48 protein-coding genes and 1 pseudogene (1 of these 49 only partly in view) are annotated in these 57,118 nt (G+C 71.8%); 29 read left to right on the forward strand and 20 right to left on the reverse strand.

Annotated elements, in window-relative coordinates; genetic code table 11:
• The 4 genes from ACFZDJ_RS23255 to ACFZDJ_RS23270 all read right to left on the reverse strand — a co-directional run.
• Nucleotides 1–1,244, reverse strand: partial view of a methylmalonyl-CoA mutase family protein gene (locus tag ACFZDJ_RS23255; protein ID WP_391061106.1) — the 5' portion only. 784 nt of this gene lie to the left of the window's left edge; only the first 1,244 of its 2,028 coding nucleotides appear in the window; the start codon lies at nucleotides 1,242–1,244; its stop codon lies beyond the left edge, outside the window.
• A gap of 9 nt (nucleotides 1,245–1,253) precedes the next feature.
• On the reverse strand, nucleotides 1,254–2,591 hold the full coding sequence (gene ccrA / locus ACFZDJ_RS23260; RefSeq protein ID WP_390929811.1) for a crotonyl-CoA carboxylase/reductase: 1,338 nt from the start codon (nucleotides 2,589–2,591) through the stop codon (nucleotides 1,254–1,256).
• Nucleotides 2,592–3,423: 832 nt separating this feature from the next.
• A complete protein-coding gene (locus ACFZDJ_RS23265) occupies nucleotides 3,424–4,236 on the reverse strand; it encodes a TetR family transcriptional regulator (protein ID WP_060901027.1) in 813 nt (270 codons plus the stop codon).
• A 136-nt stretch (nucleotides 4,237–4,372) separates the two neighbouring features.
• Nucleotides 4,373–6,178, reverse strand: coding sequence for a 3-hydroxyacyl-CoA dehydrogenase NAD-binding domain-containing protein (locus tag ACFZDJ_RS23270; protein ID WP_391061108.1), 1,806 nt, complete (start codon nucleotides 6,176–6,178; stop codon nucleotides 4,373–4,375).
• 376 nt (nucleotides 6,179–6,554) lie between these two features.
• Between ACFZDJ_RS23270 and ACFZDJ_RS23275 the strand changes: the two genes are divergently transcribed.
• Nucleotides 6,555–7,124: an adenylosuccinate lyase gene (locus ACFZDJ_RS23275; protein WP_391061110.1), complete on the forward strand. Its 570-nt coding sequence runs from the start codon at nucleotides 6,555–6,557 to the stop codon at nucleotides 7,122–7,124.
• A 140-nt stretch (nucleotides 7,125–7,264) separates the two neighbouring features.
• Here the strand turns inward: ACFZDJ_RS23275 and ACFZDJ_RS23280 are convergent, their stop codons facing one another.
• The 4 genes from ACFZDJ_RS23280 to ACFZDJ_RS23295 form a co-directional block, all read right to left on the reverse strand.
• Nucleotides 7,265–7,801, reverse strand: a complete 537-nt coding sequence (locus tag ACFZDJ_RS23280) for a GNAT family N-acetyltransferase (protein WP_384910723.1) — start codon at nucleotides 7,799–7,801, stop codon at nucleotides 7,265–7,267.
• A 26-nt stretch (nucleotides 7,802–7,827) separates the two neighbouring features.
• Nucleotides 7,828–8,226, reverse strand: coding sequence for a RidA family protein (locus ACFZDJ_RS23285; protein ID WP_054230293.1), 399 nt, complete (start codon nucleotides 8,224–8,226; stop codon nucleotides 7,828–7,830).
• Between the two features lie 56 nt (nucleotides 8,227–8,282).
• Nucleotides 8,283–9,887: an alpha/beta fold hydrolase gene (locus ACFZDJ_RS23290; RefSeq protein WP_390929806.1), complete on the reverse strand. Its 1,605-nt coding sequence runs from the start codon at nucleotides 9,885–9,887 to the stop codon at nucleotides 8,283–8,285.
• Between the two features lie 170 nt (nucleotides 9,888–10,057).
• Nucleotides 10,058–11,110, reverse strand: coding sequence for an Rv2578c family radical SAM protein (locus ACFZDJ_RS23295; protein ID WP_391061112.1), 1,053 nt, complete (start codon nucleotides 11,108–11,110; stop codon nucleotides 10,058–10,060).
• A 149-nt stretch (nucleotides 11,111–11,259) separates the two neighbouring features.
• Between ACFZDJ_RS23295 and ACFZDJ_RS23300 the strand changes: the two genes are divergently transcribed.
• From ACFZDJ_RS23300 to ACFZDJ_RS23315, 4 genes are all read left to right on the forward strand, one after another.
• Entirely contained in the window at nucleotides 11,260–11,703 is a 444-nt protein-coding gene (locus tag ACFZDJ_RS23300) for an SRPBCC family protein (protein WP_168513061.1), read from the forward strand.
• A 184-nt stretch (nucleotides 11,704–11,887) separates the two neighbouring features.
• A complete protein-coding gene (locus ACFZDJ_RS23305) occupies nucleotides 11,888–14,272 on the forward strand; it encodes a DHA2 family efflux MFS transporter permease subunit (RefSeq protein WP_391061114.1) in 2,385 nt (794 codons plus the stop codon).
• A gap of 159 nt (nucleotides 14,273–14,431) precedes the next feature.
• Complete coding sequence (locus tag ACFZDJ_RS23310; protein ID WP_391061116.1) at nucleotides 14,432–16,924, forward strand: SpoIIE family protein phosphatase; 2,493 nt, start codon at nucleotides 14,432–14,434, stop codon at nucleotides 16,922–16,924.
• 154 nt (nucleotides 16,925–17,078) lie between these two features.
• The gene (locus ACFZDJ_RS23315; protein ID WP_391061118.1) at nucleotides 17,079–17,807 is read left to right on the forward strand and encodes a methyltransferase domain-containing protein; all 729 of its coding nucleotides are present in this window, start codon (nucleotides 17,079–17,081) and stop codon (nucleotides 17,805–17,807) included.
• Between the two features lie 68 nt (nucleotides 17,808–17,875).
• Here the strand turns inward: ACFZDJ_RS23315 and ACFZDJ_RS23320 are convergent, their stop codons facing one another.
• From ACFZDJ_RS23320 to ACFZDJ_RS23335, 4 genes are all read right to left on the reverse strand, one after another.
• Entirely contained in the window at nucleotides 17,876–18,508 is a 633-nt protein-coding gene (locus ACFZDJ_RS23320; RefSeq protein ID WP_391061120.1) for a hypothetical protein, read from the reverse strand.
• 130 nt (nucleotides 18,509–18,638) lie between these two features.
• Nucleotides 18,639–20,552 (reverse strand): hypothetical protein, encoded by a 1,914-nt coding sequence (locus ACFZDJ_RS23325; RefSeq protein ID WP_391061122.1) that lies wholly within the window; start codon nucleotides 20,550–20,552, stop codon nucleotides 18,639–18,641.
• Nucleotides 20,553–20,630: 78 nt separating this feature from the next.
• Nucleotides 20,631–20,849 (reverse strand): hypothetical protein, encoded by a 219-nt coding sequence (locus ACFZDJ_RS23330; RefSeq protein WP_054230284.1) that lies wholly within the window; start codon nucleotides 20,847–20,849, stop codon nucleotides 20,631–20,633.
• A gap of 108 nt (nucleotides 20,850–20,957) precedes the next feature.
• Nucleotides 20,958–21,173, reverse strand: coding sequence for a hypothetical protein (locus ACFZDJ_RS23335; protein WP_254649600.1), 216 nt, complete (start codon nucleotides 21,171–21,173; stop codon nucleotides 20,958–20,960).
• Between the two features lie 230 nt (nucleotides 21,174–21,403).
• On the opposite strand from ACFZDJ_RS23335, the gene ACFZDJ_RS23340 reads away from it, so the two are divergent.
• From ACFZDJ_RS23340 to ACFZDJ_RS23380, 9 genes are all read left to right on the forward strand, one after another.
• Complete coding sequence (locus ACFZDJ_RS23340; RefSeq protein ID WP_168513071.1) at nucleotides 21,404–21,790, forward strand: helix-turn-helix transcriptional regulator; 387 nt, start codon at nucleotides 21,404–21,406, stop codon at nucleotides 21,788–21,790.
• A 675-nt stretch (nucleotides 21,791–22,465) separates the two neighbouring features.
• The gene (locus tag ACFZDJ_RS23345; protein WP_225900559.1) at nucleotides 22,466–22,717 is read left to right on the forward strand and encodes a hypothetical protein; all 252 of its coding nucleotides are present in this window, start codon (nucleotides 22,466–22,468) and stop codon (nucleotides 22,715–22,717) included.
• A gap of 53 nt (nucleotides 22,718–22,770) precedes the next feature.
• Nucleotides 22,771–23,583 (forward strand): SAM-dependent methyltransferase, encoded by an 813-nt coding sequence (locus tag ACFZDJ_RS23350; RefSeq protein WP_391061124.1) that lies wholly within the window; start codon nucleotides 22,771–22,773, stop codon nucleotides 23,581–23,583.
• A 134-nt stretch (nucleotides 23,584–23,717) separates the two neighbouring features.
• Nucleotides 23,718–24,551, forward strand: a complete 834-nt coding sequence (locus ACFZDJ_RS23355; protein ID WP_384910423.1) for a M55 family metallopeptidase — start codon at nucleotides 23,718–23,720, stop codon at nucleotides 24,549–24,551.
• Between the two features lie 40 nt (nucleotides 24,552–24,591).
• Entirely contained in the window at nucleotides 24,592–25,908 is a 1,317-nt protein-coding gene (locus ACFZDJ_RS23360) for a M20/M25/M40 family metallo-hydrolase (protein ID WP_384910720.1), read from the forward strand.
• Nucleotides 25,909–25,918: 10 nt separating this feature from the next.
• Nucleotides 25,919–27,955: a prolyl oligopeptidase family serine peptidase gene (locus ACFZDJ_RS23365; protein ID WP_390929789.1), complete on the forward strand. Its 2,037-nt coding sequence runs from the start codon at nucleotides 25,919–25,921 to the stop codon at nucleotides 27,953–27,955.
• The gene (locus ACFZDJ_RS23370) at nucleotides 27,952–28,893 is read left to right on the forward strand and encodes an LD-carboxypeptidase (RefSeq protein WP_391061127.1); all 942 of its coding nucleotides are present in this window, start codon (nucleotides 27,952–27,954) and stop codon (nucleotides 28,891–28,893) included. Before ACFZDJ_RS23365 ends, ACFZDJ_RS23370 begins: the two co-directional genes overlap by 4 nt.
• A 26-nt stretch (nucleotides 28,894–28,919) precedes the next feature.
• Nucleotides 28,920–29,471 carry a GNAT family N-acetyltransferase gene (locus ACFZDJ_RS23375; protein ID WP_390929785.1) on the forward strand — a complete coding sequence of 184 codons (552 nt, stop codon included), beginning with the start codon at nucleotides 28,920–28,922 and terminating at the stop codon, nucleotides 29,469–29,471.
• Between the two features lie 115 nt (nucleotides 29,472–29,586).
• Nucleotides 29,587–31,560, forward strand: a complete 1,974-nt coding sequence (locus ACFZDJ_RS23380; protein WP_384910412.1) for a DUF5107 domain-containing protein — start codon at nucleotides 29,587–29,589, stop codon at nucleotides 31,558–31,560.
• A gap of 123 nt (nucleotides 31,561–31,683) precedes the next feature.
• Here ACFZDJ_RS23380 and ACFZDJ_RS23385 read toward each other — a convergent pair whose 3' ends face one another.
• Nucleotides 31,684–32,040 carry a VOC family protein gene (locus ACFZDJ_RS23385; protein WP_390929783.1) on the reverse strand — a complete coding sequence of 119 codons (357 nt, stop codon included), beginning with the start codon at nucleotides 32,038–32,040 and terminating at the stop codon, nucleotides 31,684–31,686.
• Between the two features lie 181 nt (nucleotides 32,041–32,221).
• Between ACFZDJ_RS23385 and ACFZDJ_RS23390 the strand changes: the two genes are divergently transcribed.
• The gene (locus ACFZDJ_RS23390) at nucleotides 32,222–33,565 is read left to right on the forward strand and encodes an FAD-dependent oxidoreductase (protein ID WP_391061129.1); all 1,344 of its coding nucleotides are present in this window, start codon (nucleotides 32,222–32,224) and stop codon (nucleotides 33,563–33,565) included.
• Nucleotides 33,566–33,582: 17 nt separating this feature from the next.
• On the forward strand, nucleotides 33,583–35,430 hold the full coding sequence (locus ACFZDJ_RS23395) for a transketolase (RefSeq protein ID WP_391061682.1): 1,848 nt from the start codon (nucleotides 33,583–33,585) through the stop codon (nucleotides 35,428–35,430).
• Between the two features lie 166 nt (nucleotides 35,431–35,596).
• Here ACFZDJ_RS23395 and ACFZDJ_RS23400 read toward each other — a convergent pair whose 3' ends face one another.
• From ACFZDJ_RS23400 to ACFZDJ_RS23410, 3 genes and pseudogenes are all read right to left on the reverse strand, one after another.
• Nucleotides 35,597–35,767 carry a hydrophobic protein gene (locus ACFZDJ_RS23400; protein WP_101401845.1) on the reverse strand — a complete coding sequence of 57 codons (171 nt, stop codon included), beginning with the start codon at nucleotides 35,765–35,767 and terminating at the stop codon, nucleotides 35,597–35,599.
• A 42-nt stretch (nucleotides 35,768–35,809) separates the two neighbouring features.
• Entirely contained in the window at nucleotides 35,810–36,631 is an 822-nt protein-coding gene (locus tag ACFZDJ_RS23405; RefSeq protein WP_391061131.1) for a methyltransferase domain-containing protein, read from the reverse strand.
• A 112-nt stretch (nucleotides 36,632–36,743) separates the two neighbouring features.
• Nucleotides 36,744–37,316, reverse strand: a pseudogene (locus ACFZDJ_RS23410) (phosphatase PAP2 family protein); the annotation flags it as partial.
• Between the two features lie 284 nt (nucleotides 37,317–37,600).
• Here ACFZDJ_RS23410 and ACFZDJ_RS23415 point away from each other — a divergent pair.
• Nucleotides 37,601–39,220 (forward strand): ABC-F family ATP-binding cassette domain-containing protein, encoded by a 1,620-nt coding sequence (locus ACFZDJ_RS23415; protein ID WP_384910400.1) that lies wholly within the window; start codon nucleotides 37,601–37,603, stop codon nucleotides 39,218–39,220.
• Between the two features lie 218 nt (nucleotides 39,221–39,438).
• Nucleotides 39,439–39,675: a DUF6158 family protein gene (locus ACFZDJ_RS23420; protein WP_168513094.1), complete on the forward strand. Its 237-nt coding sequence runs from the start codon at nucleotides 39,439–39,441 to the stop codon at nucleotides 39,673–39,675.
• A gap of 309 nt (nucleotides 39,676–39,984) precedes the next feature.
• On the opposite strand, the gene ACFZDJ_RS23425 is transcribed toward ACFZDJ_RS23420, so the two are convergent.
• Nucleotides 39,985–40,371, reverse strand: a complete 387-nt coding sequence (locus ACFZDJ_RS23425) for a DUF2795 domain-containing protein (protein ID WP_384910395.1) — start codon at nucleotides 40,369–40,371, stop codon at nucleotides 39,985–39,987.
• Nucleotides 40,372–40,508: 137 nt separating this feature from the next.
• On the opposite strand from ACFZDJ_RS23425, the gene ACFZDJ_RS23430 reads away from it, so the two are divergent.
• Both ACFZDJ_RS23430 and ACFZDJ_RS23435 read left to right on the forward strand, forming a co-directional pair.
• Nucleotides 40,509–42,518, forward strand: a complete 2,010-nt coding sequence (locus tag ACFZDJ_RS23430) for a hypothetical protein (RefSeq protein ID WP_391061133.1) — start codon at nucleotides 40,509–40,511, stop codon at nucleotides 42,516–42,518.
• 201 nt (nucleotides 42,519–42,719) lie between these two features.
• Nucleotides 42,720–43,514: a SigB/SigF/SigG family RNA polymerase sigma factor gene (locus tag ACFZDJ_RS23435; RefSeq protein WP_390929776.1), complete on the forward strand. Its 795-nt coding sequence runs from the start codon at nucleotides 42,720–42,722 to the stop codon at nucleotides 43,512–43,514.
• 3 nt (nucleotides 43,515–43,517) lie between these two features.
• Here the strand turns inward: ACFZDJ_RS23435 and ACFZDJ_RS23440 are convergent, their stop codons facing one another.
• Nucleotides 43,518–44,645 (reverse strand): PAS domain-containing protein, encoded by a 1,128-nt coding sequence (locus ACFZDJ_RS23440; RefSeq protein ID WP_391061135.1) that lies wholly within the window; start codon nucleotides 44,643–44,645, stop codon nucleotides 43,518–43,520.
• 336 nt (nucleotides 44,646–44,981) lie between these two features.
• On the opposite strand from ACFZDJ_RS23440, the gene ACFZDJ_RS23445 reads away from it, so the two are divergent.
• The 4 genes from ACFZDJ_RS23445 (at nucleotide 44,982) to ACFZDJ_RS23460 (ending at nucleotide 49,209) form a co-directional block, all read left to right on the forward strand.
• Nucleotides 44,982–45,569, forward strand: a complete 588-nt coding sequence (locus tag ACFZDJ_RS23445; protein WP_391061137.1) for an ANTAR domain-containing protein — start codon at nucleotides 44,982–44,984, stop codon at nucleotides 45,567–45,569.
• A 184-nt stretch (nucleotides 45,570–45,753) separates the two neighbouring features.
• The gene (locus ACFZDJ_RS23450) at nucleotides 45,754–46,710 is read left to right on the forward strand and encodes a hypothetical protein (protein ID WP_391061139.1); all 957 of its coding nucleotides are present in this window, start codon (nucleotides 45,754–45,756) and stop codon (nucleotides 46,708–46,710) included.
• Nucleotides 46,711–46,804: 94 nt separating this feature from the next.
• Complete coding sequence (locus ACFZDJ_RS23455; RefSeq protein WP_384910379.1) at nucleotides 46,805–48,052, forward strand: aminotransferase class I/II-fold pyridoxal phosphate-dependent enzyme; 1,248 nt, start codon at nucleotides 46,805–46,807, stop codon at nucleotides 48,050–48,052.
• Between the two features lie 128 nt (nucleotides 48,053–48,180).
• A complete protein-coding gene (locus ACFZDJ_RS23460) occupies nucleotides 48,181–49,209 on the forward strand; it encodes an MBL fold metallo-hydrolase (protein ID WP_391061685.1) in 1,029 nt (342 codons plus the stop codon).
• A 24-nt stretch (nucleotides 49,210–49,233) separates the two neighbouring features.
• Here ACFZDJ_RS23460 and ACFZDJ_RS23465 read toward each other — a convergent pair whose 3' ends face one another.
• Both ACFZDJ_RS23465 and ACFZDJ_RS23470 read right to left on the reverse strand, forming a co-directional pair.
• Entirely contained in the window at nucleotides 49,234–49,884 is a 651-nt protein-coding gene (locus ACFZDJ_RS23465) for a VTT domain-containing protein (RefSeq protein ID WP_390930000.1), read from the reverse strand.
• A gap of 38 nt (nucleotides 49,885–49,922) precedes the next feature.
• Nucleotides 49,923–50,696 carry an MBL fold metallo-hydrolase gene (locus ACFZDJ_RS23470; protein ID WP_095851660.1) on the reverse strand — a complete coding sequence of 258 codons (774 nt, stop codon included), beginning with the start codon at nucleotides 50,694–50,696 and terminating at the stop codon, nucleotides 49,923–49,925.
• 85 nt (nucleotides 50,697–50,781) lie between these two features.
• Here ACFZDJ_RS23470 and ACFZDJ_RS23475 point away from each other — a divergent pair, with 85 nt between their 5' ends.
• The 5 genes from ACFZDJ_RS23475 (at nucleotide 50,782) to ACFZDJ_RS23495 (ending at nucleotide 56,895) form a co-directional block, all read left to right on the forward strand.
• Complete coding sequence (locus ACFZDJ_RS23475) at nucleotides 50,782–51,216, forward strand: hypothetical protein (RefSeq protein WP_168513110.1); 435 nt, start codon at nucleotides 50,782–50,784, stop codon at nucleotides 51,214–51,216.
• A gap of 87 nt (nucleotides 51,217–51,303) precedes the next feature.
• A complete protein-coding gene (locus tag ACFZDJ_RS23480; protein ID WP_391061142.1) occupies nucleotides 51,304–53,388 on the forward strand; it encodes a phage holin family protein in 2,085 nt (694 codons plus the stop codon).
• 125 nt (nucleotides 53,389–53,513) lie between these two features.
• Nucleotides 53,514–54,575, forward strand: coding sequence for an AAA family ATPase (locus ACFZDJ_RS23485; RefSeq protein WP_390929765.1), 1,062 nt, complete (start codon nucleotides 53,514–53,516; stop codon nucleotides 54,573–54,575).
• Nucleotides 54,576–54,646: 71 nt separating this feature from the next.
• The gene (locus ACFZDJ_RS23490; RefSeq protein ID WP_391061688.1) at nucleotides 54,647–56,383 is read left to right on the forward strand and encodes a hypothetical protein; all 1,737 of its coding nucleotides are present in this window, start codon (nucleotides 54,647–54,649) and stop codon (nucleotides 56,381–56,383) included.
• 86 nt (nucleotides 56,384–56,469) lie between these two features.
• Complete coding sequence (locus ACFZDJ_RS23495) at nucleotides 56,470–56,895, forward strand: OsmC family protein (protein ID WP_168513116.1); 426 nt, start codon at nucleotides 56,470–56,472, stop codon at nucleotides 56,893–56,895.
• Nucleotides 56,896–57,118: the final 223 nt, after the last annotated feature.

The following is a 57,118-nucleotide window of genomic DNA, read 5'->3' on the forward strand; positions in this document are numbered from 1 at the left end:
TCGGCGGTGAGCGGGTTCGGCTCGGTCGACTCGAAGATGTTGACGCCGACGATCTTGTCGGTGCCGCCCTCGATCCGGGCCCGGCGCTCGGCGTGCGAGGAGACGAGCTGCGACTTCAGATAGCCCGACTCGACGGCGGCCATCGCCCCGCCCATCTCGTCGATCCGGCCGATCTCGGCGAGAGACTCCTCCACGAGGGCCGCGACCTTCGCCTCGATGACGTGCGAGCCCTCGAAGATGTCCTCGTACTCCAACAGGTCGCTCTCGTGTGCCAGCACCTGCTGGATGCGCAGCGACCACTGCTGGTCCCAGGGCCGGGGCAGCCCCAGCGCCTCGTTCCAGGCGGGCAGCTGCACGGCACGCGCGCGTGCGTCCTTCGACAGTGTCACGGCCAGCATTTCGAGGACGATCCGCTGGACGTTGTTCTCCGGCTGGGCTTCGGTCAGACCGAGCGAGTTGACCTGGACGCCGTACCGGAAACGCCGCTGCTTGGGGTCCTGGATGCCGTACCGCTCGCGCGTGACCTGGTCCCAGATCCGCCCGAACGCCCGCATCTTGCACATCTCCTCGATGAACCGGACACCCGCGTTCACGAAGAAGGAGATACGGGCGACGACGTCACCGAACTTCTCGGCGGGCACCTGCCCCGAGTCGCGGACGGCGTCCAGCACGGCGATGGCCGTCGACATCGCGTACGCGATCTCCTGGACGGGGGTCGCCCCCGCCTCCTGGAGGTGGTACGAGCAGATGTTGATCGGGTTCCACTTGGGGATGTGGGAGACCGTGTACGCGATCATGTCCGTCGTCAGCCGGAGCGAGGGCCCCGGCGGGAAGACATGGGTGCCCCGCGACAGGTACTCCTTGACGATGTCGTTCTGCGTCGTCCCCTGGAGCTTGGTGATGTCGGCGCCCTGCTCCTCGGCGACGACCTGGTAGAGCGCCAGCATCCACATGGCGGTGGCGTTGATGGTCATCGAGGTGTTCATCTGCTCCAGGGGGATGTCCTGGAACAGCCGGCGCATGTCACCGAGGTGCGAGACCGGCACCCCGACTCGGCCGACCTCGCCGCGGGCGAGGATGTGGTCGGGGTCGTATCCGGTCTGCGTGGGCAGGTCGAAGGCCACGGACAGACCCGTCTGCCCCTTGGCGAGGTTGCGCCGGTACAACTCGTTGGACGCCTCGGCGGTGGAGTGACCGGCGTAGGTCCGCATGAGCCACGGCCGGTCCTTCTGGCGCTCTGTCATGGCTGAACCTCAGACGTTCCGGAAGCGGTTGATGGCGTCGATGTGCTGCGCACGCTTCTGCTCGTCGCGCACGCCCAGGCCCTCGCGGGGCGCCAGCGCGAGCACGCCGACCTTGCCCTGGTGGAGGTTGCGGTGGACGTCGTACGCGGCCTGCCCGGTCTCCTCCAGGGAGTACACCTTGGAGAGCGTCGGGTGGATCTTGCCCTTGGCGACCAGCCGGTTGGCCTCCCAGGCCTCGCGGTAGTTGGCGAAGTGCGAGCCGATGATGCGCTTCAGGGACATCCACAGGTAGCGGTTGTCGTACTCGTGGTTGTAGCCCGAGGTCGAGGCACAGGTGACGATGGTGCCGCCCTTGCGGGTGACGTAGACGGAGGCGCCGAAGGTCTCGCGGCCCGGGTGCTCGAAGACGATGTCGACGTCCTCGCCGCCGGTCAGCTCACGGATGCGCTTGCCGAACCGCTTCCACTCCTTCGGGTCCTGGTTGTGCTCGTCCTTCCAGAACTTGTAGCCCTCGGCGTTGCGGTCGATGATCGCCTCGGCGCCCATCGCCCGGCAGATGTCCGCCTTCTGCTCGCTGCTGACGACACAGATGGGGTTGGCGCCACCGGCGAGCGCGAACTGCGTGGCGTACGAGCCGAGCCCGCCGCTCGCGCCCCAGATGAGGACGTTGTCGCCCTGCTTCATGCCGGCGCCGTTCCTCGACACCAGCTGCCGGTACGCGGTGGAGTTCACGAGCCCGGGAGCGGCGGCCTCCTCCCACGACAGGTGGTCGGGCTTGGGCATCAGCTGGTTGGACTTGACGAGGGCTATCTCGGCGAGGCCGCCGAAGTTGGTCTCGAAGCCCCAGATGCGCTGCTCGGGGTCGAGCATCGTGTCGTTGTGCCCGTCGCTGGACTCCAGCTCGACGGACAGGCAGTGCGCGACGACCTCGTCACCGGGCTTCCAGGCGTTGACGCCGGGGCCGGTGCGCAGGACGACGCCCGCGAGGTCGGAACCGATGATGTGGTACGGCAGGTCGTGGCGCTTGGTGAGCTCGCTGAGCCTGCCGTAGCGCTCCAGGAAACCGAAGGTCGACATCGGCTCGAAGATCGAGGTCCAGACCGAGTTGTAGTTGACGGAAGAGGCCATCACGGCCACCAGGGCCTCGCCCGGGCCGAGCTCCGGCACCGGCACGTCGTCCAGGTGGATCGACTTGCGGGGGTCCTTGTCGCGGGTGCTGAGACCCGCGAACATCTCCGTCTCGTCCTTGTGCACGGTGATCGCGCGGTACGACTCGGGGAGCGGAAGAGCGGCGAAGTCGGCAGACGTGGCCGTCTGCGACTGAATCGCGTCCAGGATTTCCTTCACGGTGTTGCCTCCGGCGATGAGCGTCCTGAGGGAAGACGCTGAGGGTTACGTCGGTACTGCTGCTGGGAGTGAGGGGTGTGCCGTCGGTTCGGCGGAGGGGGTGATGCGGTGGCAGCGCGGGGTTGGCGCAAAAGGTTGCCTGTGACGCAGGCGTCCGGGCGCGCTCGCCTGGGGGAGGTTTGCGGGGACAGCCGGCGTACGAAAGGTCTCTGCACGCCGGCCGCCCGGACAACATCAACGTATGGCACGCCGTGTCACCGTGCAAGGCACGGAGTGCCATGAGTTTCGCTCAGGTGAAATCTTTACGTAACACGTGAGCGATGATCGATCAGATCGACCGATGATCGATCAAAACGCACTGGTCAGGGGCGGTATGGAGGGGCTGTTTCACGGGCCCGAAGGGCGGGGCGGCGGGCCGCTTCGGAGAACACCTGGTGTCGGTGGCGCGGCGTGAGGGTGCGTACAGGGGTGAGGTCGGGGCGCGTCGGCGTTGCGGGGGGCCTGCGGGGCATCCCCGCGAGCGCCGGGCATCGGGAGCGCCGGGCGGTCGATGACGAGGGGCGCTCGGCGGCGGAGCCGGGGGTGCGGGCGACGGGACCAGAAGGGCGTACCGGCCTGAGGACGGCACTTTTCGGCCCACGACTCGCAGCGCCCGTCCGGCGCCTCGGCGCCCGGCTTCACCCCCACACCGGCACCCTCGCGCTCGCGCAACCCGCACAGCGGCGCTTCCGCGTGTCGCGGGCCTGCGGGTGCGCAGCACCTCGTACGACGCCTCGTGGACCGTGCCCGGCCGGCTCGCGTCCCCGCAGCCGATGACCGGCCTCCCTGCGCTCTACGACCTTTCCCGCAGCGCCTGCTCGATGGTCCGCATGACCTGGTCCAACGGCGCGTCGACCCGGGCCACGGTCACCAGAACGTCGCCCTCGGTGAACGCGGACGCCGGCGCCGTACGGGGCGTGGTCTCCCGGCCGGCCCCGATCCCCGTCCCGAAGGTTTTGCGGACGATGGAGAAGGCGTGGTCCAGCTGCGCCTCGACGTCACCTTGACCCCCCGCCCGCAGCCAGCGCCGCAGGACATGGTTGTGGGCCGTGACCACGGCGGACGCGGCGACCTCCGCGAGCAGCGGATCGTCGTTGGCGTCGTCGTCGTGGGCGTGCTCGTCGAAGTGGCCCAGGAGATAGCGGGTGAAGAGCCGCTCGTAGCGGGCCACGGAGGCGATCTCGGCCTCCCGGAGCGTGGGTACCTCGCGGGTCAGCTTGTAGCGCGAGACGGAGATCTCGGGCTGGGCCGCGTACATCGTCATGACTTCCTTGATGCCGCGGCACACCGTGTCGAGCGGGTGCTCGTGCGCCGGAGCCGCGTTGAGGACCGCCTCCGCGCGGATCAGGGTGTCGTCGTGATCGGGGAAGATCGCCTCTTCCTTGGAGCGGAAGTGGCGGAAGAATGTGCGGCGGGCCACCCCGGCCCGGGCCGCGATCTCGTCGACGGTGGTCGCCTCGTACCCCTTGGTCGCGAACAGCTCCATGGCCGCGGCCGCCAGTTCTCGGCGCATCTTGAGCCGTTGGGCGGCGGCGCGACTGCCCGCGGCGCTCTCCGGAGCGTCGGGCGTGGCTGGTGTACGTGAGGACTTGGCGGGCTGGGACATGACCCGAACGTACTGCATGTGCGCAGGGGAACGCGCATGTCCGGGGAACCCCCCGCCCTCGACGGGCGGGGGGCCTGCGGCCGGGCCGAGCAGTCCGCCCCAGTCGGGGGTGTCGCGCAGCCGGTCGCCGGGACGCTCAGCGGCGGGCATATTCGCGGAAGCCGCGGCCCGTCTTGCGGCCGAGGCAGCCCGCGGCCACCAAGTGCTCCAGGAGCGGCGCGGGGGCGAGACCCGGGTCGCGGAACTCGCGGTGCAGCACCTTCTCGATGGCGAGCGAGACGTCCAGACCGACGACGTCGAGGAGTTCGAACGGCCCCATCGGGTAGCCGCCGCCCAGCTTCATCGCGGCGTCGATGTCGTCGAGGGTGGCGTAGTGCTCCTGGACCATCTTGATCGCGTTGTTCAGGTACGGGAAGAGCAGCGCGTTCACGATGAAACCGGCCCGGTCACCGCAGTCCACCGGGTGCTTGCGGATCTTCCCGCACAGCTCGCGGACCGTGGCGTGCACGTCGTCCGCGGTCAGGACGGTCCGGACCACCTCGACCAGCTTCATCGCCGGGGCCGGGTTGAAGAAGTGCATCCCGATCACGTCCTGGGGGCGTGAGGTGGCACGGGCGCAGGCGACGACGGGCAGCGAGGAGGTGGTCGTGGCGAGGATCGCGCCGGGCTTGCAGACCTTGTCGAACACCCCGAACAGCTGCTGCTTGACCTCCAGGTCCTCGGCCACCGCCTCCAGGGCGAGATCGACGTCGGCGAAGGCGTCGTACGAGCCCGCCGGGACGATCAGGTCCAGGGTGCTCGCGGCGGCCTCCGCGGTCATCCGGCCCTTGTCGACCGAGCGGGCCAGGGACTTGCCGATGCGGGCCTTCGCGGCCTGTGCCTTCTCCTCGGTGCGGGCGGCGAGGACGACCTCGTACCCGGCCTTCGCGAAGACCTCGGCGATGCCGGACGCCATGGTCCCCGAGCCCGCGACGCCGACGCAGCGGACCGTGCGGCCGGGGACCTCGGGGCCGCCGGAGAGGGGGGTCAGCGCGTCCCGCACGACCGTCGCGCTGCCGGGCGCCTCGTAGGAGTAGAAGCCGCGCCCCGACTTGCGCCCGGTCAGGCCCGCCTCGCTGAGCTGCTTGAGGATGGGCGCGGGGGCGTGCAGCCGGTCGCGGGACTCGGTGTACATGGCCTCCAGGACCGTGCGCGCGGTGTCGACGCCGATCAGGTCGAGCAGCGCGAGCGGGCCCATGGGCAGCCCGCAGCCGAGCTTCATCGCGGCGTCGATGTCCTCGCGGGAGGCGTACTTGGCCTCGTACATCGCGGCGGCCTGGTTGAGGTAGCCGAACAGCAGCCCGTCGGCGACGAAACCGGGGCGGTCGCCGACCGCGACGGGCTCCTTGCCGAGGTCGAGCGCGAGGTCGGTGACCGCGCTCACGGCCGTGGGCGCGGTCAGCACGGACGACACGACCTCGACCAGCTTCATCGCCGGGGCCGGGTTGAAGAAGTGCAGGCCGAGGACGCGCTCGGGGCGGGCCGAGTCGGCGGCCAGGCGCGTCACCGAGAGGGCGTTGGTGCCGGTGGCCAGGATGGTGTCCGGACGCACGATGCCGTCCAGCGCGCGGAAGACCTGCTGCTTGATGTCGTACGACTCCGGGGTCACCTCGATGACCAGATCGGCGTCGGCGGCGGCCTCGAGGTCGGTGAAGGCGCGGAAGCGGGCCAGGGCGTCGGCGCGCTCCTGCTCGCTGAGACGCTCGCGTCGCACGGCGCGGGCGGTGGAGGTTTCGAGGGCGGAGACGGCCTGGGCGGCCGCGGCCTCGCTGATGTCGATGCCGATGACGTCGCGGCCGGCGCGGACGAGGACCTCGGCGATGCCGGTGCCCATCGTGCCGAGGCCGACGACGGCAACGGTCTTGAGCGGGGACAGAGGGGTGTCGGACAGGGGAGTTGCCATCGCGGGACTCCAGAAAGAGGGTGACGACTGAGGAGCGCACGCAGGTACGCCCAGGAGGCGCACGGGGTGCGGAGAGTGCGGGTGTTGCCGGGCTGACGAGCGCACACGCCCGGTGCCGTCCGAAGGGGGGTGCCCGCGAGGGCGCACCCAGGGAACGGTGAAGCCGACCGGCCCTGTCCCGGAGCCGTGTCGTACTGAGGTACCTGAGGTACCGAACCGACTGCTCTCACGGTGGCTGCGTCACCAGGCCACCGCAAGCAAGACGCGAGTGGGTAACTCGCTCGTCTGAGCTTAACTCGCCGGTAACGAGCGCGCCAGCCCCCGAGTTTGTGATGTACGTCCCGGAGTCATGGGGGCCGCGCCTAGGCTCGGCTTCATGGACGAAGAGTTGCGATCACTCACGGAGCGTCTACGAAACGAGGCGGGGGCTTCGCCGGCGTACGAGCGACTCGCGGCGAGCGAGGACCCGGATGTGCTGGCGGCCGCGCTGACCGCGCCCGGACAGCCCTTGTGGGCACGGGAGTTGGTCGCCTTCCGGCTCGGACTCGCCGGGGACCGGCGGGCCTTCGAGGCGCTCGTCCTGCTGCTGAACCACCGCGACCCGCAGCGCTGCGCGTCCGCGGCACACGCGCTAGCCCGCCTCGGCGATCCGCGCACGGCCCGCGCGGCGGCCGCGCTCGCCACCAACGAACTGCGCGTCGCCTACGCGCTGCATCCCGTACGGCTCCTGGTCGAGCTGCGCGCCCCCGAGGCCGTACCGGCGCTGATCACCACCCTGGGACGCAGGCTGCGCCCCCACGACCCCTACCGCAGAGTCGCCCTCGCCTGCGTGGAGGGGCTCGGGGCGCTGGGGGACGTACGTGCGAGACCCGTCCTGAACGAGGCGCTCGCCCATCCGGCACTCGCCGAGGCGGCGGTGCACGCGCTGGCCCGACTGCCCGGGTGACACGGCGGGCGGCCGACGGGCCGCCTCCCGCAGCGCCTCGTCGACCGTGCTCACCGTGTCGTCGCGCTCCGGACCCGGCCCTTCGAGCGTAGTCCGTGACGTCCGCACGGGAACGGTCGGAACCGCAAAGAGTTCCCGCGCTACGGGAGCGCCCCGGTGTCGGCGCCGGGGCGCGTGAGGGTGCGGGCGTACCGGACCTCGGGCACGGCGACACCATCCACCTCGAACGGCTCCTCGCCACCGTCGGGACCGAACCCGGCCTGTGCGTAGAAGCGGCGTGCCCCGGTGTTTCCCTTGAGGACCCACAGCAGCATCCGCGCGTGCCCCGCGGCGGTGCAGCGGGCGATCGATTCCGTGAGAAGTGCGCGGCCCACCCCGGCCCCGACCCGCTCGGGGTCGACGTAGATCGCGTACAACTCGGCCGACCCGACGTCGTCGCCGCGGGCTTCGTCGTCCCGGTACGGGCCGTGGCAGGCCCAGCCGACCACCTCGCCGTCCCGCTCGGCGACCAGGTTCACGACCGCGCCACCGCCCCGCCCGAAACGCTCGCGCCGCCGGGCCGCGTCCTCGGCCACGCTGAGCGCGTCGAGGTGCGACTGGGGCATCAGCCCCCGGTACGCGGTCTGCCAGCCGCGGATACGGATCTCGGCCACCCGCTCGCAGTCCGAGAGGACCATCTCCCGGATCCGGACCGTGAGTGCGCTCACTCGCCCACCACCGCGTACGCCTCGATCTCCATCAGGAACTCGGGGCGGACCAGCGCGGCGACCTGGACCGCCGACGCGGCCGGGAGACGGTCCGCGGGTATGTGGGCGTCGCGGGCCGCGCGGACGGCCGGCATGTGGGCCATGTCCGTGACGAAGAAGGTGAGTTTGACGACGTCGTCGAAGGTCGCCCCAGCGGCGGCCAGACAGCGGCGCAGGTTCTCGAACACCTGGCGGGCCTGCGCCGCCGCGTCGCCCGCGCCGACGAGCTTGCCGTCCTCGTCCAGGGCGAGCTGCCCCGAGACCGCGACGAAGCGGCCCGTACCGAGGACGACATGCGAGTACGCGGCGGCGGGGGCGACCCCGTCGGGGGCGGGAATGCGGGTCAGCTCACTCATGCGTCCATGGTGGACCATGGGTCTGACAACGCCCCCGACGGGCCGTCAGGGCGCGCTCAGCCGCGGTGGCCGAGCAGCCCGTGCAGCGTCGCGCCTGCCGAGGACGCGCCGCCCGAGGTGGTGGACAACGCGGCCTTCGTGCTCTTCGGCTCCGGGTCCGGCAGCTTCTTGCACACCGCGTCGGCCACGCCGCTGCCGTGCGGCACCTTGCCGTTGGTGAGGTACGCCGCCAGGTACTTGTCCAGGCAGGCGTTCCCGCTCAGCGTGATGCCGTGGTTCCCGCCACCCTGCTCGACCACCAGGCTGGAGCCGCGCAGTGCGTGATGGACCGTCACGCCGCCCTCGTAGGGAGTGGCCGCGTCGTTCGTGGCCTGGAAGAGCAGCGTCGGCGGCAGCGCCTTGTTGGCGATGTTCACCGGCCGCAGCGTCTTCGTCGGCCAGAACGCGCACGGCGCGTTGTACCAGGCGTTGTTCCAGGCCATGAACGGCGCCTTGCCGTACACCGCCCAGTTGTCCTTGCGCCACTGGTTCCAGTCGCGCGGCCAGGACGCGTCACGGCACTGCACCGCGGTGTAGATGCTGTAGCCGTTGTCGCCGGAGGCGTTGATGGCGCCGAGGTTCTCGTAGGCCGCGACGAGGGGGGCCGTCTTCTTGTCGTTCACGTAGGCCGCGAACGCCCCGGCGAGGGAGGGCCAGTAGCCGTTGTAGTAGCCGCCCGGGATGAAGGTGTCCTCCAGTTCGGAGGCGCCCACCTTGTTGCCTGCGGGGTTCTTGGCGAGCGCCCCCCGCATGGCGTACCACTCGGCCTCGACCTTGGCCGGGTCCGTGCCGAGCCTGTAGGTCGCGTCGTGCTTGGCGACCCAGGCCATGAACGCCTGGTGGCGGTCGTTGAAGGCGTAGTCCTGGCCGATGTTGTCCTCGTACCAGACACCGCTGGGGTCGACGATGGAGTCGAGCACCAGTCGGCGTACGCGCTGCGGGTAGAGCTTCGCGTAGACGGCGCCCAGGTAGGTGCCGTACGAGTAACCGAAGTAGTTGATCTTCTTGGCGCCGAGCGCGGCGCGGATCGAGTCCATGTCCCGGACCGCGCTCACCGTGTCGATGTACGGCAGCAGGTCGGCGTACTTCTTGCCGCACGCCTTGGCGAAGGCCTTGGCGCGGTCGAGGTTGGCCTTCTCGATCGCGGGGGTGCTGGGCACGGAGTCCGGGCGCACCGGGTTGAAGGACCCGGGCCTGCAGTCCAGGGCGGGCTTGCTGGCGCCGACACCACGCGGGTCGAAGCCGATGACGTCGTACTGCGCCGCCACCGCCTTCGGCAGCGAGGAGGCGACGAATCCGGCCAGCGAGAGCCCGCTGCCGCCGGGACCGCCCGGGTTCACCAGCAGCGGCCCCTGGTACGTCTTCGCGGTGTGCGGCACGCGTGAGAGGGCGAGGGTGATCTGCCGGCCGTGGGGCTTGGAGTGGTCCAGCGGCACCTTCAGGGACGCGCATTGGAGCGTCGGATATCTGCTGGTCCCGCACTTCTTCCAGGTGGGTTTCGCGGTGGTGAGGGTGGTGCGCGGTGCGGTCGCGGAACCGGCGCTCGCGTCGGCGGGGATCGACGTGATCATCCCGGCCAGCACGGCCGCCGCCCCGCACAGAGCAGCTGCGCGTTTCTTCACAGAGCCTCCCAAGGACGGAGGATTTTGAGCCGTGCACGCCACGGCCTTCGCCGCATCGTCCCGGAAAGGGGCCCCGGAAGAACTCGTTCTGGAAAGTCTTGACCCAATTGAGCCGTGTGATGCGCTCGGATGCCGTCAGGAACGGGCCGGGCAACGGCTGTTCGCCGTGGTCAGAGCAGGGTGAGCTGGGTCGGCTCCGGCGTGGCGGGCGCCATGGGCTCGGCGGACTCCGCGGGCGCGGCGATCCTGCGGGGCATCCCCGCGCGCGTGGGACCGATGCCGTACTCCTGGGCCAGCTCGTGGACCTGACGGGTGATCCGGCGCTGGTACCACTTCGGGGCGTACGCGCCCTCCGCGTACAGCCGCTCGTAACGCCGTACGAGATAAGGGTGGTGGTGCTCCAGCCAGGCCATGAACCACTCCCGGGCGCCGGGCCGCAGATGCAGCACGAGCGGGGTCACCGAGGTGGCCCCGGAGGCCGCTATCGCCCGTACGGTGGCGCGCAGTTGGGCCGGGCTGTCGCCGAGGAAGGGGATCACGGGGGCCATCAGGACCCCGCAGCCGATGCCGTGGTCCGTGAGGGTGCGCACGACGTCCAGGCGGCGCTCCGGGGCCGGCGTGCCCGGCTCGACGGTGCGCCACAGCTGGGAGTCGGTGAAGCCCACGGAGACCGAGATCCCGACGTCGGTGACCTCGGAGGCCTGCTTCAGGAGGTCGAGGTCGCGCAGGATCAGCGTGCCCTTCGTCAGGATCGAGAAGGGGTTCGCGTGGTCGCGCAGGGCCGCGATGATGCCGGGCATCAGCCGGTAGCGGCCCTCGGCCCGCTGGTAGCAGTCGACGTTGGTGCCCATCGCGATGTGCTCGCCCTGCCAGCGGCGCGAGCCGAGCTGGCGGCGCAGCAGCTCCGGCGCGTTGACCTTCACCACGATCTGGGAGTCGAAGTCGAGTCCCGTGTCGAGGTCCAGATAGCTGTGGGTCTTGCGCGCGAAGCAGTACACACACGCGTGTGTGCAGCCCCGATAGGGGTTGACCGTCCACTCGAAGGGCATGCGCGAGGCCCCCGGTACCCGGTTCACGATCGAGCGGGCCCGGATCTCGTGGAACGTGATACCTCGGAACTCCGGGGTGTCGAACGTACGGGTGGTCACCGCGTCCGCGCCGAACAGCGCGGCGTCCCGGGCGCGGTCCCCGGCGGGGTCCGCTGTGAGGTTGTCCCAGCGCATGACGCCTCCTCGATAGCATTGGCCACAGAATAGAACACATGTTCCCTTGATCGTGCGACCGTAATTTCGGGGCCCCGATTTGGGGGGTCGGGCCGCCGGGTGGTTGGCTTGCCGCACACCCCGAGTCACCAAGTGCTGGAGGAAGTGCAATGGCGCAGGTCGAGGCCACGACGGAGCGGGTCATCGCGGCGGACGCGGAGGCGGTGTTCGACGCCCTGGCCGACTACAGCGGCACGCGCGCGAAGCTGCTGCCCGAGCACTTCAGCGAGTACGAGGTGCGCGAGGGCGGCGACGGCGAGGGCACCCTCGTCCACTGGAAGCTCCAGGCCACCAGCAAGCGTGTGCGCGACTGCCTCCTCGAGGTCACCGAGCCCACCGACGGTGAGCTCGTCGAGAAGGACCGCAACTCCTCCATGGTCACCACCTGGCGGGTCACCCCGGCCGGCGAGGGCAAGTCCCGCGTCGTCGTCACCACCGTCTGGGACGGCGCGGGCGGCATCGGCGGCTTCTTCGAGAAGACCTTCGCGCCCAAGGGCCTCGGCAGGATCTACGACCTGGTGCTCGACAAGCTCGCCGTCGAGACGCAGAAGTAGCCAGGACGCACGCCTCTTTGACGGCCGCGCGGCCCAAGAGGCAACTCTCCGGGGCGCGTTGTCACCCTCACCGGTTCGAGTGGATCTCCTCGCGACGCGGCGATACGCCGTAACTCGTCGCGCTTGCTCACAGTTGTCGCGATAAGCGGGAATTGTGCGGTGGGCGCGACGAGGGGAGCGGTACGTGGGCGGGATCACTCTGGTGCAGGACGAACCGGCTGCCGCGCCCCCGCGGCACTCGCCTCCACCGGCCCCCGGGACCGCCCGGCTGAGCCCGCGCCAGGTGCGGCTGGTCTTCTTCGGGCTCATGCTCGCGCTGCTGCTCGCCGCCCTCGATCAGATGATCGTGGCCACCGCGCTCCCGAAGATCGTCGGTGAGCTGCACGGCCTGGGCAGGATGTCCTGGGCGATCACCGCCTATCTGCTCACCTCCACCGTCGGACTCCCCGTCTACGGCAAGCTCGGCGACCTCTTCGGCCGCAAGGGCGTCTTCCAGTTCGCGATCGTCGTCTTCGTGGCCGGTTCGGCGTGCTCGGGACAAGCCCAGAGCATGGACCAGCTGATCGCCTTCCGCGCGATCCAGGGCGTCGGCGCGGGCGGCCTCATGATCGGCGTGCAGGCGATCATCGCGGACATCGTGCCGCCCCGCGAGCGCGGCCGCTTCATGGGCCTGATCGGCGCCGCCTTCGGCCTCGCCTCGGTCGCCGGGCCCCTCCTCGGCGGCTATTTCACTGACCACCTCTCCTGGCGCTGGTGCTTCTACATCAACGTGCCCTTCGGCCTGCTCACCCTGGCCGTCGTCACCGTCGTGCTGAAGCTGCCCAGGCCCCCCGCGCGCGGACGCGTCGACGTACTCGGTGTGCTGCTGCTGGCCGCCGCGTCGACCTGTCTGGTCCTGCTGACCAGCTGGGGCGGCACCGAGTACGCCTGGGGCTCACGGGTCATCACAGGGCTCGGCGCGGGCGCACTCGTCGCGACCGTCCTCTTCTTCGTCGCCGAGCGCTTCGCCACCGAACCCCTCATCCCGCCGAGGCTGTTCAAGGACGCCGTCTTCAACATCACCGCCCTGGTGGGGCTCGTCATCGGCGTCGCCCTCTTCGGAGCGGCCAGCTATCTGCCGACCTTCCTGCAGATGGTCGACGGGGCCAGCGCCACCGAGTCCGGACTCCTCATGCTCCCCATGATGGGCGGCATCGTCGGCGCCTCCATCGTCTGCGGACAGCTCATCAGCCGTACCGGCCGCTACAAGATCTATCCGGTCCTCGGCAGCGCCCTGTCGGTCCTCGGCATGTGGCTGCTGTCCCGCCTCGAAGTCGACACGCCCCGCCTGCAGTACAGCATCTGGATGGCCATCCTCGGCGCGGGCATCGGCATGGTGATGCCCGTGCTGGTCCTCGCCGTGCAGAACTCCGTGCGCCCCTCCGACCTCGGCACCGCGACCAGCGCCAACAACTACTTCCGGCAGATCGGCGGCAGCGTCGGCGCCGCCGTCTTCGGCACGCTGTTCGCCCATCGGCTCTCGGACGCGCTCGCCGACCGCCTGCCCCCGCGCACCGGCCTGCCCGACCCCGAGTCCATCACCCCGCAGCTCGTCCACTCCCTGCCCGAGGCCCTGCGCGACGACTACATCCGCGCCTACGCGGACGCCATGCCGCGGATCTTCCTCTACCTCGTCCCGGTGCTCGTCCTGGGCCTGCTCATCGCCTGCTTCCTCAAGGAGAAACCGCTGGTGTCCCACAACGCCCCCATCGCCGACCCGGAGACCGCACGGGTGAACGCCCCGATCCCGCAGGCCCGTTCGTCCCACGCCGCCGGGATCCCCGTCTGTGGCACCGTGCAGCACCCCGACGGGACCGTCGTGCCGCGCGCCGCGCTCACCCTCATCGACATCGCCGGACAGCAGATCGGGCGGGGCGCCAGCGGCGAGGACGGGCGGTACGCGCTGTCCACGCCCGGATCGGGGTCGTACGTACTGATCGCCGCGGCCGGCGGCCACCAGCCGCAGGCGGTCTCGGTGACCATCGGCGAGCGCCCCGTGGAACTGGACGTCGTCCTCGGCGGCGCGGGACGCCTCGCCGGGAGTGTGCTGACCGCGGACGGCACCCCCGTGCGCGACGCCACCGTCACGCTCACCAACGTCCACGGGGAAGTCGTGGCCACCACCCGCAGCGGGCGCGAAGGCGGCTATGTCATCACGGAGCTGGTGGCGGGCGAGTACACCCTCGCCGCCAGCGCGCCCGCGTTCCGCCCGGCCGCCCTCCCCGTCAGCGTGCAGGCCTCGCGCGAGACCCGCCAGGACGTCGAACTCGCGGGCGGCGCCGTGCTGCGCGGCACCGTGCGGGCGGGCGGCGGCCGGCCCGTCGAGGACGCCCGGGTGACGCTCCTGGACGCCGCGGGCAACGTGGTGGACACGCTCACCACCGGTGCGGACGGGGCGTTCCGGTTCGTCGACCTGTCCTCCGGCGAGTACACCGTCATCGCGGCGGGCTATCCGCCGGTGGCCACCGTGCTGCAAGTGGCCGGTGGGGGGCGCACGGAGCGGGATCTGCAGCTCGGCCACGAGGACTGAACGGCCGCCGCGGGAACCTTCGCGGAGGCGGCCGGTGCGCCGGAGCAGCCCCCTGGAAAGGTCAATTCCCGTATTGCCACACATCGCGACGGGCCGCAGCCGTACGGTAGTGAAGGCGGCACAGATCTTGCGGAGCCGTGGGGAGGAAGGGCCTCGGCCATGGACAGCGGCACAGCAAGTGGCACGGAAAGTGGTACCGCGAGTGGCACCGAAGCGGGCGCACCGCACAGCCGCGGAGCTGGGGACGACGCGGTGGAGCACACCGAGGCCGGGCGCATCCCGCTGGCCGTGGTGGTCGTCGACCGCGACGGACTGGTGTCGCACTGGAGCACCGGCGCCCGGCGGCAGTTCGGCGTGTCCAAGGAGGACGCGGTGGGCCGCCCCGCCGTCGACCTGCTCCCCGTCTCCGGCGCGCTCCCCGAAGAGGACGAGATCGGGCCCTACGGGGCGTACGCGGCGTACGACGGACTCGGCCCCGGCCTGGAGTCCTCCCTCGGCGGACGGTTCTCCTACCCTGCCGCCGGACGCGCCCGGCTCACCGTGCCCGAGCGGGACCGCGTGGACGTCCTGTGGTGGGCGTACCCGCTGGTCGGCCCAGGACCGGAACGGCTGCTCGTGCTCGCCGCCGACGCGGACGCGCTGCGCCAGGAGGACGAAGAGGTGGCGATCGAGCGCATCGCGCCCGGCTTCGCGCTGCACACCGACTTCCCCGGCGCCGAGGAACTGGCCCGCAGACTGCCCGAGATCCTGCCCAGCATGAGCGTGGGCGAGGGCGCCCGCATCGTCTCTCAGGTACTCGAACTGGGCTACCCCGTCCTGGAGTTCAGCCAGAACGACCGGGTGCCGGTGACTCCCGACTGGGGCGTGCCGCGGCGCGCCGAACGCAGGGCGCGCCGTGAGTGGGCGGCACGCGCGGCGGCCACCGGCGAGCCCCTGCCGCAGGAGCTCCAGGACGAGGAGGGCGAGGACCTCGAGTACGTCGCAGTCCGCGAGCGCCTGGAGTTCCTCAACGAGGTCAGCGGGCGCATAGGTACCTCGCTCGACCTCGCGCAGACGATCCTCGAGGTCAGCCGGGCCGTGGTGCCGCGTTTCACGGACGTGGCGGGCACCTATCTGCGCGAACAGGTCGTCGCCGGTGAGGGCTTCCCCGACGGTGTGCCCGACACGACCACCATGTGGCACCGCGTCGCCGTCGAGCACACCGACGAGCCGGGCCGCTGGGACGACGTCGTGCCGGTCGGCGAGGCCATGCCGTTCCCCGCGCACACACCGTTCTTCCAGTGCATGACCACCGGTGAACCCGTCCTCGTGCCGCGCATCAGCGAGCAGATGGGGCACATGATCGCCGCACAGTTCGAGAAGCGCGACATCAGGCCGCTCATCACCAACCGCTCCATGCTGGTCGTGCCCCTGAAGGCCCGCAACGTGGTGCTCGGGTTCATGATCCTGCTGCGCCACCCGGAGCGCGTCGAGTTCAACGACATGGACCGGGTCACCGGCGCCGAACTCGCGGCCCGCGCGGGCCTCGTCCTCGACAACGCGCGCATGTACACCTACCAGGAGAGCGTCGCCGAGACCCTCCAGGACAGCATGCTGCCGCACATCGCGCCCCGCATGGCCGGCTGCGACATCGCCACCCGCTATCTGCCCGGCACCCTGCTGGGACGCGTCGGCGGCGACTGGTTCGACTCGGTGAAACTGCCCGGCTCGCGTACCGCCCTCGTCGTCGGCGACGTGATGGGCCACGGCCTCAACTCGGCCGCGATGATGGGCCAGTTGCGTACGGCGGTGCAGACGATGGCGGCGCTCGACCTGCCGCCCGCCCAACTCCTGCGCAACCTCGACGATCTGGCCCAGCGGCTCGGTGAGCACTACCTCGCGACCTGCCTGTACGCGGTCTACGACCCCATCGCCGGCGAGCTGCACATCGCCAACGCGGGCCACATCCCGCCCGTCCTGGTCCGTGCCGAGGACGGCCACAGCGAACTGCTCGACCTGCCGACGGGCGCGCCCATCGGGGTCGGCGGTGTGCCCTTCGAGGCGGTACGCGTGCCGGTGGCGCCCGGCGACCGGCTCGTGATGTGCACCGACGGCCTGGTCGAGGTGCGCGGCGAGGACATCGGTGTCGGCCTCGCCACGCTCTGCGAGTCCGCCGCCCACCCGGCCGCGTCCATGGACGACGCCTGCGACACGATCATCCGCGCCCTCAACACCTGTGGCGGCCGCAAGGACGACGTGGCGCTGCTGATGGCCCGGCTCAACGGCATCGAACCCGAGGACGTCGCCGAGTGGCGGCTCTCGCTCGACCTGGTCGAGGCCCGCCGGGCCCGCACCGTGGTCCGCGAGCAGCTCCACGACTGGGGCCTGGCCCGGCTGGCCGACCCGGCCGAGTCGATGGTCGGCGAGCTGGTGGCCAACGCCGTACGGCACACGCACAGCCGTCGGATCGAACTGCGGCTCGTGCGTGGCGACACCCTGCTGTGCGAGGTGGCCGACGACGACCACACCCTGCCGACCCTGCTCAGCGCGAGCCCCGCCGACGAGTTCGGCCGCGGTCTGCGTATCGTCAGCACGCTGGCCCGCGAGTGGGGCACGAGCCGCACCAGCGCCGGCAAGACCGTGTGGTTCGAACTGACCCTGCCGAGGCGCTGACGCGAGGCGCTGACCCGGGGGCGCGTACCGGCGTACACGGATCGAAATGAACCGCGCAGGAATGCGCCGCATGCTTGTCGACGCACGCCTGGCGCGATAGACCGATCCCGCCCGCCATCCTCGGCGGGCCGCAGCGGCGACCTGGGGAGCGGGCATGAGCGTGACACATCGGTACAGGGAGGCCTGGGAGGGCTTCTGGCGCGAGGCCTCCGACGAGCAGGGAGCCGTCTTCTGGGACGCGGACCCCGCACTGACCGCGGGCGTCCACCTCGCCCTCTTCGAGCCGTACCTGTCGGCTCACGATCTGCCGGTCGTGGACCTGGGCTGCGGCAACGGCACCCAGACCCGCTTCCTGGCCGACCGCTTCCGGCATGTGGTCGGCGCCGACCTCGCGGATGCCGCGCTCGAACACGCCCGTCTCGCCGATCCGGCGGGCCAGGCGACGTACCGGCGGCTCGACGCGGCCGAGAAGACCGAGGCGCAGACCCTGCACGCGGAGCTGGGCGACGCCAACATCTATATGCGGGGTGTGCTCCACCAGTGCGAGCCGGACGACCGCCAGCCGCTGGTGGACGCCCTCGCCACCCTGGTGGGGGAGCGCGGCCGGGCCTTTCTCGTCGAACTCTCCGAAGCCGCCCGGCCGGTCCTGATGGGCCTGGCCCGGAGCTCCGACGGACCGCCGCCCAAGCTGGCCCCCATCTTCCGGCACGGCATCGCGCCCGGCGAGGTGTCCGACGAGGCGGTCCCCGACTACCTCCGCGCGGCGGGCCTGACCGTCCTCGCGAGCGGTGAACTGCCGCTCGTGACAACCGAGTTCACGCCCGGCGGCGTGCGGATCGAACTGCCGTCGAAGTGGCTGGTGGCCGGGCGCACGGCCGACTGAGCCGGGCACACGGGTACGGCGTCACCTGCCGGTCGGTGACGCCGTACCCCTTCATGGTGGCCGTTGGGTCAGTGGCCGGGCCAGCCGTCCAGGTGACGGTGGACCGCGACGGCGGGCGCGTCCGGGGCCTTCGGTGCGCCTGCCACCGCGTCGTGCAGGACGGCGGTGACCTCCGCGGCCAGCGCGTCGGCCTTCGTCTTGAGGTCGGCGGCCGGGATGGTGGACCGGGCCAGGTCGTCCAGCCTGCGGTGGATGTCGGTGAGCTTGTGCTGCGCGGCGGCGTCCAGGGTGAACGGGCGGGCGGTGGACACCACGAACTGGTAGGCGCCGGCGAGGGTTTGGCAGCCGTCGCAGTGCTCGTTGACCGCGTCGCTGAGGTTCACCGCGTTCAGGTGGGTGTTCTGGCCCGCCAGCGTGACGATCTGGAAGGACAGTGCGACCGACCGGCAGTGCGCGTCGACCGAGCAGCCGACGGAGACCGCGCCTGCCTGGTTGCGTACACCCACCGCCTTCGCCGTGCCGAGCTGCCGCACGGTGAAGGAGTCCTTGACCTGGGTCGGATGCGCCCGGTCGGCGTGACTGAAGGTGTGGTCCTCCGCGACGGCGTGGCGGGCGACCGTGCCCGCCGCCGCGGTGGCGGCCTGGGCCGGGACCGCGGCGGCGATACCGGCCGCGCCGGCCGCGAACAGGCCTATGCGCATGGCTCGTTGGGGGAGGCTCCGGCCGGCTGGGCGAGGCTTCCGGTGCGTGTTCGGATGGGTACTCACATGGGTCTCCTGCGGTCGTGGTTCGGCGGGACGACGGCCACCGGGCGGTGATCGCCGAGGGCGGTCACGGGGTGGCCGGGCTCGGTGCGCCGGTCGCGCTGACGGAATCGGTCGGCGTCGGCGGATCCGCCGAGGGCGCCGGTGCGGACGACGAGACGGACGGCGACGGGCCGGGCGGCTCGGACGGACCCGCGGGCGGACCGGCCGAGACGGAACCCGTCGTGCCCGGACCGCCGGCCGGTGTGGTCGGCTTGTTGGACGGGGAGGCGCCGGGAGACGTGGACGCGCTGGCGTCCGCGCTGGGCGAGGCCGACGCGCTCGGCGCGGTGGCGGCCGTGGAGCCGGAGGACGCGGCGCCGGACGGCAGGGCCGCCGAGGTGTCGGACGGGGACGTGTGCGGCCGGGGCGCGGTCGCGGGCCGGGCGGGCGGTTCGGCCGTGGACACGCCGGGCTGGAGGATCGGCGCGATCGGTGGACGCTTCGGCAGCGGCTCGGGTGTCACACCGGACACCCACGCGTAGCTCAGTGAGCCGAGGCCCAGCAGTGCCAGTGCGCACAGTGTCACCCGCAGCCCGGGCTTGTCCGCCGTCGACCGCTTCGCGGCGCGGAAGACCCGGCCGCCCATTTTGAGCGACAGATAGACCACGCCGGCCATCGGGCACAGCAGCATGAAGCAGCCGATCACGCCCATCAGGGCCGCGGCGATCTGACCGCCCGCGAAGGCGTCCCCGGTTCCCACGACCTGGTCGGTGAGCGAGCGGACCATCGTCGCGACGATCCGCGGCAGGTTCCACAGCGCGTACCCGAGCTCGCCGATCAGCAGCGGCACCATGGTGAGGACCCAGGTGGTGATGATGGTCCGCGACGACTTCTTGAGCCCGACGACCTCGGCGCGCGCCGCCTTGCCGCGCCGGCCCGGCACCGTGCTGAGCAGAATCGGTTTGATCTTGCCGTAGAGGTCCGGGACGCCGGCCAGGTCGCCCAGGATGTAGTAGCCGTCCAGCCGGACGGCCGGCATCAGCTGCTCCAGGATCTCGAAGTGCCCGAGATAGACCGTGGCCAGGAAGAACTGCTGCCCGGTGGCGAAGTACGCGCCCGCCATCCCGAGCATGAAGACGACGTTGAAGTACACCCCGCCCAGGTCGGTCCGGAGCCGTCCGGCCCGGCCGATCCGGTAGATGTCCGTCACGTCGGTGTACATGGACGGCCAGATGAGGAAGAGCCCGCAGCCGATGCAGCCCGGCCGTGCGCCCCCGTATCTGCACGCCGAGGCGTGGCCGAACTCGTGGAAGACCAGCGAGGCCACGGTGAGCGCGAACACGACGAGCATCAGGACCGGCTGGTCGAGGACCTGGAGCACGGGTTCCACCGCGCCGAAGAAGCCGAACAGCCAGACGTCCATGGCCACGGCCGCGGCGAGCATCAGCACGACCACCGTGGGGCGGTGCAGCCAGGCCAGCGAGCGGGCGATCCGGCCCGCCCTGCGCTCGTTGAAGATGATCCGGTGCCCCTTGAGGGCGAGGAGCAGGTCGGAGCGCGGTGCGGAGACCTCGTCCTCCTCCATGCCCTCCGGCACGGTGACGCCGAGCGGGTCGAGTTTCTCCTCGACCAGGAAACGCACGTTGTCGGCGCTGAGCTCGCGGCCGTAGCGGGCGCTGACCCGGTGCGAGATGGTCTCGATGTCGTTCACGCCGTCGATCGCGGAGGCGACCAGGTACAGCAGCCGTGACAGCTGCACGACCTGGCCGTCTCCACGGCGCGCGATGTACTTCGGCTCGGTGAAGCCCGAACCCTGGTACTCCCCGTGCAGTTTGAGCCCGGAGCTCAGCCGAGGCACCGGCAGCGCCTCGACGCCGGCGCCGACTACCGGCAGGCTTCCCGTGGCGAACTGCTCGTAGGTGACCGGAATTCCCCCCGGCCCCGGCACCGGCGACCCGGTGTCGTACAGCAACGCGGGCCCGTCCCCCAGTGCCGTCATTTTGGTCCTTCCCCCCAAGGGCGGACCGCGCCCGCCCCCGGGCGCGGTCCGCCGAACTGCCGTTGCGCGCGGCGGGTGTTACTGCGTGACGTTGATCGCCTGGTTGGCGCTGGACTCGGCCACCGACCAGCTGGAGTGGTCGTTCAGGGCGGCCGACTCGTTGTGGGCGCTGATGTTGGCGACGTGCTTGGTCACGTTGGTGGTGCGGCCGAAGCTGAACTTCAGGCGGCCGAGGGCCTCGCGGCCGGGGAGCAGCTCGGCGGACTCGGACTGCAGCTCGTTCATGTCCATGCTCATGGGATGTCCTTTCGGGACGTGGTTCGTTGATGCGGGTGTGGTGATGGCACTGCGGCGGATGCGGGCGAGCATCCGTTGACGCGGAGGCGGGCGAGCCTCCGGTGCCGATTACTGGTGGACGTTGATGGCCTGCGAGGCGCCCGACGACGCGTCCGACCAGCTGGAGTGGTCGTTCAGGGCGGCCGACTGGTTGGAGGCGTCGATGTTGGCGACGTGCTTGGTCACGTTGACGGTCTTGCCGAAGCTGAACTTCAGGCGACCGAGGGCCTCGCGACCCGGCAGCAGCTCGGCGGTCTCGGTGTCGAGTTCACGGTTGTCCATCATGATCAATTCCCCCTCAGGGATGGGCATTTCCGATCGGACAGAGGCTGGTTCCCCCCAAACTCTGTCCAATCTGGTCGGACGTGCTGTCCAACGAGATTGGACAGTAGTAGCCCCGGAGCTCGCCGCGCAAGCGGTTCGGGGAAAGACTTCTGGGGCCGGAGCGAAGCCCCCCGTAGAATCGATCCCGCTTGGAAGAGTTCCGCCCGGCGGCGAGCAGGAAGTGACCATCGGTGGCCAACGCACTGCAGCAGATCATCAGAGATCGCCTCGACCGCGAAGGCTGGTCCTACGGCGAGGTGGCACGTCGGGGCGGCATTCCGCGCTCCACCGTCCACCACTTGGCCACGGCCGAGCGGGTGGTGCGCATGCCCCAGCCCAGCACGCTGGAGGGGCTGTCCAAGGGGCTTGGACTGTCGTTGGACACCGTGCGGCGGGCCGCCGCGGAGGCGTGCGGCATCCATGTCTACGCGGCCGACGCCCCGCCCGCCGAAGGCGCGCCCGCCGACCCCGAGGTCGACCTGCTCATCGCCAGCGTCCAGCAACTCTCGGCAGACGATCGCCGCCATGTCGCCGCCCTGGTCGAATCCTTGCTGGGCCGCGACGCGCGACGCGGCTAGCTTCTGCCGGGGTGCGGCATCGGGCGTGCGCCGGCGTCCGCGGGAGCGACGGGATGTTCGCCGTCCGGCAGGTGCCGGGCACCGGCCGGCAGGAGCCGGTCTCGGCGGGGTGCGCGGCGGGTGGTGTGTTGCCGGGCGCCGCGGCTACGGGGGCAGCCGCCGATGGCGGGGAGCTGCCCGACGGCGGTCAGTAGTCGTCAGCCGTCACCGTCAGGTCGCTCCGCGCGTCGTGGGAGTCGTGTGGCCCGGCGGAGCGGAGGGTGGCGACGCCCATGCACGCGGGGGTGGGCCGATGTTCGGCGGTGTGCGTCCGCGTCTACGAGGGTGGCTCGCATTGGGGTGACGGGGGCGGTGTGGCGTCGTAGGGGCGGATGGACTTGGGCGGCGGTGGTGTCGCGGGGATCTGCGTCGGATGCCGGAGCCCCTCGTCAAGGGGACGTTGACATCGGTTCGGTCCGTACGGTCGCTCCGTCGCAGGCGCCCCCGAGGCTTTGGCCCGGTCAAGGGCCGTACGGCGAAGACGCCCGTCCGAGTGCTCCGGTTCCGCTTCCCGGGGTTCCCGGTAAAAGAATCCAGAACGGCCGAAACCCCCAAGATCCGCAGCTAGTCTCTCATTCTGCTCGGGGCACGTGAGCCGCACGACCCCTGTGTCACCCAGGGGGACATGTGCTGTTCGTGCACGGAGGACCCACCACCGCAGTGGTGCGGGGCAGTACGGGAGAGTCCGTCGTCCTCCTCTCAGGTGAGCTGCCCGACATACTGACCGAGGGCGCACTCACCGAACTCCTCGACCTCGCCGCGGCCGTCCTCGACGAGGAGGAGCTCAAACTCTTCCGGCGCTGCCTGGACGCCCTGGTCCGAGGCGAGGGCGGCACCCCGCGCCGCATCGAACTCGACGGTGTCGTACTGACCGTTTACGAGGACTGATCCGGGCGATGCTTGCCCTCTGAGCCGTTGCCGGAGTGCCGGGAGGGGAAGCCGTGGGGGAGAGCAGAAACCCGTCGGGAGAGCCGCGGAACCTGAACACGGGCGTGGCGCACAACGCCCGGGTCTGGAACTACTGGATCGGAGGCCGGGACAACTACCCCGTCGACCAGGCGGTCGGCGAGCAGGTCGCCACGATGTTCCCGGTGATCCGCGCCGTGGCCCGGGCCGACCGCGACTTCCTGGGCCGCGCGGTCCGCTTCCTGACCGGGGAGCGCGGGATACGGCAGTTCCTGGACGTCGGCACCGGACTGCCGACCCTGGACAACACCCACGACATCGCCCAGCGGATCGCCCCCGAGTCGCGGATCGTGTACGTCGACAACGACCCCGTGGTGCTCGCCCACGCCCGCGCGCTGCTGACCGGCACGCCCGAGGGCGCCACCGACTACCTCGACGCCGACGTCCATGCCCCCGACGCCATCATCCGGGGCGCCGCGGGAACCCTCGACCTAGACCGGCCCGTCGCCGTCATGATGCTGGGCATCCTCAACTTCGTCCTCGACGGCGACGAGGCACGCGACATCGTGCGCCGGCTCATGGCCGCGCTCCCCTCCGGCAGCTGTCTCGCCCTGACCCACCCCACCACCGACGCCGACCTCGGCGGCGAGGGCAACGTCGCGGCCATGAGTTTCTGGAACGAGAACGCGACCCCGCCGATCACCGCCCGTGACCGCGCCGAGATCACCACCTTCTTCGACGGCCTGGACCTCCTCGACCCGGGTCTCGTCTCCTGCGCCCAGTGGCGCGCCCGGCCCGGCGACGGCGCGGTCCTCCCGCAGTACGGCGCGGTCGCCGTGAAACCCTGACGGGACCGGCCGGGACCGGTCGGTCCCGGTCGGCGTGGTGACGTCCGCGGACGGCCTCCTGGCCCGGCCGTGCGGCGCCACGTAACGTGACACGACATGGAGACAGCCGCTGACCTGTGCCGGAAGGGTGTGTCGTGAAGATCCTCATCAGCGCCGACATGGAGGGCGCCACCGGGGTGACCTGGCCCGCCGACGTGTTGCCGGGGACACCGCAGTGGGAGCGCTGCCGGCCGAGGTTCACCTCGGACGTCAACGCCGCCGTCCTCGGCTTCTTCGACGGCGGCGCCGACGAGGTGCTGATCAACGAGGCCCACTGGTCCATGCGCAATCTGTTGCTGGAGCAGCTCGACGACCGGGCCGAGATGATCACCGGACGCCACAAGACGCTGTCCATGGTGGAGGGCGTCCAGCACGGAGACGTCGACGGGATCGCGTTCGTCGGCTACCACACGGGCGCCGGCACGGAGGGCGTCCTCGCCCACACCTACCTCCCCAACTCGATCACCGGCGTGTGGGTGAACGACGTACGGGCCAGCGAGGGACTGCTCAACTCCCATGTCGTCGCCGAGTACGGGGTGCCCGTCGTGCTCGTCACCGGCGACGACCTGACCTGCGAGGACGCGCTCGGCTACGCGCCGGAGGCACTCAAGGTCGCCGTCAAGGACCATGTGTCGCGGTACACGGCTGTCTGTCGCACACCGGCCAGGACCGCCGCCGACATCCGGGCCGCGGCCAAGGCGGCGGCAGCCCTGGCGGTGCGTCAAGAACCGCTGGTGGGCGGCCCGTTCACGGTGGCGCTCGAATTCGACGCCGAACACCTGTCGATGGCGGCCACCGTCGTGCCCGGTGTGCGGCGCGTCGGGGAGCGCAAGGTGGCGTACACCAGCGACACCATGTACGAGGGGATTCGCACCTTCAAGGCGGTCACCACGATCGTCTCGGCCGCGGTGGAGGAGCAGTATGGCTGACCAGAAGACCATGAACGAGCGGCCCGCGGAAGAACGGGACATGAGTGAACGGGCCGTGGACGAGCGGGCGTTGGACGAGGTCGTACGGTTCACCTCCGACCTCATCCGCTTCGACACCACCAACCGGGGAGGCGGCGACTGCCAGGAGCGCCCCGCCGCCGAGTACGCCGCCGCGCGCCTCGCGGAAGCGGGCCTCGAACCCACACTGCTGGAGCGCACCAAGGGCCGTACGAACGTCGTAGCCCGTCTCGAAGGCACCGACCCGTCCGCCGACGCGCTGCTCGTCCACGGTCACCTCGACGTGGTGCCCGCCCAGGCCGACGACTGGAGCGTGCATCCGTTCTCCGGTGAGATCCGCGACGGGGTTGTGTGGGGGCGCGGTGCGGTAGACATGAAGAACATGGACGCGATGATCCTTGCGGTCGTACGCCTGTGGGCGCGCCTCGGCGTCAGGCCCCGGCGCGACCTGGTGATCGCGTTCACGGCCGACGAGGAGGCGAGCGCGGAGGACGGCTCCGGGTTCCTCGCCGACCGGCATCCGGGGCTGTTCGAGGGCTGTACCGAGGGCATCAGCGAGTCCGGGGCGTTCACCTTCCACGACGGCGCGGGCCGGGAGCTCTATCCGATCGCGGCGGGGGAGCGCGGCACCGGCTGGCTCAGGCTCACCGCGCACGGGCGGGCGGGCCACGGCTCCAAGGTGAACCGGGCGAACGCGGTGACCCGGCTGGCCGAGGCGATCGCCCGGATCGGCGCGTACGAGTGGCCCCTCAGGCTCACCCCCACCGTTCGCGCCGCCCTCACCGAACTCGCCACGCTGTACGGCGTCGACGCCGACCTGGACGACGTCGACGGGCTCCTCGACAAGCTCGGCCCCGCTGCCGCGCTCGTCGAGGCGACCGTCCGTGCCAGCGCCAACCCGACCATGCTCAGCGCCGGTTACAAGATCAACGTGATTCCGGGCGAGGCCGTCGCCCACGTGGACGGCCGCTATCTGCCGGGCGGCGAGGAGGAGTTCCGCACCACCCTCGACCGACTCACCGGGCCGGACGTGGAGTGGGAGTTCCACCACCGCGAGGTGGCCCTCCAGTCGCCGGTGGACTCGCCGACGTACGCCAAGATGCGTGCCGCCGTCGAGGAGTTCGCGCCGGAGGGGCACGTGGTGCCGTACTGCATGTCGGGCGGTACGGACGCCAAGCAGTTCTCGCGCCTCGGCATCACCGGCTACGGCTTCGCCCCGCTCAAGCTCCCCGAGGGCTTCGACTACCAGGCCCTCTTCCACGGAGTCGACGAACGCGTTCCCGTCGAGGCGCTGCGCTTCGGCGTCCGCGTCCTCGACCGCTTCCTGCGCACGGCCTAGAGAGGACAGGATGCAGAACCTGGCGTACGGATCGTGGCCCTCGCCCATCGACGCGGCGCTCGCCGCCGCGCATGACGGGCATCCCGAGTTCGTCGGCTTCGTCGGCGACGAGGTGTGGTGGACCGAACCCCGGCCCACGGAGGGCGGACGGCGCACGCTCGTACGCCGACAGGCCGACGGCACGCAGGAGCCCGTGCTGCCGGCCCCCTGGAACGTGCGCAGCCGGGTCATCGAGTACGGCGGACAGCCCTGGGCCGGCGAGATGCGCCCCGAGGGACCGTTCGTCGTGTTCGTGAACTTCGCCGACCAGCGACTCTACGCGTACGAGCCCGACGCCCCGGACGCGCGGCCCCGCCCGCTGACCCCCGTGTCCCCGGTGGGCGGCGGACTGCGCTGGGTCGACCCGCGGTTGCGCCCCGAGCTGGGCGAAGTGTGGTGCGTGCTGGAGGAGTTCACCGGGGACGGACCCACCGACGTACGTCGGGTCGTGGCCGCGGTGCCGCTCGACGGGTCGGCGGCGCAGGACCGCGACGCGGTGCGCGAACTCACCGACGGCAGCCACCGGTTCGTCACAGGACCCCGGCTCTCGCCCGACGGCGGGCAGGCGGCCTGGCTCGCCTGGGACCACCCGCGCATGCCCTGGGACGGCACCGAACTGATCCTCGCCGACGTCACCGAGCACGGCACCCTGCGCGGCGCGCGGCCCGTCGCGGGCGGACCGGAGGAGTCGATCGCCCAGGCGGACTGGACCCCCGACGGCACGCTCCTGTACGCCAGTGACCGCACCGGCTGGTGGAACCTGTACCGGCTCGGGGAGGACACGCCCGTCTGCCCCCGGGAGGAGGAGTTCGGCGGGCCGCTGTGGAAGATCGGATACCGCTGGTTCGCGCCGCTGGAGAGCGGGCTCGTCGCCGTCGTGCACGGCCGGGGCGCCACCGCGCTCGGGATACTCGACCCGGAGACCGGCGAGGTCGTCGACGCGGCCGGCCCCTGGACCGAGTTCACCCCGACACTCGCGGTCCACGGCAGCCGGATCGTGGGCGTCGCCGCCAGCCCCCGCAGCGCGTACGAGGTCGTCGAACTGGACGCCCGCACCGGCCGCGCCAGGGTGATCGGCGCCGGCCACGCCGACCCGGTGGACCCCGCGCACTACCCGGAGCCGCAGATCCGCACCTTCACCGGCCCCGCCGGGCGCGAGGTCCACGCCCACATCTACCCGCCGCACCACCCCGACCACGTGGCACCCGGCGACGAACTGCCGCCCTACGTCGTGTGGGCGCACGGCGGACCCACCGGCCGCGCGCCCCTCGTCCTCGACCTGGAGATCGCCTACTTCACCTCGCGCGGCATCGGTGTCGCCGAGGTCAACTACGGCGGATCGGCGGGGCACGGGCGGGAGTACCGCAACCGGCTGCGTGAGCAGTGGGGCGTCGTCGACGTCGAGGACTGCGCGGCCGTCGCGCTCGCCCTCGCCGAGGAGGGCACCGCCGACGGGCACCGGCTCGCCATCCGCGGCGGCAGTGCGGGCGGCTGGACCGCCGCCGCCTCCCTGACCGGCACCGACGTCTACGCCTGCGGCACGATCCTCTATCCGGTCCTCGACCTCGGCGCATGGGGCTCGGGGGAGACCCACGACTTCGAGTCGCGGTATCTGGAGACGCTGATCGGGCCGATCGCCGAGGTGCCGGGCCGGTACGTGGAACGCTCGCCCAGCGAGCGCGCCGACCGCATCACCGCGCCCTTCCTGATCCTCCAGGGCCTCGACGACGTCATCTGTCCGCCCGCGCAGTGCGAACGGTTCCTCGCCAGGCTGGCCCGGTCGACCGGGCGCCGCGTACCGCACGCCTACCTCACCTTCGAGGGCGAAGGGCACGGGTTCCGGCGGGCCGACACCATGGTGCGGGCCCTGGAGTCCGAACTCTCCCTGTACGCCCAGGTCTTCGGCCTGCGTCCGCCCGGCATCCCCACCCTGCACCTCACCGCCCGAGAAGAGCCCGTCACAGCGCCGACGGGATCCGTCCCACCGATCGTGGAGTCCACCCAGTGAAAGCCCTGACCCGTCCAGCCCGTCTCGCCCCCGGGGCCCGCGTCGCCGTCGTCGCGCCCAGCGGGCCCGTGGTCGAGGAGCGGCTGGCCGCGGGCCTCGACATCCTGCGCGGCTGGGACCTCGACCCCGTCGTGGCACCACATGTCCTGGACCGGCATCCCGAGTTCAGCTACCTCGCGGGCACCGACGCCGACCGGGCCGCCGATTTCCAGGCCGCCTGGTGCGACCCGGACGTGGCCGCGGTGCTCTGCGCCCGCGGCGGCTACGGCGTCCAGCGCATGGTCGACCTCCTCGACTGGGACGCGATACGGGCCGCAGGCCCCAAGGTGTTCCTCGGCTTCAGCGACATCACGGCACTGCACGAGGCGTTCGCGAACCGCGCGGGGCTGGTGACCCTGCACGGGCCGATGGTCGCGGCCGTCGACTTCATCAAGAACACCCGGGCACAGGAGCACCTTCGGGCGACGCTCTTCGAACCGGAGACGGTACGGGTGTTCGAGTCCGGCGGGGGAGCGGCACCGCTCGTGCCCGGCCGCGCCTCGGGTGTCCTCCTCGGCGGGTGCCTGAGCATGCTCGCCGCCGACCTGGGCACCCCGCACGCCCGGACCTCCGCGCGCGGCGGGCTGCTCTGCCTGGAGGACGTGGGCGAGGAGACGTACCGTTTGGACCGGGCGCTCACCCAGCTCCTGCGGGCCGGCTGGCTGGACGGGGTCGCCGGGGTGCTGCTCGGCTCCTGGGCGCGCTGCTCGCCGTACGAGCGCGTGCGGACGCTGCTCACCGACCGGCTCGGCGGGCTCGGGGTGCCGGTCGTCGAGGAGTTCGGATTCGGGCACGGCGAGGGTGCGTTGACGATTCCGTTCGGGGTCCGGGCCGCACTCGACGCGGACGCGGGGACCCTGACCCTGGAGGAGCCGGCGCTGGCCCAGAACCTGTCATGAAGGCCGCCGTCGCGTACTGTGTCGGGATGCCTGAGAACGCCTCCGCCTATCTTGCCGAGGGGCCCCGCGTGGGCATCCGGCACTTCACCCACGAGGACGGTGCCGAGTTCACCGCACGGGCCCGGGAGAGCAAGGCGCTGCACCAGCCCTGGCTCTTCCCGCCCCGCAGCGTCGACGCCTACGCCGCCTACGCGGGGCGGCTCATCGAGGACCGTACGAAGGCCGGGTTCCTGGTCTGCGAGCGGGGCAACGGGGCCATCGCCGGCTTCATCAACATCAACAACATCGTCGAGGGCGGCTTCCTGTGCGGGGCGCTGGGCTACGGCGCCTTCGCACACGCCACCGGGCGCGGGCTGATGGCCGAGGGGCTCGGGCTCGTGGTCCGGTACGCCTTCGGGGCGATGGGGCTGCACCGGCTGGAGATCAACGTCCAGCCCCGGAACGCGGCCTCGATCGCCCTCGCCCGGCGCTGCGGATTCCGGCTGGAGGGGTTCTCGCCGGACTTCATCTACATCGACGGGGCGTGGCGCGACCACGAGCGATGGGCGATCACCTCGGAGATGCTCCCTTCGAGCTGAACCTCCCGTCGAGCCGAACCTCCCTTCGAGCACCGACGTCGTCGTCGCCTTTGCGGAATCCTGACCGGATCCTGACGAGCGGACACCCTGGTCAGGTGGTCGATGTCCCTGTTCCATGGTCATCGTGACGACGATCCGACGTGACGTACTGACCCTGCCGGTCGCGGAGTTGGGCCCGGACAACCCGCTGCCACCCCTGCGGCCGCTCGACGAGACACACCGCGTCGACGACCGCGAGAGCGCCGACCTGCCGCGCGACATGGCCCGGCAGATCCGCTACGAGCCGCTGCGCAGCGTTCTGCCCGAGCGCATCCGGGACGGATACGACAGACGGCGCGAGCCGCGCGGGATCGACACGATCGTGATCGAGAACGACCGGCTGCGGGCGGTGGTGCTGCCGGGCCACGGCGGCCGGGTGGCCTCGCTGTTCCACAAGCCCTCGCAGCGCGAACTCCTCTACCGCAACCCGGTGGTGCAGCCGGCCTGCTTCGCCCTCAACGGAGCCTGGGTCTCCGGCGGCATCGAGTGGAACATCGGCGCGACCGGCCACACCACCCTCTCCTGCGCCCCCGTGCACGCCGCTCGTGTCCCCGCCCCCGACGGCGGCGAGATGCTCCGCCTGTGGGAGTGGGAGCGGCTGCGCGACCTGCCGTTCCAGGTCGACCTGTGGCTCCCGGACGGCTCCGACTTCCTCCACGTCGGCGTCCGCGTCCGTAATCCGCACGAGAAGCCCACGCCCCTGTACTGGTGGTCCAACATCGCCGTCCCCGAGGAACGCCGGGTGCTGGCCCCCGCGGACGAGGCCTGGCACTTCGGGTACGAGCGGCGGCTGCGGCGGGTGCCGGTACCGGAGCACGAGGGGGTGGACCGTACGTATCCGCCGCGCAGCGTCTTCCCCGCCGACTACTTCTACGAGGTGCCCGACGGGCAGCGCCGCTGGATCGCCGCGCTCGACGACACGGGCGACGGGCTCGTGCAGACGTCCACCGACGTGCTGCGCGGGCGCAAGCTGTTCGTCTGGGGCTCCGGTCCTGGCGGACGGCGGTGGCAGGAATGGCTCACCGAACCCGGCACCGGCGGCTACTGCGAGATCCAGGCCGGACTCGCCCGCACCCAGCTGGAGCATGTCCGGCTGGAGGCCGAGAGCGAGGTGTCCTGGCTGGAGGCGTACGGGCCGCTGGCGGCGGATGCGGGGGCGGTGCACGGGGCGGACTGGGGGCTCGCGCGGGCGGAGACGGAACGCCGGCTGTCGGAGGTCCTCCCTCGCGGGGACGTCGACGCGGCGTACGAGGCGTGGCTGCCGTACGCCGACACCGAGCCCGGTGAGGTGCTGGCCGTCGGGTCCGGCTGGGGCGCGCTCGAAGTGCTGCGCGCCTCCCACAAGCTGCCCGGCACGCCGTTCCAGGAGTCCACGCTGGGGGAGGCGCAGGCGCCCTGGGCGGAGCTCCTGCGGACCGGTGCCTTCCCGGAGCCGCGGCGGGTCGGTCCACCCGGTGAGAGCCTGGTCGCTCCGCACTGGCGGGACATGCTGGAGACCGCGCCCGCCAAACCGCTCACCGAGTACCACCTCGGCGTCGCGCAGTGGCACGCCGGGGACCTCGCGCAGGCCGTGCGCAGCTGGGAGCGGGCGCTCGAACTCGCCCCGTCGCTCTGGCCGTTGCTGCGGTGTCTGGCCGTCGCCGACCAGGAGGCCGGCAACCGGGAACGGGCCGCCGACCGGTACGCCGAGGCCTTCGACGACCTGTGTCAGGAGCGGCGTGACGACGGTCCGGCCTGGACCGCGGCCACGGCCGCGCTCGGGCGGGAGGCGGTGGGGGCGCTGCTCGCTGTGCGGCGTACCGGGGAGGCGCGGCGGGTCTGGGACCGACTGCGGCCCGTTACACGGGCGCGCGGCCGGTTCCGTCTGCTCGAGGTGGAGCTGCTTCTCGCGGAGGGGGACCGGGACGGGGCGCGGGCGGTCTTCGACGAGGCGTTCGAGGTCGCCGACCTGCGGGAGGGGGCGGAGACCATTACCGCCCTGTGGGCCCGTCTGACGGACGAGCCACTCCCGCCCCACTACGACTTCCGCATGCGCCCGCCCTCCAACTAGCCTCTCCTCGTCCTCAAACGCCGGACGGGCTGAAGGATGCGCGCCGGCGCGCCTGAGGGGCGAGGGGAACCGCGCGATCAGCCCCCCACCGGGCCGCGGTCGAGCGATCCGGGGCGGGGGCGTTCAGGGGGTCGGGGATCCGCGGTCGACGTACTCGTACACCACACCGTCCGGATGCATGGCGATCAGATTGCGCCCGGCCGGCGTCCCCACCGGTCCCGCCAGAATCCGTGCGCCCAGCTCGCTGAGCACCCGGTGCGCGTCCTCGACGTCCTTGACGGCGATGGTCGCGGAGACCTTCCGCAGGACCTCCAGATCGGCCTCGGGTCCGCTCATGAGCAGGAAACAGCCCACCGCCGCCACCGACACACCGGCGCGCTCGAACCGCAGGGCCCGCCCACCGGCAAGTCTTTCGTAGAAGGGGACCGAAGCCTCCAGGTCGTCGACGCAGATCCGCAACGTGGCTCCCAGAATCTCCATGCGGACGAGCTTAGTTGGGCACGCCGGAGGACGAGATCGTTTCGGACGTCTCCTCCGGGCGGCCGAAATGGCCCCGGGGGTGAGGAGGAAACACCGGGGCCCCCGGGGTTTGGGTGCCCCGACCGCGGGGACGCGGAAAGCCCCCGTACGAGGCACGAGCGACATCGCCGGAGGCGAAACCGTGAGTCGACCCCGCATCGTGATCGTCGGTGCCGGCTTCGCCGGGTACCGAACCGCCCGCACGCCGGCGCGGCTGACCCGGCACAAGGCCGACATCACCCTTCTCGACCCGACCGACTACTTTCTGTATCTGCCCCTGCTGCCTCAGGTCGCCGCCGGAGTCCTGGAGCCACGCCGTGTCACCGTCTCGCTCCCCGGCACCCTGCCCCACGTACGCCTGGTGCTCGGCGAGGCCGACGGCATCGACCTCGACGCACGCACCGTGCACTGCACGGATCCCGAGAGCGAGCCGGGCTCGCTGACGTACGATCGTCTCGTGCTGGCCGTCGGCGGCGTGAACAAGCTGCTGCCCGTGCCCGGTGTCGCCGAGTACGCGCACGGCTTCCGCGGACTGCCCGAGGCGCTGTACCTCCGCGACCACGTGACCCGGCAGGTGGAGCTCGCCGCCGCGTCCGAGGACCCAAAAACCCGTGCCGCGCGGTGCACGTTCGTGGTGGTCGGCGCCGGGTACACGGGAACCGAGGTCGCGGCCCAGGGGCAGCTGTTCACCGACGCGCTGGTACGCGGGCAACCACTGCGGGAGGGCATGCGGCCGCGCCGGCTGCTGCTCGACGTCGCGCCGCGTGTCCTGCCCGAGCTGGACGAGCGGCTCTCCCGCGCCGCCGACCGCGTCCTACGGCGACGGGGCGTCGACGTGCGCACGGGGACCTCGGTCGAGGAGGCGACCCCGAGCGGCGTTCGCCTCAGCGACGGGGAGTTCGTCGACACACGGACGCCGGCGTGGTGTGTCGGCGTACGGCCCGATCCGCTCGTCGAGGCGCTCGGGCAGCCACTGGAACGGGGGCGGCTGCTCGTCGACCCGTATCTCCAGGTGCCGGGCCGTCCCGAGGTGTTCGCGTGCGGCGACGCCGCGGCCGTACCGGATCTTGAGCGGCCGGGGCGGTACACGCCGATGACGGCGCAGCACGCCTGGCGGCACGGGAGGGTCGCGGGGCGCAATGTCGCCGCCTCGCTCGGCATCGGGAGCCGACGTGCCTACCGCCATCGCGACCTGGGCTTCACCGTCGATCTCGGGGGCGCGCAGGCCGCCGCCAACCCCCTGGGCATCCCGCTGTCCGGCCCCCTCGCCGGGGCCGTCACCCGCGGCTACCACCTCGCCGCGATGCCCGGCAACCGCGTCCGCGTCGCGGCCGACTGGCTGCTGGACGCCGTACTGCCGCGCCAGGCCGTGCAGTTGGGCCTGGTCCGCTCGTGGTCGGTGCCGCTGGACACCGCCTCGCCGGAACTGGCACGCGTGGCCGGTTCCCCCGGCGACTTCGCGAGCCGTCCGGAAGGAGAGTCATGAACACCACCGTGAACGCCATGGACACCCGTCAACTCAAGGAACTCGCACAGCAGTTGCGTGTCGACAGCGTGCGCGCTGCCGCCGCTGCCGGATCCGGGCATCCCACGTCCTCGATGTCGGCGGCCGATCTGATGGCGGTCCTGCTGGCCAAGCACCTGCGCTACGACTTCGAGCGCCCCCAGCATCACGGCAATGACCGTTTCATCCTCTCCAAGGGGCATGCCTCACCGCTCCTGTACGCCGCGTACAGGGCGGCCGGGGCCATCAGTGAGGCCGAACTGCTCACCTTCCGCAAGCTCGGCAGCCGGCTCGAAGGGCATCCGACACCCCGGCGGCTTCCGTGGGTCGAGACCGCCACCGGCTCGCTCGGCCAGGGGCTGCCCGTGGGGGTCGGCGTCGCACTGGCCGGTAAACGGCTCGACCACACCGGCTACCGGGTGTGGGTGCTGTGCGGCGACAGCGAGCTTGCCGAGGGATCCGTCTGGGAGGGCGCCGAGCACGCCGGATACGAGCACCTCGACAACCTCGTCGCGATCATCGACGTCAACCGGCTGGGCCAGCGCGGCCCGACCCGGCACGGCCACGACCTCGACGCATACGCGCGCAGGTTCCAGGCCTTCGGCTGGCACACCCTGGAGATCGACGGACACGATGTCGACGCCATCGACCGCGCGTACGCCGAGGCCGAGTCCACCGCGGGACAGCCGACCGTGATCATCGCCCGCACGCTCAAGGGCAAGGGCGTCGAGTCCGTCCAGGACCGCGAGGGCCTGCACGGCAAACCGCTGCCGGACGCCCAGGAGGCGATCGCCGAGCTCGGCGGAGTGCGCAACCTGCACGTGGAGGTCCAACAGCCTCCCCCGGCAAGGGTGTTGCACGCCGTACGCTCCGGCCACCTCGAACTGCCCCGCTACGACATCGGGGACAAGGCCGCCACCCGCGACGCCTACGGACAGGCGCTCGCCGCGCTCGGCACCGCCCGTGGTGACGTCGTCGCCCTGGACGGCGAGGTGGGCGACTCCACCCGCACCGAGCTCTTCGCCAAGGAACACCCCGACCGCTTCTTCGAGTGCTACATCGCCGAGCAGCAACTCGTGGCGGCCGCCGTCGGCATGGCCGCGCGCGACTGGGTGCCGTACGCCACCACGTTCGCGGCGTTCCTCACCCGGGCCCACGACTTCATCCGGATGGCCGCGATCAGCGGCTCCGACATCAACCTCGTCGGCTCGCACGCGGGCGTCTCGATCGGCCAGGACGGCCCCTCGCAGATGGCCCTGGAGGATCTGGCGATGTTCCGGGCGCTGTACGGCACGACCGTGCTCTACCCGTGCGACGCCAACCAGACGGCCAAGCTCGTCGCCACGATGGCGGACTGCGAGGGCATCCGCTATCTGCGCACCTCACGTGGGGACACCCCGGTGATCTACAGCCCCACCGAGGAGTTCCCCGTCGGCGGCAGCAAGGTACTGCGCGCCAGTGACGAGGACCGGCTGACGCTCGTCGCCGCGGGCGTCACCCTCCACGAGGCGCTGGCCGCCGCCGAGTCGCTCGACCGCGAGGGCATCCAGGTCAGGGTCATCGACCTCTACTCGGTCAAGCCCGTCGACCGCCTCACCCTGCGCGAGGCCGCCGAACAGACCGGCTGCCTCGTCACCGTCGAGGACCACCGTGAGGAGGGCGGCATCGGCGACGCGATCCTCGACGCCTTCCTCGACGGCCGCCCGGTGCCGCGTCTGGTCCGCCTCGCCGTCCGTACGATGCCGGGTTCGGCGACCCCCGCCCAGCAACTGCACGCCGCGGGCATCGACGCGGAGTCGATCGCGGCGGCGGCGCGGCTGCTGGTGGAGACGGCGATCGTGCGCTGACCTGAATCCTGAATCCGATGCCGGATTTGAATGCGACCTGGAAAATTCGAATACGACCTGGAAATGCCCTGGAGATGCCTGGGAGATGCCTGCGGCCCGAGGCCTGAACAAGGCCTCGGGCCGACTCCGGAAACAGCTTTACGGGAATGGCTTTACGGGAATGGCTTCACCAGCGATACCAGCGGCCCCTGCTCCCCGAGGCGCTCGTTCCGCGCACCAGGAATCCCAGCAGCCACAGGACAATGACCACCAGCGCCACCCACCAGAGCAGCTTGATCGCGAATCCGGCGCCGAAGAGAATCAGGGCCAGCAGTAGTACCAGCAGAATGGGAACCATAATGTGTACCTCCTGCTGTCCGTGTTTCCCGCAGCAGGCGGATCACGCTTCTTTTCGGCAGAGAATTTCTCCGTGCAGGACGGAGAACCAGCCGTCCTCCTGCCGGGCCCACTCCCGCCACGCCTCCGAAACGGCCCGCAGTTGCGCGGTGGTCGCGTGTCCGCCCTCCGTGGCGCGCTCCGCGTACGCCGAGGCCTGCGTGCGATCGGCCCACAGCCCGCCCCACCACTCCCGCTCGTCCTCGGTGGCGAAGGTCCAGGTGTCCGACGTCGCCGCGATGTCCTTGATGCCGGCCGCCAGTGCCCACGACTTGAGACGGCGGCCGGCCGTCGGTTCGCCCCCGTTGGCTCGGGCCACGCGCAGGTACAGGTCCTGCCAGTCGGTCAGGCCCGGCACCTCGGGATACCAGGCCATCGCCGAGTAGTCCGCGTCGCGGGCGGCGATGAAACCGCCCGGCTTGGTGACCCGGTACATCTCGCGCAGCGCCTGCACCGGGTCGCCCACGTGCTGGAGCACTTGATGGGCGTGGACCACGCAGAAGGTGTCGTCCGGGAAGTCCAGGGCGTGCACGTCCGCGCCCCCGAACTCGACGTTGTCCAGACCGCGTTCGGCTGCCACGGCGCGGGCCTGGTCCAGGATTTCCGGGGCGTGGTCGACGGCGGTGACGTGGCCTTCGGGGACCAGTGCCGCCAGGTCTGCGGTGATGGTGCCCGGGCCGCAGCCGATGTCCAGGATCTGCATGTGGGGCTTCAGCGAGTCGAGCAGGTAGGCGGCCGAGTTGGCGGCCGTGCGCCAGGTGTGCGAACGCAGTACGGACTCGTGGTGGCCGTGTGTGTAGACAGCGGTCTCCTGCGACTTCGACATGACCGTTTCCCCTTCGCGTCGTCTCGTCGGTTGCGCATCACCGTACGCCTGCATGTCGCATGCTGAGACCCAGGTCTTGCCATGTGGACAACGGTCACGGTCGGTGGCGTGCGAGGAGACCGCGTACGGCGTACGCGGCCGCCGTGCCCAGCGCCACGCCCGCGAGGACGTCGCTCGGGAAGTGGGCGCCCGTGTAGACGCGGGACAGGGCCACGGCGGTGGCGAGCGGTACCACCGCGGCGCCCCAGCCGTGCGACTCCAGTGCCACGCCCGTGGCGAAGGCGGCGGCCGATGCGGAGTGGCCCGAGGGGAACGAGGTGGTGATCGGCTGTCGCTTGAGCCGGCGGGTCAGGGGGACCGGGGCGAGGGGTGGGCGGGGGCGGCGCACCGAGCGCTTGCCCACGGTGTTGATCGTCGCGGAGGCGAGGGTGAGGGAGGCGAGGCCGGTTGCGGCGGCTCGGCGGGCGTGGGGGGTGCGGGTCGCTGTGAGTGCCGCGGCGGTGGCGAACCACAGCAGGCCGTGGTTCGCGCTGCGGCTCAGTTTGGGCAGGAAGGGGTCGCAGCCCGGCCAGTGGCGGGATGCGATGGCTTCGAAGAGGCGGGAGTCTGCTGCGAGGAAGTGGTTTCGCAGGCTGTGGTGGTTCGGGGGGCGGGTGGTGAGGTCGATGTCCGGGGTGACGGTCATGAGCTCCCCGTACCCGCCGAACCACCGTTTCCTCGCACCCGCCGCCCCTACCCGTCCCATCCCCGACCCGGGGGCATCGCCCCCCTGACCCCCGGGTGGCTTTGCCGGCCGCGGGTGAGTGGGGGCTGGTCGCGCAGTTCCCCGCGCCCCTGGGCGGGGCTTCGCCCCGCATCCCTCACCGGGCCGATTCGCTTGGCCGCGGGCGGGTGGGGGCGGCGGGGGCGAGGAGGGGCGGGGGGATATGCGTTTGCTCCGTGGGCCGGGGGGCCGGAGAATGCCTGCCCATGGGACATCTCGAAGCCGCGCATCTTGAGTACTACCTTCCCGACGGGAGGGCGCTGCTCGGCGATGTGTCGTTTCGGGTGGGGGAAGGGGCCGTCGTCGCGCTGGTGGGCCCCAACGGAGCGGGCAAGACCACGCTGCTGCGGCTGATCTCGGGGGAGCTGAAGCCGCACGGGGGCACCGTCACCGTGACCGGCGGTCTTGGTGTGATGCGGCAGTTCGTGGGGTCCGTGAGAGACGACACGACCGTGCGCGACCTGCTCGTCTCCGTGGCGGCGCCCCGCATACAGGAGGCCGCCAAGGCCGTCGACGCGGCCGAGCACGCGATGATGACCGTGGACGACGAGGCCGCCCAGCTCCGCTACGCGCAGGCACTCTCCGACTGGGCCGAGGTACGCGGGTACGAGTCCGAGACGCTCTGGGACATGTGCACGATGGCCGCGCTCGGCGTCCCGTACGAGAAGGCACAGTGGCGCCAGGTGCGCACCCTCTCCGGAGGAGAGCAGAAGCGGCTGGTGCTGGAGGCCCTGCTGCGCGGCACCGACGAGGTACTGCTCCTCGACGAGCCGGACAACTACCTCGACGTCCCGGGCAAACGCTGGCTGGAGGAGCGGCTCAAGGAGACCCGCAAGACCGTTCTCTTCGTCTCCCACGACCGGGAGCTGCTGTCCCGCGCCGCCGAGAAGATCGTCAGCGTCGAGCCCAGCCCCACCGGCGCCGACGCATGGGTGCACGGCGGCGGCTTCGCGACGTACCACGAGGCGCGACAGGAGCGGTTCGCCCGCTTCGAGGAGCTGCGCAGGCGCTGGGACGAGAAGCACGCCCAACTGAAGAAGCTCGTGCTGAATCTGCGGCAGGCGGCTTCCATCAGCCATGAGTTGGCGTCCCGGTACGCGGCGGCGCAGACCCGACTGCGGAAGTTCGAGGAGGCCGGCCCGCCGCCGGAGCCGCCGCGCGAGCAGGACATCAAGATGCGTCTGCACGGCGGGCGTACCGGCGTACGGGCCATCACCTGCAAGGGACTTGAGCTCACCGGGCTGATGAACCCGTTCGACCTGGAGGTCTTCTACGGCGAGCGGGTCGCCGTGCTCGGCTCCAACGGCTCCGGCAAGTCGCACTTCCTGCGCCTGCTCGCCGGCGACACCGTCGCGCACACGGGCGAGTGGAAGCTCGGCGCGCGCGTCGTGCCCGGACACTTCGCCCAGACGCACGCCCACCCGGAGCTCCTGGGCCGCACGCTTCTCGACATCCTGTGGAGCGAGCACTCCCAGGACCGGGGAGCCGCCATGTCCCGGCTGCGCCGCTACGAGCTGACCGCCCAGGCCGAGCAGCGCTTCGAGAAGCTCTCCGGCGGCCAGCAGGCACGCTTCCAGATCCTGCTGCTGGAGCTGGAGGGTTCCACGGCCCTGCTGCTGGACGAGCCCACCGACAACCTCGACCTGGAGTCGGCCGAGGCACTCCAGGAGGGCCTGGAGGCCTACGAGGGGACCGTGCTCGCGGTCACCCACGACCGCTGGTTCGCACGCTCCTTCGACCGCTATCTGGTCTTCGGCTCGGACGGCAGGATCCGGGAGACGGCGGAGCCGGTGTGGGACGAGCGGCGCGTCGAGCGGGCCCGGTAGTACTCCGGCCCGGTAGGACTCGGGCCCGCCAGGACTCGGTCCCGGCCCGGTCGTCCGGTGCTTCCCGGAGGACCGGGGGCCCGGAAGTTCGTAGAGTGGAGGGAGGACGGCGAGATCCACGGCTCCCTCCCGGACGCCGCTCGGGGCGCCGCGCACGGCAGCGCCTGCCCGGCGGCTACCCGGACCGCGCCGCAGGACACGACGAGCGGGGTACCACCATGACCGGAGTCGACCCGGACCGGCTGGACGACCAGCAGCTGATGAAAGAGCTGGAGACGATCCACCGCACCCGCCACGACACACTGCTGCACGGTTCGAACGACGCCCTGCGGACCCACAACATGCGCATGGCGCAGTTGGAGGGCGAGTACCTGCGCCGCCATCCGCGCCGTCCCATCGCCGCGGGCCGTACGCGCGACGGAGCCCGGGAGCGGGGCCTCGCGGCGGAGTGCTGAACGAGCGGCGGAGTGCCGCACGACGGGCCGGGCCGAACTCGCCCGGCCCGCCCACCCGTTGCGGACCGCCCCCGCCCCTCCGCCGCCCCCGGCCCCCGCTGTCGCCGGTGGACCGAGGTGCGCCGGGGTGAACCGAGGTGCGCCGGGGTGAGCCGAGGTGCGCCGGATGGTGCCGCATTCCGCAAGGGCGGACACTCCGTCAGGCGGCCTGCCGGGCGAGCGCCTCCGGGAACGCCTTGTCGAACGCCTTGAGGTCGTCCGGCTCGCGGCTGGTGAACAGGGTGTTGGGTCCCTGCTCGCACACGCTGTTCACCGCGTCCGCCGGGCGCGTACGACCGATTCGGCCAGCTCGTGGACCGTGGCGTAGCGCGCCTTGTGCGGGCGCTGCTCCACGGCCTCGATCAGGGGGTCCGGCGCGTGTTTGTCGCGCAGGGTGTCGGCCAGGTCGCGGGGACCCGCGGGAAAGGCGGTACGGCTCAGGAACCGGGCAAGTTCCAGCCGCACCGTCTCGATGGAGTCGGGCGCGCGGTTCGGTGCCACGGGGCCGCGCGCGATCTCCGGGTCGTCGTCGGCCGTCGGCTCCGGGTCCTGCCACTCCACGGTCCGGGTGGGGTGACCCGACCTGAGCAGGCCCCGCAGTTCGTGTTTCATCTCTTCGTCCCGATGGACGCTCAGCCGGTCGCTGCCTCGCTGCATGACTCCCTCCAGGGGATCGGGGACAGTGATCGCGTACCGGGATCGACACGTCCGTGGGAAAACGGCACGACGAGCTCCACCGCCAGGCGGCATGATGACGGCCGGAGGACCGGTTCTCCGAGGTCATGGGGGTCGAAGTGACGGGGATATCGCTCGAGGCGCTGGACGCGGTGCCGTGGGACCGGCTCGAGTCGGCGCTGCCCCGGCACCCGGTCGAGGAGGTACCTCGCGCGCTGCGGCGGCTGGCGCTCGCGGGCCGGGCCGCGACGGAGGAGTACTGCTACCCGCTGTACTCCTGCCTGCTCGCGGGCAACGGCCGGGTGCCCTCCGCGGCGACCGCGGCCCTGCCCTTCGTGGTGGCGCTCGCCTCCGACCCGGGGGCGGGCGCGCGAGTCGACCTCGTAGGACTGCTGGTGTGTTTCGCGCACGCGACCAGGACGGCCCGGCCGGACCTGGTGGACGAGGGGTGGCCCGCGGCGTGGAGACGCCACCAGGGTGCGGTCCTGGCGCTGCTCGCGGACCCGGACCCCGATGTGCGGCGGGAGGCCATTCCCCTCGCGGACGGCGTCGTACCGCTCCTGGAGCGGTGGCGGGCCGAGACGGACCCGGCGGTGTGTCTGCCGGTACTGCTGCAGCTGGGATGGGTGGCCGCCGCTGCGGAAGCCGATGCCCGGTCGGTCGAGGAGGTGCGGGCGATCCTCGACGGCATCCTGCGTGACGGCGAGCCCGTCATGAAGGTCGCGGCCGTGATGGCCCGGGCGTGGCTCGACCCGCAGGAGCCGGTCCGGTGGATCGACCTGCTGGTGGAGACACTCTCCGACCTCGCCGTACGGCCCAGGTTCGAGGAGATCTGGTACGTGGTGGGCGTCGAGGAACCCTTCAGCCGTGAAGCGGTCGTCACCTGGGCCGCCGAGCTGTTCGACCACGACGCCCGGACGGCCGCCTCCTTCGTGGTCCGGCTGGCCGACGCGGCGGCCCGCACCGGGGACACCGAACTGTCCGAGGCGGTGCTGAACGAGGCATGGCGGCTGCTGGTGCTCAGGCCGTCCGCGGCGCCCGCGCTGCTGCCGGTGGCGGGCCGACTGCTGGACGACCGGGCCGACCCCGTGCGCCTGCGGGCGGCACACCTTCTGGCGGTGCTCGGCCGGCAGTCGGCCCGGTACGCCGACCGGCTCGCCACGCTGCTCGACGACCCGTGGAAGGATCCCTGCCTGGAGGGGACCGTCGGTGAGTACGCGCGCTGGGCGCTCGCCCGGATCGGCGACCCGCGCGCGATGCCGGGGCTCGTCGAGCGGCTCTACGAGCCCTATCGGGAGCACTACGGACGTAGCTACTGCGTCAGCGACCCGCGACTTCCGGACGTCGACGCCGTGCTGGTTCCGCTGCGGGCGCACTCCGACGTCCTGCTGCCCGACCTGCGGGAGGTGATGCGGCACCACACGACGCACTACGGCGGCCACGGCCCGCTGACCGGCGCCTTCCTGAAGGTCCTCAAGGCGTGGGGGCCGGACGCACTGCCCGCGCTGCCGGAGGTCGTGGCGCTTATGGACGACGCCACGGGCTCGCTCTCGATCGTCGAGGTGCTGGCGGCGATGGGGCCGGGCGCCGCGTCCGCCGAGCCCGCCCTGCGCGCCTGTAATCCGCTCGACTGGCCGCAATACCAGCGGAACGTGGCGTGGGCCGCCTCGCAGATGGGCGGAGACCGTACGGCGGCGCTGCGGCTCATCGGCGAGGCGGTGCTGACCGAGGAGGGTCCCTACTACGGGCCCGTCCACCTGCTGACCGAGTTCGGTCCCGCGGCCGCGCCGTACGCCGCCCGGGTGCGGCACATCATGGAGAACACCGGCGGATTTGGCCGGATCGAGGCCGCGCTCGCCCTCTGGTCGGGCACGGGCGAGCCCGAGCCGAGCGTCTCCGTCCTGGAGGAGTTCGTCCTGCCGATCGCCGACGGCGGCGACGCCTATGAGCTCTTCGGAGAAGCGCTGCGAGCCCTGACCCGGATCGGCACCCTCACCCCCGCGACGCGGGCCGCACTGCGGACGGTACGGGGCTTCGACGGCCGCCTGTCGCGGGAACGGAACTACGAGGCCTTCCTCCAGGACGAGGAGCTGCGCGGCGCGATCGAGTACCTGCTCGCCCTTCCCTGAGCCCAAGGCGCCGACAGGCGCGGGTGGTTGCCCCGGTGTTTGCCTCGCACAGGCCGGGGCAGGCGGAATTCAAGTGCTTCGGACAGGAGGCACGTCCGTGGGAGCGGGAAGTCCTCGCCACGGGTGTGCCGTCCGACGCACCTGTGTGCTCCCTCGGTGACCGTCCAACCCAAGGCACCTGCAAGGGAGTTGCGACACACCATGCGAAACCAAGTGAGCGCGAAACGCCATCCGCACGACGACGCCCCCGACACCACGGAGGCATTCCGCAGGCTCGCCTCGCTCCCTCCGGGCCGGCAGCGCGACACGCTCCGCGAGCAGATCGTCGAGGCCTGGCTGCCGATGGCGGACCGGCTCGCGGGCCGGTTCCGCAACCGCGGTGAGAGCCTGGAGGACCTGCGCCAGGTCGCGGCGCTCGGTCTGGTCAAGGCCGTGGACCGGTACGACCCCGAGCTCGGCAACGCCTTCGAGAGCTACGCCGTGCCGACCGTCACCGGCGAGATCAAACGGCACTTCCGCGACCACATGTGGACCCTGCACGTGCCGCGCCGCGTCCAGGACCTGCGCAACCGTGTGCGGTTCGCCGTCCAGGAACTCTCGGGGACCATCTCGGGCCGCAGGCCCACCGTCGCCGAGATCGCCGAGCACGCCCGGATGAGCGAGGAGGACGTCCGGGCCGGCCTGGAGGCTCTGGAGAGCTTCACGGCGCTCTCCCTGGACGCCGAGGTCCCCGGAAGCGACGACGGGTACTCGCTCAGCGACGCCCTCGGCTCGGCCGACCCCGCGCTCGACGTCGTCATCGACCGCGAGGCCGTCAAGCCCCGGCTGCAGGCCCTGCCCGAGCGTGAACGCACCATCCTCTACATGCGGTTCTTCGGCGACATGACGCAGAGCCGGATCGCCGACGAACTCGGGATCTCGCAGATGCACGTGTCGCGGCTGATCAGCCGATGCTGCCACCGGCTGCGCGACCAGGTGATGCGCGACGCGGCGTAGCCCCTACCGGGGCGCGTGCATCGCCAGGGCCACATGGCGGGACATCATGTCCATCGCCTGGGCCTCCGCCATCGAGAACGCCCGACGGGCGCCGCTGCGGAACAGGGTCAGCACGCCCTGTACGGTGCCGGGCGCGGTGGTCAGGGGCACGCACAGCAGCGACGTCACGTTCGCGCGTACGAGGATCGGGGCGCCCGAGGCGTCACGGCCGAAGGCGTCCGGATCCTCGGGGCGCACCCGCAGCGCCGTGGATCCGCCCCGGGCCGCCTCGACGACGAGCGGACACGCGGTGGGATCCTGCGCGGTCACGTCTCTCGCCTCCTCCACGCTGTCGCAGGGGGCGAGCACCGTCGTACGGGACAGCCGCGCCGCCCCCGCCGCGTCGGCCACCACCCAGTCGGCGAACCGCCCGTGCAGCACCCCGGCCGCTCGCACCAGCACCCCGGACGGATCGCCGACCGGGCCGCTGAGCAGCGCCGTGGTCATGGCGTCCACCAGGTCCATCAGCGCCGCGTGCCGGGTCGTCTCGGTCAGGGTCGGTACCGGGCCCGGCACGCGCTCGTGGGACGGCACCCGGCTGTCCGCGGGCTGCAGGACGACGAGGACGGCGGTGCGGGGTTCGCCGCTGGGCCGCAGCGCGGTGAGCGTCGCCCGCACCGGCACCGCGGGCTGCTGCTGGAGGTGCACGGTGAGACTGCGGTCGCCCTCGCCGCGGGCCACCGCCGCCGCCTGCGAGCGGAACGCGGCACGGTCGGCGTGCGCGAGGAAACCGGTGAGCGGCCGGCCCGTCGCGTAACCGGCCCGGACGCCGGTGAACGAGGTCGCCGCGAAGTTCAGCCTGCGCACCACCGTCTCGCGGTCCACCAGCGCGACAGGCACCGGCACCCGCTGGAAGAGCGCCTTGAGGAGCTGTTGCTCCTGGCGGTCGACGGAGGCGACGCCGGACGGGCCCGTCGAGGACAGACTCTCGTACCAGGGCCACAACTGGCCCGCCACGTGGTCGAGTTCGAAGATCGCCGCGTCGAGCACCGTCGGCAGGTCGTCGGCCGGTACCGATCGAGCCGCCTTGAGCTCCGCCACGCGGCGCACGAAATCCGCGAGTTCTTCACCGAATTCGTCCGTCTGAGCCATGCGATGAACGTAACCCGAAGGTCTGGTTCCGGGTGTGGCGGGGGTGTAACCGGCCGCGCCTGTTTTCCGCGCAGGTGAGCGGGAAGGCGCGGAGGGAGGAAGGGGTGAACCATGCCGTATGCGGGGCGACTTGAGCAACGCGGTCAAAACGATCGCGGTCAAAACGATCAGCACGGTCAAGGCGGTCAAGGCGGTCAGGGCGGTCAGGGCGGTCAAGGCAGTCAACTCGGTCACCTGGGAACGCGGTCACCGGAATCCACGCTCCCGGGGAGACGGCTGTCGGAGCTCGCCGAGCAGGCCGCCCGCTGCACCACCGATTGCTGTGGCGCCAGCTGCATGGTCTCCGAGGGCGGCCCTGAACGGCCCGCCGCGGTCACCCACCCCGACCTCGCCGCCCTCGTCTCGGTCCAACTCCTCTCCGGAGACGGTCCGATCCCCGCGGCGCTGGAGCGCGGTGAGCCCGTCGACTCGGCGGACCTGCTGCGCGAGGAGCGCTGGCCGGCATACCGCGCGATGGCCCTCGACTCGGGTGTCCGCTCCAGTGTCACGATCCCCTTCCGGCGTTCCGGGCTGACCGTGACCCTCAGCCTCTACAGCTTCCGGCCCGGCGCCCTGGAGGACGCCCCGCACGGACCCGCCCGCGCGCTCGGCGACCTCGCCGTCACCTGCCTGGTTCGCGACCGCTCCTACCGGGCCGCGCTCACCGAGCTCGACCAGCTCGGGGCCGCGCTGCGCACCAGGCCCGTCGTCGACCAGGCGTGCGGGATCGTCATGCACGTACTGGGCTGCGACGCGGACGCGGCCTTCGGCGTACTGCGCCGCATCTCGCAGGCGACCCAGCGCAAACTGTCCGACGTCGCCTCGGCCGTCGTGGGCAAGCGTGGACGCGGCCTGGAACGGGAGCTCGTCTCCCTGTCGAACTGACCCGGTCGGCCGAGCCGCCGCTGTCACCCGTGTCACCCGCGTCACTCGCGTCACCCGCTCGGGCGTCCGTGTCGCGCGAATGGTGTCCGGCCGCGCGCGCCCCGCGCCCGGGCGGGCTGTGATGGGGTGGGGGCGCGACGGCCGTGCCCCCTTCAGACAGTGTCTGTCCGAAGGAGTCCGACTCATGCGCCGTACCGTCCGTGTCCTGTCCGCCACCGCCCTGGCCTGTGCCGCCCTGGGGGCGGCCGCCACGGCCGCGTCCGCGGATCCGGGCGCGGAGGTCGATCCCCGTTCCGTGGGCCCCGGTGGCCTCCTCTCCGTCTCCGTCACCTGCGACGCGATCGGCGGCACCCCGCCCGAGTCCATCGACGCGCACTCCCAGGGCTTCGAGGGAGGCAAGGTCCAGCTGCACCGGGTCACCGGCGGCGACGAGAAGACGGGCGGCGCCGCCTCGTACCGCGGGACGGCCCGTATCCCGGCGGGTGGGACTTCCGACGGTGGATCCGGTGGACTCGGAGGGGTTGGCGGACTTGGAGGGGTCGGCGGGTTCGGAGTGACAGGCGGGACCGGCGAGCAGTTCAACAGCGACTCCGACGCCGGGAAGCGCGAGGCCCAATGGGGCGTCAACGGCGTGTGTCCCGTCGCGCCGGGCGGCCAGGAGCGGCCGTGGAACGCCTCGTACACCGTGTCCCACGGCACCGGCACCGGCACCGGCACCGGCACCGGCACCGGCACCGGCACGGGCACAAGTGCCGGGCGTGACACGGCTACGGGTCGCGAGACGGGTGCGCCTCATGACACGGGCGCGGGGCGTGACACCGGTACGGGGCGTGACACGGGCACCGGTCGTGACACCGGTACGGGTCGCGAGACCGGCGCGACGCACGACACCGGCGCGGCTCATGACACGGGTGCCGGGCGTGAGACCGGCGCGGATCACGACACCGGCACCGGGCGTGACACCGGCGCGGATCACGACGCCGCGGAGCGCCCCGCCGGCGCGCAGTACGGAGTGCAGGGCGGCGAGGGCGGCGCCTTCACCGATTCCGTCCCGGCCCTGATCACCGGCGGCGTCCTGATCGTGGGCGCGTTGGGCGCGGCCGCCCACCGGCTGCGCCAAAAGGGCTCCTCCAACCGCTGACGCTGCGACGGGCGCAACCCGTCCGGGCGCTCATGGCGGGGCGGGAGCCTGGGTAACGACAGGGCACGGCACCACGGACTGCACGGAGGCACGTATGCGGCGGACGGTTCCGGAAGGGCACGGTCCGGTCCGCTACGGGCCGCCTCTTCCCGATCAGGGCCTGCCGGTACTGGCCGAGCTGCGCGCCGTGCTCGCCGACGCGGCGGGCCACGCCCACGCCGAGCCCTCCGGCGGCGGCCCGGCGCTCCTCGACGCCGCCTGCGGCTACTGGACCCGGCGGGGCCTGGCCGCCGACCGCGACCGGGTGGTCGCCGCCCCCGGCGCCCCCGCCCTGCTCCTCGCGCTGACCGGCGCACTCGGCGGCGACGTCCTGGTGCCGCGCCCGTGCGCCGCCTGGTGGGCACCGCAGGTCCGCCTGCTGGGCCGGTCGGTGTTCCACGCGGCGACGCCCGCGGAGTGCGGCGGCCTGCCGGATCCGTACGCACTTCTGGAGACCGTCCGCCGGGTCCGCGCCGAGGGCGGCGACCCGCGCCTGCTCGTGCTCTCCGTCGCCGACGACCCCACCGCCACCGTCGCACCGCCCGAGGTGGTGCACGAGACCGTGGAGGCCGCGGTGGGCGAGGGACTGCACGTGGTCAGCGACGAGACCTGGCGCGACACCCTGCACCGGCCGCACGACACCGTGCTGCTCAGCCCCGCCGAGATGCTCCCCGGCGAGGTCACTGTGCTCACGGACCTCGCGGGCGCCTTCCTGCCGCAGGGCTGGCCGGCCGCCGTCGCCCGCTTCCCGGACACCGACGAGGGCCTACGGCTGCGCTCCCGCGTCCTCGACGTGCTCACCGTGCTCGGTGCCCGGGTCGCCGAACCGGTCGCCGCGGCGGCCGCGTACGCGCTCGGCGAGCCCGACGCGGTCACCGAGCGGCTGACCGCCGCCGTACGCCTGCACGCGCGCGTGGCTCTCGCCGCGCACCGAGCGGTGGTCGGGTCGGGGGCCCTCGCTCGGCCGCCGCAGGCCGGCAGACATCTGTACGTGGATCTCGGCCCGTTGAGCTCCGCGCTGACCGCTCTCGGCGTCGGGGACGCACAGGAACTGGAGGACTTCCTCACCGCCCGGCTCGGCATGCCCGCGCCGGGCGGCCACCGCTTCGGGGACGACCTCGAGGCGCTGCGCGTGCGGTTGGAGACCGGAGCGCTGCTCGGCACCACCGACGAGGAGCGGGCGGAATGCCTCAGTTCACCCTCACCGTTGGAACTGCCGCAGGTGCAACGCGCGTTGACCCTCCTGGGGTCGGCGTTCGACGATCTCCGTGACGACGCTCAGCGATGGGAGCCTCCTCGATGACGCAGCAGTCCCAGTCGACCACGAGCACGAGTACGTCCACGAGCACGCCCATATCCACGAGCACGCCCATTTCCACGAGCACGTCCGAGTCCACGAGCACGCGGGACGCCGACGAGCCGGCGTCCTCCATGGCCCCGCCGGTGGGGCGTTCCTCACCTGTCCTTCCTCTCCGTCCGCTCGTCGAGCCCCCTCCTCTCGCCGAACCCCGTCCGCTCGGTGAGCGCCGTGTGTGGCCGCGGTCGTTCGTCGACCGGCTGACCGCGCCGCTGCCCGGGCTGCGGGCCTTCGCGCGGTTCGCCCGTGAGGGGGCGCTGCGGCCGGGGCCCGAGGGGCTCGCCGACATTCCGCTGCTGCCCTTCGAACCGGGGCCGCTGCCGCGGGTGGGCGCCCGTACCGTCGCCGTCTCCTGGGCGGGGCACGCGAGTTGGGTGATCCGCATAGGCGGGCTCACCGTCCTCACCGACCCGGTCTGGTCCCGCAAGATCTTCGGCACCCCGGCCCGGATCACCCCGGTCGGCGTGGCCTGGAGCGCCCTGCCGCGCGTCGACGCGGTCGTCATCAGTCACAACCACTACGACCATCTGGACGCGCCGACGCTGCGCCGACTCCCGCGCGGCACACCGGTGTTCGTGCCGGCCGGACTCGGGCGCTGGTTCCGGCGCCGCCGGTTCACCCGGGTCACCGAGCTGGACTGGTGGGAGGCGGTCGAACTCGACGGTGTGCGCTTCGACTTCGTCCCCGCGCACCACTGGTCCAAGCGCAGTCTCACCGACACCTGCCGCACGCTGTGGGGCGGCTGGGTGCTGACGGCGCCCGAAGGACAGCGGGTGTACTTCGCGGGGGACACGGGGTACGGGCACTGGTTCGCGGCCATCGGGCGGCGATACCCGGGGATAGACCTGGCCCTGCTTCCCATCGGGGCGTACGACCCCCGGTGGTGGTTGAGTGACGTCCACTGTGACCCGGAAGAGGCTGTCCGGGCCGCCGTCGATCTGGGCGCTCGCCGTATGGCGCCGATGCACTGGGGGACGTTCGTGCTGTCCGCGGAGCCTGTGCTGGAGCCGTTGACCCGGGTGAAGGTGGCTTGGGAGCGGGTGGGGTTGGAGCGGAGGGACCTGTGGGATCTGGCGGTGGGGGGTTCTCGGGTCCTGGCGTGAAGGCGGGTCCGGGGGTGATCGCGGCTACCGAGGGGCGGTTCTGCGAACCCTCCGCCACACTCCCGGCGCCGCACTGACCGCCAGTGTCAGGACCACCGCCGCCACCACGCCCTCCCACGGCTCGTCGAAGAGGGAGCCGCCGAGGATGCCGATGACCTGGTAGGTGGCAGCCCAGGCGAGGCAGGCGGGGATGTCGCCGCGGGCGAAGGTGCGCAGGGGCATCTTCGCCATCAGGCAGGCGAGCATCACCGGTATGCGGCCCGCCGGGACGAGGCGGGACAGGACGAGGACGGCGACGCCGTGGTCGTCCAGCTTCTCCTGGGCCTGGGTGAGGCGGTCCTCCGGGGCGCGCACACGGATCGCCTCCAGCCAGCGCGAGCCGTTCTTGGATCCCATGCCGCGCCGGCCGAGCCAGTAGAGCGCCACGTCACCGAGGAACGCCGCGAGCGAGCCCACCACGAAGACCAGCAGCAAGGCGAACGGCGCCGTCTCGTGAAAGGCCACCACGGCCGCCGAACTGACCAGCGCGCCCGTCGGTACCACCGGGACCAGAGCGCCGATCAGCACCAGCACGAACAGCGACGGATAGCCGATCGCCTGCTGTGTGCTCTCCGGTGACACGGCCGCGCCCGCGGCGGACAGGAACACGGCCGGGGCGGTGCTCTTGCCGGACAGGAATATCGCCGGGGCCGCGCCCAAGGCGGTCAGAGGCGTCACCGCGCGACCTCCGGGCGCACGCTCTCGCCGTGTTCGAGCCGGTGCACCGCCACCTGGGGCGCACGCTCACCAGCCAGGCGCACGAACTCATCACCCGGCGCATGGAATTCATGGGGGCGCACGCTGTCCATGCCGATGGGCCAGTACGTGCCGTAGTGCACCGGCACCGCGCTCCTCGGCATCAGCCGGGCCAGCGCCTCGGCGGCCCGCCCCGCGTCCAGGTGTCCCTCCCCGAGGAACGGGCCCCACCCGCCGACCGGCAGCAGCGCCACGTCGACCGGCCCGACCTCCTCGGCCATCGACTCGAACAGCCCGGTGTCCCCGGCGAAATACGTCCGTGCCTCGCCCTCCACCACAAAGCCCAGCGCGGGGGAGCGATGCGGTCCGACCGGCAGTCGCCGCCCGTCGTGCCGCGCCGACACCGTACGTACGACCAGGTCACCGACTTCGGTGAGGTCCCCGGGCGCCACCTCGACGAACCGCAGATGGTCCAGCCTGCGCAGCGCGGGCACCACGCGCGGCGCGCCCTTCGGCACCAGTACCAGCGTGCCCGGCGCGAGCCGCTGCAACGAGGGCAGATGGAGATGGTCGGCGTGCAGATGCGAGACCAGCGCCACGTCCGCGACCGCCGCCTCGGGAGGGGGCGGCGCCCCGCGCCTGCGCCGCAGGTGCGCGAGCCGGCGCGCGAAGAGCGGATCGGTGAGGACGCGTGTGCCGGAGTCCTCCAGCGTGCAAGTGGCGTGCCCCCACCAGGTGATCTCCACCGGCACTTCTTTGCCTCCTCCGTGCGACTCCCCCCGAGCCTACGTGCAGGAGTAGGGTCGGCGGCGAAACCCGGAGGTGAGGGGGGACGCCATGGGACACGCGAGCAGCGCCTCCGCCGTGCCGACCACAGTCCGCGTCACGGCCATCGCGAGCCTGACGCCCCTGGAGGAGCTCGACGCGGACCCCTTCCTCGTGGACTCCCGCAGCCAGTACGCGATGTGCGCCCGCTGGGCCGCCGAGCGCGGTTATGTCGTCACCCGCGAGCTTCTCGTCCGCGGTCTGCGCCCCGACCACCGCACCCTGTGGGCGGACGTCGAGGCGGGCCTCGTCGACCTGTTCGTCGCGCCGAGCCACCGCGTCCTGGAGCGCGCCCTCGCCTCCGTGGACGAGTTCACCGCCGAGTGCGCCCGCCGCGGCGTACGGATCGAGACGGTCGGGTGCGCGGAACCGTCGTACGACGCCCAGATGAAGGCCCGGGTCCACCGCCGTCTGTCGATGCCGACCGCGGGCTACGACGGCCGCTGAGGGGGACACCGGTGGCCGCTCGACCGTTGTGACAGGGTGGAGCAGGCCTCGCACACCGGGCGGGCCGGGACGTGAGGTGGACAGGGCGTGGGCGGAAGGCGTTGGCGGCGACTTCTCAGCGGAGTGTGGCGGAGCATCACGGTGTGGGCCGTGTCCACGGTCACCATGCTCGTCCTCGCCGGTGTGCTGCCCGACTTCCAGCTGGAGTCCAGCAACGGCGACAGCGCCACGCGGATCGCCGTCACCGCGGGGGTCGGCGCGGCCGTCTTCGGTCTGCTCTCCTCGCTCGTGTGGCCCCTGCTCGTACGGGCGCTGCTTCTGGTCCCCGCGCTCGTGCTCGGTCTGCTCGTCTTCTTCCTGAACGGGTCCTTGCTGCTGATAGCCCTGCGCATCAACCCCTCCGGACAGGGCGAGGCCGCGCCCGAGACGGCCGTGGTCGTCGCCGCCGTGATGTCCGCGGTCGCCTCGGCCACCGGGGGTGCCCTCGCCGTCCGGGACGACGAGGCCTACCGGCGCAGGCTCTCCCGGCTCGCCGACCGGCGCCGCAGGCGCGGTGACGGGCAGGCCTGGCCCTCGACCCCCGGTGCCGTCTTCCTCCAGCTCGACGGCGTCGGCCACGACGTGCTGGAGGAGGCGGTCGGCAAGGGGCTGATGCCCACCGTCGCGCAGTGGCTCGAGGGCCCTGGGGAGGTCGGCTGCCCCACCCACCGGCTCACCCCGTGGCGCACCGACTGGTCCAGCCAGACCGGCGCCAGCCAGCTCGGCATCCTGCACGGCAGCAACCACGACGTGCCGGCCTTCCGCTGGTACGAGAAGGACACCCACGAGGTCATGGTGTGCAACCGGCCCTCCAGCGCCGCCGAACTCCAGCGCCGGGCCATCGAGTACACCGGCGACGGGGGCCTGCTCACCGTCGACGGCGCCAGCCGCGGCAACCTCTTCAGCGGCGGCGCCGACCAGCTGGCTCTGGTGCTGTCCATGGCCGCGCGAAGGGGCAGGGAGAACCGTTCCCGCTCGGGCTACTTCGCGTACTTCAGCGACCCCGCCAACGCCGTCCGTACGGCCATGTCCTTCGTCGCCGAGGTGCTGCGCGAGATGGGCCAGTCCACGGGGGCCCGGATGAAGAAGCGGCGGCCCCGGGTCAAGCGCGGCGGGCTGTACCCCTTCGTGCGCGCTTTCGCGACCGTCGTCGAGCGGGACGTCGTCGTCGCCGCGGTGATCGGCGACATGCTCGCCGGGCGCAACGCGGTCTACGCGGACCTGGTGGCGTACGACGAGGTGGCCCACCACTCCGGGCCGCGCAGCCGGGACGCCGAGAAGGTCCTGGAGCGCCTCGACCGGTCCCTCGCCCTGATCGCCAAGGTCGCCGAACACGCCCCGCGGCCCTACCGGATCGTGGTGCTGTCGGACCACGGCCAGAGTCCCGGCGAGACCTTCCTGACCCGCTACGGCCTCAGCCTCGGCAATCTGGTCCGGGCCGGTTGCGGCCTGCCCGTGCCGCGCAAGGTGCAGCGCACCCACAGCGGCACCGAGGCGCGGGCGGCGGTGCGGGCCGCGCTGCGCAGACCCGTCGAGGAGCGCGGCGAGCACCACCGTCCCTCGCGCCGCTCCGAGCCCATCGTGCTGGCCTCCGGCAACCTCGGCCTCGTCTCCTTCCCCGACGTGCCGCACCGGATGAGCCGGGAGGAGATCGACCGCCGCCACCCCGCGCTGCTGTCCACCCTCGCCAACCACCCCGGCGTCGGCTTCGTGCTGGTCCGCAGCGAGGAGTACGGCGGACTCGTGCTGGGCGCGAACGGCGCGGAGGTGCCGGTCGACAAGCTCGACGACGCGCGCCCGGGCCCGCTCGCCGACTTCGGCCCCGGCGCCGCCGACGCCGTACGACGTACGCACTCCTTCCCGCACGTCGCCGACATCATGATCAACTCCTCGTACGACCCGACGGAGGGAGAAGTCCTCGCCTTCGAGGAGCAGATCGGCTCGCACGGCGGACTCGGCGGGGCCCAGGCACGCCCCTTTCTGCTGTCACCGACGGCCCTGTCCGTGCCGGTCGAGGACGACGCGGATCTCGTGGGCGCCGAGCAGGTGCACCGCGTACTGCGGCGCTGGCTGCGCGAGTGCGACGGCCCCCAAGTGCCGCTGGCGGCGCCCGCGGACGAGCGCGCCGCCTGAGCCACGGTCAGCGGGCCGGGCCGGGGCGGCGGAAAATGGGCTGCGGTCGGCGAGCCCCGCGCGCACACTGTTCGCATGGAGCACCGCACACCCGCGGGGCACTTCCCGACCCCCGAGGATGTTGCGTGCAGGCAGCCGTAACCGTCACCCCCGCCCGCATACCGGAACTGCTGCTCGGCCTCGCGACCGTGCGGCCGGTCTTCCTCTGGGGTGCCCCCGGCATCGGAAAGTCCTCCCTGGTCAGGGAGTTCGCCGAGTCGCTGGGACTGGAGTGCGTCAGCCTGCTCGGCACCCAGCTCGCACCCGAGGACCTGATCGGCGTCCCGCAGATCCGCGACGGGCGCTCGGTGTTCTGCCCGCCGGAGGCGATCGCCCGTGACGAGCCGTACTGCCTCTTCCTGGACGAGCTGAACGCGGCGACGCCGGATGTGCAGAAGGCGTTCTACTCGCTGATCCTGGACCGCCGCATCGGCAACTACGAGCTGCCCCAGGGCTCGATAGTGATCGGCGCGGGCAACCGCGCCACCGACAACGCGCTGGCCCGACCGATCGCCTCCGCGCTGATCAACCGCCTCACGCACGTGCACCTGGAGGCCTCCTCCAAGGACTGGCTCGGCTGGGCGGCGGCCAACGGCATCCACCCCTGGGTCGTGGACCACCTCACCGACCGGCCCGACCACCTGTGGTCCAAGCCGCCGAAGACCGAGGAGCCGTTCTCCACGCCCCGCTCCTGGCACATGCTCTCCGACGCGCTGCACTCCTTCGGACCGGCCCTCGACGAGCCGACCCTGAAGGTGATCGCGCACGGCACCCTGACGCCCGCGCACGCGGTCGCCTTCTGCGGCTATGTGAAGATCGTGCGCAGCCGGTTCGGCATCGAGGCGATCGTCAAGGGCGACGCCCGCTGGCCGCACCGCCCCGAGGACCGCGACCTGCTGTACTACCTCGCCGAGTCCTTCCGCGGCCGGCTCGTCAAGGAGCTGCCCGCCAGCAAGGAGCACCTCTCCGCGAGCGGACAGCAGACCGCCTATCGCGCCAAGTCGCTGCTCGTGCAGCTCGCCGAGATCTCCGTGGAGGTCGCGCAGAGCGTCATCGCCCCGGACACCGACGGCAATCCCCTCCTGCCCGCCTGGTTCCTGGTCGAGGCGGCCCGCGACATGCCCCGGCTGGTCGAGGCGCGGCAGTGAGCCGCACCCCGACGAGCCGCGGTAAGGGACAGCCGAAGAAGGACCTGGCGGCGGAGGCGTTCGCGGAGGGGATGCGACTGGTGCGGGCCAACCGGGCGCTCGCCGCCATCGGCTTCAGCACCTGCCGCCAGGAGGACTGCCCCGACTCGCCCCGCGACGGTCTCGTCCGTGTCGACTCCAACGGCGTGCTGCACGTCCACCCCACCCGCCGCGCCGAGCCCGTCGAGTGGGCCTGGGCGGTCGCGCACGCCATCATCCACCTGGGCTTCGGCCATGTCCCGGCGGCGCCGAAGACGCGCGAGCAGCCCGACCGCCACGCCCTCGCCGCCCGCTGCGCGGTCGTCAACCGCTTCCTGCTCGGCTTCCCCATCGGCCTCACCCCCGAGGACCTGCCGCCCTCGTACCCCGACGGCGACGAGGAGCAACTCGCCGCCCGCTGGCGGCGCGAGGGGACGCCGGCCCCGTACGAGCGCTGCGGTACGGCCGGCGGCGAGCCGGACCAGCTGCTGGTGCCGTGGGACACCTGGAAGGGCGGCCAGGCCCCGGACTGGCAGCTCGAGTTCGCGCACGCCCTGACCCGCACCGTGGCCACGGCGATGGACGTGGCCGGCGGCCGCCGCGGCTCGATGCGCGGCGGGCCCACCCGGCTACAGCCCTGGGAGCGGGCGCTGAGCTGGTTCATCTCCTCCTACCCGCTGCTCGGCGGCATCGCGGCCGGCATCACCCTGGTCGCCGACGCCGAACTGGCCCGCGCCCACGACATCTCCGTCGCCGCCGTGAACGCGGAGGCAGGCGAGATCTACATCAACCCGCTGCGTCAACTGGAGGACGAGGAATGGCGGTTCGTCCTCGCCCACGAGATGCTGCACGCCGCCCTGCGGCACGGCGACCGCTGCGGCGCCCGGGACCCGTACCTCTTCAACATCGCGGCCGACTACGTCATCAACGGCTGGCTGTGCGAGATGCAGGTCGGCACGATGCCCGAAGGGCTGCTGTACGACGCGGAGTTGAAGGATCTGTCGGCGGAGGAGGTGTACGACCGGATCGCCAAGGACCTGCGCCGGATGCGCCGGCTGTCCACGCTGCGTGGCAAGGGCGCGGGTGACATCCTCGGCGCCCCGCTCGGCTCCCCGCGCGACTACGTGGACCTGGACGAGCTCTACCGGCGCGGCCTGAGCCACGGCTTCGACCTGCACCAGCAGCTGGAGCGGGGCTATCTGCCGGGCGGTCTGGTCGAGGAGATCCGCGCGCTCAGCCATCCGCCGCTGCCTTGGGACGCCCGCCTGGCCCGCTGGTTCGACGAGTTCGTGCCCCGTCCCGAGCCGGTACGGACGTACGCACGCCCCTCGCGCCGTCAGGCGTCCACCCCCGACATCCCGCGCGCGGGACGGTACTTCCCGCCCGAGGAGATCGCCCGCTGCACCTTCGGCGTCGTCCTCGACACCTCCGGCTCCATGGACCGCACGCTGCTCGGCAAGGCGCTCGGCGCCATCGCCTCGTACGCCGAGGCCCGGGACGTACCGGCCGCGCGGGTGGTGTTCTGCGACGCGGCGCCGCACGACGCGGGCTATCTGCCGGTCACCGAGATCGCCGGACGGGTACGGGTGCACGGGCGCGGCGGTACGGTGCTGCAGCCCGGCATCGATCTGCTGCACCGCGCGGACGACTTTCCGCCGGGCGCGCCGCTGCTGGTCATCACGGACGGCTGGTGCGACGTGCTGCGGGTGCGGCGCGAGCACGCGTATCTGATTCCGCAGGGCGCGCGGCTCCCGTTCACGGCGCGGGGACCGGTCTTCCGCGTGCGGTGAGCTGTCATTCTGGGTGAGTCGCGCGCAGGTGTGATCGGATGGGACGCACGGACCCCGAAAACGGGACCCCATCGAAGGGAATCATCGTGGCAACCACGCGCACCGCGCACACCGTGTGGGAAGGCAACCTGCTCGAGGGCAGCGGCGTCGTCACCTTCGACTCCTCCGGCATCGGCCAGCAGCCGGTGACGTGGGCGTCGCGGGCGCAGGACGCCAACGGCAAGACCAGCCCCGAGGAGCTGATCGCCGCCGCCCACTCCAGCTGCTTCTCCATGGCGCTGTCGCACGCCCTCGCGGGCGCGGGCACCCCGCCCACCAAGCTCGTCACCAACGCCGACGTCACCTTCCAGCCCGGCGAGGGCATCACCGGCATCCACCTGACGGTGGAGGGTACGGTGCCGGGCCTCGACAACGACGGCTTCGCCGCTGCGGCCGAGGACGCGAAGAAGAACTGCCCGGTCAGCGCGGCGCTGACCGGCACGACGATCACCCTGACGGCCAAGCTGGCCTGACGTCCGGCAGCAGTACGGCGCCGCGGTCCCCGAGCAGGGCCCGCGGCGCTGTCATGTCCGGGCCGCCACGACACGCCCGTCCGATGGACACGCCCGTCCCATGGACAAGCACGTCTCATTGACAAGCACGTCTCATTGACAAGCACGTCTCATTGACAAGCACGCCCCATTGACAAGAACGCGCTCAAGTTTTGTGCTTGAAGGTGGGCAGCGCCCTGGCGGA

It is taken from the genome of Streptomyces sp. NPDC007896 (assembly GCF_042959425.1).
Taxonomy (GTDB): Bacteria; Actinomycetota; Actinomycetes; order Streptomycetales; family Streptomycetaceae; genus Streptomyces.

Excerpts from the sequence above, each read along its gene's own strand:
- ACFZDJ_RS23265 (WP_060901027.1), bottom strand. The coding sequence starts at position 4,236 with ATGTCCCAGCCCGCCAAGTCCTCACGTACACCAGCCACGCCCGACGCT.
- ACFZDJ_RS23270 (WP_391061108.1), bottom strand. The coding sequence starts at position 6,178 with ATGGCAACTCCCCTGTCCGACACCCCTCTGTCCCCGCTCAAGACCGTT.
- ACFZDJ_RS23275 (WP_391061110.1), top strand. The coding sequence starts at position 6,555 with ATGGACGAAGAGTTGCGATCACTCACGGAGCGTCTACGAAACGAGGCG.
- ACFZDJ_RS23280 (WP_384910723.1), bottom strand. The coding sequence starts at position 7,801 with ATGGTCCTCTCGGACTGCGAGCGGGTGGCCGAGATCCGTATCCGCGGC.
- ACFZDJ_RS23285 (WP_054230293.1), bottom strand. The coding sequence starts at position 8,226 with ATGAGTGAGCTGACCCGCATTCCCGCCCCCGACGGGGTCGCCCCCGCC.
- ACFZDJ_RS23295 (WP_391061112.1), bottom strand. The coding sequence starts at position 11,110 with ATGCGCTGGGACAACCTCACAGCGGACCCCGCCGGGGACCGCGCCCGG.
- ACFZDJ_RS23300 (WP_168513061.1), top strand. The coding sequence starts at position 11,260 with ATGGCGCAGGTCGAGGCCACGACGGAGCGGGTCATCGCGGCGGACGCG.
- ACFZDJ_RS23310 (WP_391061116.1), top strand. The coding sequence starts at position 14,432 with ATGGACAGCGGCACAGCAAGTGGCACGGAAAGTGGTACCGCGAGTGGC.
- ACFZDJ_RS23315 (WP_391061118.1), top strand. The coding sequence starts at position 17,079 with ATGAGCGTGACACATCGGTACAGGGAGGCCTGGGAGGGCTTCTGGCGC.
- ACFZDJ_RS23320 (WP_391061120.1), bottom strand. The coding sequence starts at position 18,508 with ATGCGCATAGGCCTGTTCGCGGCCGGCGCGGCCGGTATCGCCGCCGCG.
- ACFZDJ_RS23325 (WP_391061122.1), bottom strand. The coding sequence starts at position 20,552 with ATGACGGCACTGGGGGACGGGCCCGCGTTGCTGTACGACACCGGGTCG.
- ACFZDJ_RS23330 (WP_054230284.1), bottom strand. The coding sequence starts at position 20,849 with ATGAGCATGGACATGAACGAGCTGCAGTCCGAGTCCGCCGAGCTGCTC.
- ACFZDJ_RS23335 (WP_254649600.1), bottom strand. The coding sequence starts at position 21,173 with ATGATGGACAACCGTGAACTCGACACCGAGACCGCCGAGCTGCTGCCG.
- ACFZDJ_RS23360 (WP_384910720.1), top strand. The coding sequence starts at position 24,592 with ATGAGTGAACGGGCCGTGGACGAGCGGGCGTTGGACGAGGTCGTACGG.
- ACFZDJ_RS23365 (WP_390929789.1), top strand. The coding sequence starts at position 25,919 with ATGCAGAACCTGGCGTACGGATCGTGGCCCTCGCCCATCGACGCGGCG.
- ACFZDJ_RS23375 (WP_390929785.1), top strand. The coding sequence starts at position 28,920 with ATGCCTGAGAACGCCTCCGCCTATCTTGCCGAGGGGCCCCGCGTGGGC.
- ACFZDJ_RS23380 (WP_384910412.1), top strand. The coding sequence starts at position 29,587 with ATGGTCATCGTGACGACGATCCGACGTGACGTACTGACCCTGCCGGTC.
- ACFZDJ_RS23385 (WP_390929783.1), bottom strand. The coding sequence starts at position 32,040 with ATGGAGATTCTGGGAGCCACGTTGCGGATCTGCGTCGACGACCTGGAG.
- ACFZDJ_RS23395 (WP_391061682.1), top strand. The coding sequence starts at position 33,583 with ATGGACACCCGTCAACTCAAGGAACTCGCACAGCAGTTGCGTGTCGAC.
- ACFZDJ_RS23400 (WP_101401845.1), bottom strand. The coding sequence starts at position 35,767 with ATGGTTCCCATTCTGCTGGTACTACTGCTGGCCCTGATTCTCTTCGGC.
- ACFZDJ_RS23405 (WP_391061131.1), bottom strand. The coding sequence starts at position 36,631 with ATGTCGAAGTCGCAGGAGACCGCTGTCTACACACACGGCCACCACGAG.
- ACFZDJ_RS23415 (WP_384910400.1), top strand. The coding sequence starts at position 37,601 with ATGGGACATCTCGAAGCCGCGCATCTTGAGTACTACCTTCCCGACGGG.
- ACFZDJ_RS23420 (WP_168513094.1), top strand. The coding sequence starts at position 39,439 with ATGACCGGAGTCGACCCGGACCGGCTGGACGACCAGCAGCTGATGAAA.
- ACFZDJ_RS23425 (WP_384910395.1), bottom strand. The coding sequence starts at position 40,371 with ATGCAGCGAGGCAGCGACCGGCTGAGCGTCCATCGGGACGAAGAGATG.
- ACFZDJ_RS23435 (WP_390929776.1), top strand. The coding sequence starts at position 42,720 with ATGCGAAACCAAGTGAGCGCGAAACGCCATCCGCACGACGACGCCCCC.
- ACFZDJ_RS23440 (WP_391061135.1), bottom strand. The coding sequence starts at position 44,645 with ATGGCTCAGACGGACGAATTCGGTGAAGAACTCGCGGATTTCGTGCGC.
- ACFZDJ_RS23445 (WP_391061137.1), top strand. The coding sequence starts at position 44,982 with ATGGTCTCCGAGGGCGGCCCTGAACGGCCCGCCGCGGTCACCCACCCC.
- ACFZDJ_RS23450 (WP_391061139.1), top strand. The coding sequence starts at position 45,754 with ATGCGCCGTACCGTCCGTGTCCTGTCCGCCACCGCCCTGGCCTGTGCC.
- ACFZDJ_RS23455 (WP_384910379.1), top strand. The coding sequence starts at position 46,805 with ATGCGGCGGACGGTTCCGGAAGGGCACGGTCCGGTCCGCTACGGGCCG.
- ACFZDJ_RS23460 (WP_391061685.1), top strand. The coding sequence starts at position 48,181 with ATGGCCCCGCCGGTGGGGCGTTCCTCACCTGTCCTTCCTCTCCGTCCG.
- ACFZDJ_RS23475 (WP_168513110.1), top strand. The coding sequence starts at position 50,782 with ATGGGACACGCGAGCAGCGCCTCCGCCGTGCCGACCACAGTCCGCGTC.
- ACFZDJ_RS23490 (WP_391061688.1), top strand. The coding sequence starts at position 54,647 with ATGCGACTGGTGCGGGCCAACCGGGCGCTCGCCGCCATCGGCTTCAGC.